General features: G+C 71.8%; 49 protein-coding genes (2 of these 49 running past the window's edge). 25 read left to right on the top strand and 24 right to left on the bottom strand.

Annotated features, from left to right (window positions below; all coding sequences use genetic code 11):
- From ACFYXA_RS16370 to ACFYXA_RS16355, 4 genes are all read left to right on the top strand, one after another.
- Nucleotides 1-270 carry the 3' portion of a cytidine deaminase gene (locus ACFYXA_RS16370; RefSeq protein WP_351335194.1) on the top strand. It extends 84 nt beyond the left edge of the window, so only the last 270 of its 354 coding nucleotides appear in the window; its start codon lies off the left edge, out of view; the stop codon is at nt 268-270.
- 257 nt (nt 271-527) lie between these two features.
- Nucleotides 528-1,004: a hypothetical protein gene (locus ACFYXA_RS16365; RefSeq protein WP_351091131.1), complete on the top strand. Its 477-nt coding sequence runs from the start codon at nt 528-530 to the stop codon at nt 1,002-1,004.
- Nucleotides 1,005-1,176: 172 nt separating this feature from the next.
- Nucleotides 1,177-2,502, top strand: a complete 1,326-nt coding sequence (locus ACFYXA_RS16360; RefSeq protein WP_352245070.1) for a beta-xylosidase — start codon at nt 1,177-1,179, stop codon at nt 2,500-2,502.
- 91 nt (nt 2,503-2,593) lie between these two features.
- The gene (locus ACFYXA_RS16355; protein WP_389033090.1) at nt 2,594-3,643 is read left to right on the top strand and encodes a WxL protein peptidoglycan domain-containing protein; all 1,050 of its coding nucleotides are present in this window, start codon (nt 2,594-2,596) and stop codon (nt 3,641-3,643) included.
- Here the strand turns inward: ACFYXA_RS16355 and ACFYXA_RS16350 are convergent.
- A complete protein-coding gene (locus ACFYXA_RS16350; RefSeq protein ID WP_389033087.1) occupies nt 3,640-3,978 on the bottom strand; it encodes a P-II family nitrogen regulator in 339 nt (112 codons plus the stop codon). The two genes, ACFYXA_RS16355 and ACFYXA_RS16350, sit on opposite strands and share 4 nt — an antisense overlap.
- Nucleotides 3,975-5,285, bottom strand: a complete 1,311-nt coding sequence (locus tag ACFYXA_RS16345; protein ID WP_389033431.1) for an ammonium transporter — start codon at nt 5,283-5,285, stop codon at nt 3,975-3,977. Before ACFYXA_RS16345 ends, ACFYXA_RS16350 begins: the two co-directional genes overlap by 4 nt.
- A gap of 154 nt (nt 5,286-5,439) precedes the next feature.
- Here ACFYXA_RS16345 and era point away from each other — a divergent pair, with 154 nt between their 5' ends.
- Nucleotides 5,440-6,393 carry a GTPase Era gene (gene era, locus ACFYXA_RS16340; protein ID WP_165430289.1) on the top strand — a complete coding sequence of 318 codons (954 nt, stop codon included), beginning with the start codon at nt 5,440-5,442 and terminating at the stop codon, nt 6,391-6,393.
- A gap of 196 nt (nt 6,394-6,589) precedes the next feature.
- Here era and ACFYXA_RS16335 read toward each other — a convergent pair whose 3' ends face one another.
- The 4 genes from ACFYXA_RS16335 to ACFYXA_RS16320 all read right to left on the bottom strand — a co-directional run bounded on the left by ACFYXA_RS16335 (nt 6,590) and on the right by ACFYXA_RS16320 (nt 10,634).
- Complete coding sequence (locus ACFYXA_RS16335; protein WP_389033083.1) at nt 6,590-7,849, bottom strand: MFS transporter; 1,260 nt, start codon at nt 7,847-7,849, stop codon at nt 6,590-6,592.
- Nucleotides 7,846-9,180 (bottom strand): GH1 family beta-glucosidase, encoded by a 1,335-nt coding sequence (locus ACFYXA_RS16330; RefSeq protein WP_389033080.1) that lies wholly within the window; start codon nt 9,178-9,180, stop codon nt 7,846-7,848. Before ACFYXA_RS16330 ends, ACFYXA_RS16335 begins: the two co-directional genes overlap by 4 nt.
- Nucleotides 9,181-9,255: 75 nt before the next feature.
- Complete coding sequence (locus ACFYXA_RS16325; RefSeq protein WP_130436849.1) at nt 9,256-9,522, bottom strand: protealysin inhibitor emfourin; 267 nt, start codon at nt 9,520-9,522, stop codon at nt 9,256-9,258.
- Between the two features lie 41 nt (nt 9,523-9,563).
- Entirely contained in the window at nt 9,564-10,634 is a 1,071-nt protein-coding gene (locus tag ACFYXA_RS16320) for a M4 family metallopeptidase (protein WP_389033076.1), read from the bottom strand.
- 332 nt (nt 10,635-10,966) lie between these two features.
- Here ACFYXA_RS16320 and leuA point away from each other — a divergent pair, with 332 nt between their 5' ends.
- Nucleotides 10,967-12,688: a 2-isopropylmalate synthase gene (leuA, locus tag ACFYXA_RS16315; protein ID WP_389033073.1), complete on the top strand. Its 1,722-nt coding sequence runs from the start codon at nt 10,967-10,969 to the stop codon at nt 12,686-12,688.
- Between the two features lie 187 nt (nt 12,689-12,875).
- Nucleotides 12,876-13,571, top strand: a complete 696-nt coding sequence (locus ACFYXA_RS16310; RefSeq protein ID WP_352245064.1) for a TerB family tellurite resistance protein — start codon at nt 12,876-12,878, stop codon at nt 13,569-13,571.
- Nucleotides 13,572-13,579: 8 nt separating this feature from the next.
- Here the strand turns inward: ACFYXA_RS16310 and ACFYXA_RS16305 are convergent, their stop codons facing one another.
- On the bottom strand, nt 13,580-14,437 hold the full coding sequence (locus ACFYXA_RS16305; RefSeq protein ID WP_389033070.1) for a hypothetical protein: 858 nt from the start codon (nt 14,435-14,437) through the stop codon (nt 13,580-13,582).
- A gap of 158 nt (nt 14,438-14,595) precedes the next feature.
- The gene (locus tag ACFYXA_RS16300) at nt 14,596-15,129 is read right to left on the bottom strand and encodes a SigE family RNA polymerase sigma factor (protein WP_389033067.1); all 534 of its coding nucleotides are present in this window, start codon (nt 15,127-15,129) and stop codon (nt 14,596-14,598) included.
- A gap of 80 nt (nt 15,130-15,209) precedes the next feature.
- Between ACFYXA_RS16300 and ACFYXA_RS16295 the strand changes: the two genes are divergently transcribed.
- A complete protein-coding gene (locus ACFYXA_RS16295; protein WP_389033064.1) occupies nt 15,210-15,707 on the top strand; it encodes a protein phosphatase in 498 nt (165 codons plus the stop codon).
- A 73-nt stretch (nt 15,708-15,780) separates the two neighbouring features.
- Here the strand turns inward: ACFYXA_RS16295 and ACFYXA_RS16290 are convergent, their stop codons facing one another.
- Nucleotides 15,781-16,242 (bottom strand): GNAT family N-acetyltransferase, encoded by a 462-nt coding sequence (locus tag ACFYXA_RS16290; RefSeq protein ID WP_352245060.1) that lies wholly within the window; start codon nt 16,240-16,242, stop codon nt 15,781-15,783.
- Between the two features lie 209 nt (nt 16,243-16,451).
- Between ACFYXA_RS16290 and ACFYXA_RS16285 the strand changes: the two genes are divergently transcribed.
- The 6 genes from ACFYXA_RS16285 to ACFYXA_RS16260 all read left to right on the top strand — a co-directional run bounded on the left by ACFYXA_RS16285 (nt 16,452) and on the right by ACFYXA_RS16260 (nt 23,270).
- Nucleotides 16,452-17,228: an SCO2525 family SAM-dependent methyltransferase gene (locus tag ACFYXA_RS16285; protein WP_389033059.1), complete on the top strand. Its 777-nt coding sequence runs from the start codon at nt 16,452-16,454 to the stop codon at nt 17,226-17,228.
- A gap of 187 nt (nt 17,229-17,415) precedes the next feature.
- Complete coding sequence (locus tag ACFYXA_RS16280; protein WP_352245058.1) at nt 17,416-19,278, top strand: SCO2524 family protein; 1,863 nt, start codon at nt 17,416-17,418, stop codon at nt 19,276-19,278.
- 3 nt (nt 19,279-19,281) lie between these two features.
- Complete coding sequence (locus tag ACFYXA_RS16275; RefSeq protein ID WP_130436859.1) at nt 19,282-20,202, top strand: SCO2523 family variant P-loop protein; 921 nt, start codon at nt 19,282-19,284, stop codon at nt 20,200-20,202.
- Nucleotides 20,199-21,212 carry an SCO2522 family protein gene (locus ACFYXA_RS16270; protein WP_207228654.1) on the top strand — a complete coding sequence of 338 codons (1,014 nt, stop codon included), beginning with the start codon at nt 20,199-20,201 and terminating at the stop codon, nt 21,210-21,212. The genes ACFYXA_RS16275 and ACFYXA_RS16270 overlap by 4 nt, the downstream gene beginning before the upstream one ends.
- A 1-nt stretch (nt 21,213) precedes the next feature.
- The gene (locus tag ACFYXA_RS16265) at nt 21,214-22,188 is read left to right on the top strand and encodes an SCO2521 family protein (protein ID WP_352245057.1); all 975 of its coding nucleotides are present in this window, start codon (nt 21,214-21,216) and stop codon (nt 22,186-22,188) included.
- 167 nt (nt 22,189-22,355) lie between these two features.
- Complete coding sequence (locus tag ACFYXA_RS16260) at nt 22,356-23,270, top strand: DUF6879 family protein (protein WP_352245056.1); 915 nt, start codon at nt 22,356-22,358, stop codon at nt 23,268-23,270.
- A gap of 55 nt (nt 23,271-23,325) precedes the next feature.
- Here the strand turns inward: ACFYXA_RS16260 and ACFYXA_RS16255 are convergent, their stop codons facing one another.
- The gene (locus ACFYXA_RS16255; protein ID WP_389033052.1) at nt 23,326-24,588 is read right to left on the bottom strand and encodes an MFS transporter; all 1,263 of its coding nucleotides are present in this window, start codon (nt 24,586-24,588) and stop codon (nt 23,326-23,328) included.
- A gap of 208 nt (nt 24,589-24,796) precedes the next feature.
- Between ACFYXA_RS16255 and recO the strand changes: the two genes are divergently transcribed.
- Nucleotides 24,797-25,543 carry a DNA repair protein RecO gene (gene recO / locus ACFYXA_RS16250; protein ID WP_351091170.1) on the top strand — a complete coding sequence of 249 codons (747 nt, stop codon included), beginning with the start codon at nt 24,797-24,799 and terminating at the stop codon, nt 25,541-25,543.
- Between the two features lie 24 nt (nt 25,544-25,567).
- A complete protein-coding gene (locus ACFYXA_RS16245) occupies nt 25,568-26,404 on the top strand; it encodes an isoprenyl transferase (protein WP_352245054.1) in 837 nt (278 codons plus the stop codon).
- A gap of 130 nt (nt 26,405-26,534) precedes the next feature.
- On the opposite strand, the gene ACFYXA_RS16240 is transcribed toward ACFYXA_RS16245, so the two are convergent.
- The 4 genes from ACFYXA_RS16240 to ACFYXA_RS16225 all read right to left on the bottom strand — a co-directional run bounded on the left by ACFYXA_RS16240 (nt 26,535) and on the right by ACFYXA_RS16225 (nt 29,686).
- Nucleotides 26,535-26,945 (bottom strand): Fur family transcriptional regulator, encoded by a 411-nt coding sequence (locus tag ACFYXA_RS16240; protein WP_130436866.1) that lies wholly within the window; start codon nt 26,943-26,945, stop codon nt 26,535-26,537.
- Between the two features lie 73 nt (nt 26,946-27,018).
- The gene (locus ACFYXA_RS16235; protein WP_389033048.1) at nt 27,019-27,921 is read right to left on the bottom strand and encodes a metal ABC transporter permease; all 903 of its coding nucleotides are present in this window, start codon (nt 27,919-27,921) and stop codon (nt 27,019-27,021) included.
- The gene (locus ACFYXA_RS16230; protein WP_352245052.1) at nt 27,921-28,712 is read right to left on the bottom strand and encodes a metal ABC transporter ATP-binding protein; all 792 of its coding nucleotides are present in this window, start codon (nt 28,710-28,712) and stop codon (nt 27,921-27,923) included. The genes ACFYXA_RS16235 and ACFYXA_RS16230 overlap by 1 nt, the downstream gene beginning before the upstream one ends.
- A gap of 17 nt (nt 28,713-28,729) precedes the next feature.
- Nucleotides 28,730-29,686 (bottom strand): metal ABC transporter substrate-binding protein, encoded by a 957-nt coding sequence (locus tag ACFYXA_RS16225; protein ID WP_389033043.1) that lies wholly within the window; start codon nt 29,684-29,686, stop codon nt 28,730-28,732.
- Between the two features lie 217 nt (nt 29,687-29,903).
- On the opposite strand from ACFYXA_RS16225, the gene ACFYXA_RS16220 reads away from it, so the two are divergent.
- From ACFYXA_RS16220 to ACFYXA_RS16210, 3 genes are all read left to right on the top strand, one after another.
- Nucleotides 29,904-31,286 (top strand): glycine--tRNA ligase, encoded by a 1,383-nt coding sequence (locus tag ACFYXA_RS16220; protein WP_389033040.1) that lies wholly within the window; start codon nt 29,904-29,906, stop codon nt 31,284-31,286.
- 174 nt (nt 31,287-31,460) lie between these two features.
- Nucleotides 31,461-32,471, top strand: a complete 1,011-nt coding sequence (locus ACFYXA_RS16215; protein ID WP_389033037.1) for an aldo/keto reductase — start codon at nt 31,461-31,463, stop codon at nt 32,469-32,471.
- 25 nt (nt 32,472-32,496) lie between these two features.
- Nucleotides 32,497-33,093 (top strand): TetR family transcriptional regulator, encoded by a 597-nt coding sequence (locus ACFYXA_RS16210; protein WP_352245048.1) that lies wholly within the window; start codon nt 32,497-32,499, stop codon nt 33,091-33,093.
- 18 nt (nt 33,094-33,111) lie between these two features.
- Here ACFYXA_RS16210 and ACFYXA_RS16205 read toward each other — a convergent pair whose 3' ends face one another.
- Nucleotides 33,112-34,554, bottom strand: coding sequence for an MFS transporter (locus tag ACFYXA_RS16205; protein ID WP_389033033.1), 1,443 nt, complete (start codon nt 34,552-34,554; stop codon nt 33,112-33,114).
- A 102-nt stretch (nt 34,555-34,656) separates the two neighbouring features.
- Between ACFYXA_RS16205 and ACFYXA_RS16200 the strand changes: the two genes are divergently transcribed.
- Nucleotides 34,657-35,553: a helix-turn-helix transcriptional regulator gene (locus tag ACFYXA_RS16200; protein WP_389033030.1), complete on the top strand. Its 897-nt coding sequence runs from the start codon at nt 34,657-34,659 to the stop codon at nt 35,551-35,553.
- Between the two features lie 22 nt (nt 35,554-35,575).
- Here the strand turns inward: ACFYXA_RS16200 and ACFYXA_RS16195 are convergent, their stop codons facing one another.
- Nucleotides 35,576-37,027 carry an MFS transporter gene (locus ACFYXA_RS16195; RefSeq protein WP_389033027.1) on the bottom strand — a complete coding sequence of 484 codons (1,452 nt, stop codon included), beginning with the start codon at nt 37,025-37,027 and terminating at the stop codon, nt 35,576-35,578.
- Nucleotides 37,028-37,092: 65 nt separating this feature from the next.
- Here ACFYXA_RS16195 and dusB point away from each other — a divergent pair, with 65 nt between their 5' ends.
- Nucleotides 37,093-38,382 (top strand): tRNA dihydrouridine synthase DusB, encoded by a 1,290-nt coding sequence (dusB, locus tag ACFYXA_RS16190; RefSeq protein WP_389033025.1) that lies wholly within the window; start codon nt 37,093-37,095, stop codon nt 38,380-38,382.
- Between the two features lie 19 nt (nt 38,383-38,401).
- Here the strand turns inward: dusB and ACFYXA_RS16185 are convergent, their stop codons facing one another.
- Nucleotides 38,402-40,519, bottom strand: a complete 2,118-nt coding sequence (locus ACFYXA_RS16185) for a CDP-alcohol phosphatidyltransferase (protein WP_389033022.1) — start codon at nt 40,517-40,519, stop codon at nt 38,402-38,404.
- 616 nt (nt 40,520-41,135) lie between these two features.
- Between ACFYXA_RS16185 and ppdK the strand changes: the two genes are divergently transcribed.
- Entirely contained in the window at nt 41,136-43,883 is a 2,748-nt protein-coding gene (ppdK, locus tag ACFYXA_RS16180; protein ID WP_352245043.1) for a pyruvate, phosphate dikinase, read from the top strand.
- A gap of 155 nt (nt 43,884-44,038) precedes the next feature.
- On the opposite strand, the gene ACFYXA_RS16175 is transcribed toward ppdK, so the two are convergent.
- Nucleotides 44,039-44,515, bottom strand: a complete 477-nt coding sequence (locus ACFYXA_RS16175) for an excalibur calcium-binding domain-containing protein (protein ID WP_389033020.1) — start codon at nt 44,513-44,515, stop codon at nt 44,039-44,041.
- Nucleotides 44,516-44,640: 125 nt separating this feature from the next.
- On the bottom strand, nt 44,641-45,798 hold the full coding sequence (locus ACFYXA_RS16170) for an alkaline phosphatase PhoX (protein WP_389033017.1): 1,158 nt from the start codon (nt 45,796-45,798) through the stop codon (nt 44,641-44,643).
- 177 nt (nt 45,799-45,975) lie between these two features.
- On the opposite strand from ACFYXA_RS16170, the gene ACFYXA_RS16165 reads away from it, so the two are divergent.
- Nucleotides 45,976-46,905: an oxidoreductase gene (locus ACFYXA_RS16165; protein WP_389033014.1), complete on the top strand. Its 930-nt coding sequence runs from the start codon at nt 45,976-45,978 to the stop codon at nt 46,903-46,905.
- Between the two features lie 25 nt (nt 46,906-46,930).
- On the opposite strand, the gene ACFYXA_RS16160 is transcribed toward ACFYXA_RS16165, so the two are convergent.
- A complete protein-coding gene (locus ACFYXA_RS16160; protein WP_389033011.1) occupies nt 46,931-49,144 on the bottom strand; it encodes a SulP family inorganic anion transporter in 2,214 nt (737 codons plus the stop codon).
- Entirely contained in the window at nt 49,141-49,746 is a 606-nt protein-coding gene (locus ACFYXA_RS16155) for a carbonic anhydrase (RefSeq protein ID WP_352245038.1), read from the bottom strand. Before ACFYXA_RS16155 ends, ACFYXA_RS16160 begins: the two co-directional genes overlap by 4 nt.
- 262 nt (nt 49,747-50,008) lie before the next feature.
- Here ACFYXA_RS16155 and ACFYXA_RS16150 point away from each other — a divergent pair, with 262 nt between their 5' ends.
- Together ACFYXA_RS16150 and ACFYXA_RS16145 are read left to right on the top strand one after the other, a co-directional pair.
- Complete coding sequence (locus tag ACFYXA_RS16150; RefSeq protein WP_389033008.1) at nt 50,009-51,058, top strand: response regulator transcription factor; 1,050 nt, start codon at nt 50,009-50,011, stop codon at nt 51,056-51,058.
- Entirely contained in the window at nt 51,055-52,542 is a 1,488-nt protein-coding gene (locus ACFYXA_RS16145; protein ID WP_389033428.1) for a sensor histidine kinase, read from the top strand. Before ACFYXA_RS16150 ends, ACFYXA_RS16145 begins: the two co-directional genes overlap by 4 nt.
- A 164-nt stretch (nt 52,543-52,706) precedes the next feature.
- Here ACFYXA_RS16145 and nirD read toward each other — a convergent pair whose 3' ends face one another.
- The 3 genes in view from nirD to ACFYXA_RS16130 are tightly spaced (each overlapping or abutting the next) and all read right to left on the bottom strand, a layout consistent with a single transcriptional unit that may run on beyond the window.
- Nucleotides 52,707-53,096, bottom strand: a complete 390-nt coding sequence (gene nirD, locus ACFYXA_RS16140; RefSeq protein WP_389033005.1) for a nitrite reductase small subunit NirD — start codon at nt 53,094-53,096, stop codon at nt 52,707-52,709.
- The gene (gene nirB / locus ACFYXA_RS16135) at nt 53,093-55,690 is read right to left on the bottom strand and encodes a nitrite reductase large subunit NirB (RefSeq protein ID WP_389033002.1); all 2,598 of its coding nucleotides are present in this window, start codon (nt 55,688-55,690) and stop codon (nt 53,093-53,095) included. The genes nirD and nirB overlap by 4 nt, the downstream gene beginning before the upstream one ends.
- Nucleotides 55,690-56,489 carry the 3' portion of an NAD(P)/FAD-dependent oxidoreductase gene (locus ACFYXA_RS16130; RefSeq protein WP_389032999.1) on the bottom strand. Its footprint extends 412 nt past the window's final position, so only the last 800 of its 1,212 coding nucleotides appear in the window; its start codon lies beyond the right edge, outside the window — the gene reads right to left on this strand; it ends in the stop codon at nt 55,690-55,692. The genes nirB and ACFYXA_RS16130 overlap by 1 nt, the downstream gene beginning before the upstream one ends.

The raw sequence follows: 56,489 nt of genomic DNA, 5'->3' as shown, positions 1-56,489 counted from the left end.
GAGGGGGCGGCCGTACGGGACGAGACGGGGCGTACGTACGTGGCGGGGACGGTGGCGCTGCCGTCGCTGGAGCTGAGCGCGCTGCGGACGGCGGTGGCGATGGCGGTGGCGTCCGGGGCGAAGTCGCTGGAGGCGGCGGCCGTGGTCACCGACGCCGAGTCCGTCGCCGAGGCGGACCGGGCCGCCGTCGCCGATCTGGGCGGCGCGGGCACGCCGGTGCTGGTGGCAGGCCCCGACGGGACCGTCCGGCTGACCGTCACCGCGGGCTGAGACACCGGGGCCGCGAAGGGCCCCCGCGCCTGCTGAGCACCCCGGCCGGCCGCCGCGGGGGCCCCGCGTCCTACGTGGCCGGGCGGCTGGATCGTGTCGTCCGGAATTTGCTCTTGCCGTCCTCCCTCTCCCGCGGGTCAATGGGCATAGTTTCCGACGGACCGTCAGATTTACCCCCCACCGGGACAAGGTGCCCGCACCCACCCGTCCCGCTCCGGCCGTCCGTCTCCCCACATCCGGGAAGGAGCCGGAACCCCATGAGAGGCAAGCGAATCGGATCAGGTGCGGCACTGCTGGCCGGGGCCCTCGCGGTCACCGGGCTGGCCTTCGCGCCCACCGCACTCGCCGTCGCCCCGACGACGGCGAGCGTCACCGCGAACTGCGGTCTGTTCGGCGGCGGAGCCGCCACCCTCACGGCCACCCAGAGCGGCACCGCGGCCACCCTCACCCTGAAGTCGACCGCGATCACCGCTCCGATCCCGATCGGCGCCAACAGCATCAACTCCACCCTCACGATGGCGAACTCGACCGGTTCGGCCAGGGTCTTCACCGGCACGGTGAACCCGGCCATGCCGACGGGCGCCCCGATCGAGGTCGGCCCGCTGAACGGGACCGTGGCCTCCGGTGACAGCCTGGACTTCTACCGGGGCTCCCTGAAGATGGTCGTCTTCGGGATCACCGTCACCTGTACGGGGACCGGGCCGCAGTCGCCGGGACCGTTCGTGTTCGACTGAGAACCGGTGCGAAGAGGCGCCACGGGCCGTCGGTTTCCCCGCGTCCGCAGGAAGCTGACGGTCCATCAGTCGATCTCTCCGCATCCATTGACTTCTGTCGCGATCCGCACCTCAATGCCCCCTGTCGGCGCAGAAAGAGCCGCTGCGCCCGCACCCTTGAGGAGGGGGCACCATGGGTTCGACACCCCGAAGATCCCTGAGACGGCGCTGGGCGTCGCTGCTCGGGGCGACCACCCTCGCGGTCACCGCGAGCGGGGCGCTGGCGTGCCCGGCCGGCGCCGCCACCGACGTGGAGTTCCCCACGCACTGCGTCCCGCCGCCCATCGCGGGCATCCCGGACATCGACGGCACCACCACCGGGAGGATCACGGCGGACAAGACGTCCGCCAAGGTCGGCGACACCGTGACCGTGACCTACACGGTGGTCAAGCCCGCCGCCAGCAACCCCACCGACCTCGCCCTGCCGGCCGACATCATGACCCCGACCGGCAAGATCACCCTCGGCGGCGCGCAGAGCGGCAGCGTGACCGTCACCGGCCCGAAGAAGAACGACCCGGTGCCCGGCAAGGGCGCCTTCCCCTCGTTCTCCATGACCGGCACGTTCACCGTCACCTCGCCCGGCGCGATCACCCTCTCGCCCGGCGACTACAACATCCACACCAGCTACATCCTCGAACTCGACACCCCCTGCACGGTGAAGAACCCGCCCGCCCCGGTGTCCGAGACGGTCACCGCGACGGACAACCCGCCGGCCAACACCCGCTCCATCCAGCTCGGTTCGGCCTCCGGTACGCCGGGCGCCGCGGTCACCGTCACCGGCGGCGGCTTCACCCCGGGCGCGAGCGTCACCCTGGCCGGACGGTCCGGGGCCGCCCAGACCGCGGACAAGGCGACCGTCACCGCGAACGCGCAGGGCGCCGTCTCCGGCTCGCTCGTCGTCAACGACCGCACCACCACCGGCGTGGTCGCGTACGAGGGCGGCGCGTGGAGCGCGGAGCGGGGCGCCGGGCCCGTCGCGTACGTCGTCATCGACGACACGCCCGTACCCCCCGGCAGCCAGAAGCTGACGACCACCGTCAAGGCGGGCACCCTGTCGATGTCCCAGGCCGGGGACGCCGTGCAACTGTCGGCGGTCGACTTCGGCACCGGCGGCGCCTCGACCGGCAACCTCAACGCGGTGACCGTCAAGGACTTCCGCGGCGGGCCGGCCGGCTGGTCGCTGACCGGCAAGGTCACCGACTTCAGCGGACCGGGCGGCAAGATCGGCGCGGGAAAGCTGAGCTGGACGCCCGAGTGCGGCACCAAGGCGGGCAGCCCCAGCACCTGTCAGGCCGGCTCGGTCGGAGCGGTGGGCGGCACGGGGGCGACTCTGGCGTCCACACCGAACGGCACGCTCACCGGCGGCGAGTTCACCGCCTCCGCCCGACTCTCCCTCGACGTACCGGCGTTCACGCCTCCGGGCACGTACGCCGGCGTCCTGACCCTCACGCTCACCTGACCCACGTCCACCGGTGGCCGGGCGTCCTCCTCACAGGTCCGCACCCGCCCGACCACCCCGCCGTGTCCGACGCCCGCGGGGGTCCGCACCCATGCGCAAGCCGTACGCCCTCCTCCTGACGTTCCTCACGCTGCTGCCCCTGCCGCTGGGCCTGCTCGGCCCGCTCGCGCCGACCGCCCGGGCCGCCGACAACGGCAGCTGGTCGGTCAACCCCCTCTCGACGACCGTCGCCGAACGGCCCTACTTCTACGTCTCCGCAGACCCCGGCCAGACGATCGAGGACACGGTCGTCGTCACCAACAAGACGGACACGCCGCTCACCTTCCGCCTCTACGCCGCCGACGCCTACAACACCGAGCGCGACGGCGGTTTCGCCGTGCGGACGGCGGGGGAGCGGATGCGGGGCGTGGGGGCGTGGGCGAAGCCCGCGAAGGACCGGGTCACCGTGCCCGGACGCGGCACGGCCACCGTGCCGTTCACGATCCGCGTCCCCGAGGACGCCGAGCCCGGCGACCACCCCGGGGCGATCGTCGCCCTCGACGAGCGGGTCGAGAAGGGCGGGGCGGGGGTCGCGCTCGGCGTGCGGCGCGCCGTCGGCGCCCGTGTCTACCTCCAGGTCGGCGGCCCCACCCTGCCCGCGCTCACCGTCGAGGACGTCCGCGTCGAACAGAGCCGGCCGCTGGTCCCCGGCTTCGGCGACAGCGAGGCGACGGTCTCCTACACGCTGCGCAACACCGGCAACGTCACCCTGAACCCGAAGGTCGAACTGCGGGCCCGGGGCCTGTTCGGCCGCACCCTGCTCTCCCGCGACCTGACGAGGATCCCCTCGGAACTCCTCCCGGGCCAGCGCGTCCACCTCTCGGAGCCCTGGCACGGAGCGCCCCAACTCGACTGGGGGAAGGTGACCTTGACGGCGAGCGCCAGGGAGACGAGGGAGTCGGCGAGCGCGGGCTTCTTCGCCGTGCCGTGGCTGGCGGCGCTGGTGCTGGGCGCGGCCATCGGCGCAGGACTTGTGCTGCTGCTCAGGAAACGGCGGGCGCGACACCCTCAAGGGGCGCGGCGCGTCGACATCATGCGGCTCCGCCGCGGGGCGCGGCCGGCCGAAGCGGACCCGCGGACGAAAGCCCCTACAGCGACCTAAAGGGCGTCCGGTCCCCGCTCGCCCGTCCGCACCCGCACGACCGTCTCGACCGGCAGAGCCCAGACCTTCCCGTCCCCGATCTTCCCGGTCTGCGCGGCGCGCACGATCGCGTCGATGGCGTCGTCCGCCACCGCGTCCTCGACGACGACCTCGATACGGACCTTGGGCACCAGGTCGACCTGGTACTCGGCGCCGCGGTACACCTCGGTGTGGCCGCGCTGCCGGCCGTAGCCGCTGGCCTCGGTGACCGTGAGGCCGTGCACGCCGAGCTCCTGCAGGGCGTTCTTGACCTCGTCGAGGCGGTACGGCTTGACGATCGCGGTGATGAGCTTCATGCCTGGGGGGTGGCCTTCTGGACGGAGGAGAGGGAGGAGGAGCTGACCGGGGCGCCATGGCCCAGGACGCCGTGATCGTATGCGCTCTCGGCGTGCACCGTAAGGTCCAGGCCGGTCTGCTCGTGCTCCTCGTCCGCGCGGAAGCCGATCGTGCGGTCCAGCAGCTTGCCGATGCCGTACGTCACGAGGAAGGCGTACGCCCCGACGGCGACGACGGCCACCAGCTGCTTGCCCAGCAGGGCGAGGCCGCCGCCGTGCACGAGGCCCTCGGGGCCGCCGGTCATCGACTCGACGGCGAACACGCCGATCAGGAGGGTGCCGATGACACCGCCGACCAGGTGGACGCCGACGACGTCGAGTGAGTCGTCGTAGTTCAGCTTGAACTTCCAGCTCACCGCGTACGAGCAGACGACGCCGGCGGCGAGGCCGACGACCAGCGCGCCGAGCAGGGAGACCGAGCCGCAGGACGGGGTGATCGCCACCAGGCCGGCCACCGCGCCGGAGGCCGCGCCCAGGGTGGTGGGGTGGCCGTCGCGCTTCTGCTCGACGAAGAGCCAGCCGAGCAGGCCGGTGCAGCCGGCGGCGAGGGTGTTGAGGAAGACGGCGGCCGCGAGGCCGTTCGCGCCGAGCGCGGAGCCCGCGTTGAAGCCGAACCAGCCGAACCACAGCAGTCCGGCGCCCAGCACGACCATGGGCAGGTTGTGCGGACGCATCGCGTCCTTCTTGAAGCCCAGACGCGGGCCGAGGACCAGGCAGAGCGCCAGACCGGACGCGCCGGAGGTGATCTCGACGGGGAGTCCGCCCGCGAAGTCGAGCGCGCCGAGCCCGTCCAGGATCCAGCCGCCGGGCCCCCACACCCAGTGGGCGACGGGAACGTATACGAGGAGCGCCCAGAGGGGGACGAAGACCAGCCACGCCGCGAACTTCGCGCGGTCCGCGATCGCGCCGCTCACCAGGGCCGCCGTGATGATCGCGAAGGTGAGCTGGAAGGTGGCGAACAGGACGGTGGGGACCGTGCCGTGGACGCTCTCGGGGCCGACGCCGGACATCCCGGCGTGGTCGAGGACGCCGACCAGGCCGCCGCCGGCGTCGTCGCCGAAGGCGAGGGAGTAGCCCGCCGCCAACCACACCACCGTGACCAGGGCGATGGACACGAAGCTCATCATCAGCATGTTCAGGACGCTCTTCGTGCGGACCATGCCGCCGTAGAAGAGGGCCAGGCCCGGGGTCATCAGCAGGACCAGTGCGGTGGCGGCGAGCAGCCAGGCGGTGTCGCCGGTGTCCACCTGCGCGGCGGCGGCAAGGATCACGGTCGTCTCCAACGGTGTGGGGGCTCGTCAGAGGGTCACTGCAGCGCGTTACCGGTTGCGTACGGGTGTGTTTCCGTGACGTTTCGTTGCGTGCGGGTTTCGGGAAGCTCACGTGTCGGCGGGGCCGCGTGGATCAGGGACAATGGTCGCCATGAGCGTTCGCACCCAGTCATCCGAACAGTCGGCCGAGGCCGCGCACCGGGCCGGTTTCGCCTGCTTCGTGGGCCGCCCCAACGCCGGCAAGTCCACCCTCACGAACGCTCTGGTCGGGAAGAAGGTGGCGATCACCTCCAACCGTCCGCAGACCACGCGGCACACGGTCCGGGGCATCGTGCACCGCCCCGAGGCCCAGCTGATCCTGGTCGACACCCCTGGGCTGCACAAGCCGCGCACGCTGCTGGGGGAGCGGCTGAACGACGTCGTACGCACGACGTGGGCCGAGGTGGACGTGATCGGGTTCTGCCTCCCGGCGAACGAGAAGCTGGGTCCCGGCGACCGGTTCATCGCCAAGGAGCTGGCCGGGATCAAGCGGACGCCGAAGGTCGCCGTCGTGACGAAGACGGACCTCGTCGACTCCAAGACGCTCGCCGAGCAGCTGATCGCGATCGACCAGCTGGGCAAGGAGCTGGGCATCGAGTGGGCACAGATCGTGCCGGTCTCGGCGGTCGGGGACCAGCAGGTCGAGCTGCTGGCGGACCTGCTCGTGCCGATGCTGCCGGAGAGCCCGCCGCTGTACCCGGAGGGCGACCTCACCGACGAGCCTGAGCAGGTGATGGTGGCGGAGCTGATCCGCGAGGCCGCGCTGGAGGGCGTGCGGGACGAGCTCCCGCACTCCATCGCCGTCGTCGTCGAGGAGATGCTGCCGCGCGAGGACCGGCCCGCCGACCGGCCGCTCCTCGACATCCACGCGAACATCTACATCGAGCGGCCCAGCCAGAAGGGCATCATCATCGGCCCGAAGGGACGCCGCCTGAAGGACGTGGGCATCAAGTCCCGCAAGCAGATCGAGGCGCTGCTCGGAACGCCGGTCTTCCTCGACCTGCACGTCAAGGTCGCCAAGGACTGGCAGCGCGACCCCAAGCAGCTGCGCAAGCTGGGCTTCTGAGGCTGGGCGGGGCTGTGGTGGTCGCCGTCCGGAGGGTGTGCGCCTTGGGGTCGTGCGCCCGCCGCGCGGCGGTAGCCGCATGTCGATGCAGCCTGGACCTGCACGTCAAGGTCGCCAAGGACTGGCAGCGCGACCCCAAGCAGCTGCGCAAGCTGGGCTTCTGACGCCGGGGCCCGCGCCGCTCACCGGTACCGGTTCAGTCCACCCCCTTGATCCGGACCACCAGTAGCGCGCCCGCGAGGCCGATCGCCGCCGCGATGGCGTAGAGGGCCGGATAGCCGCCCAGGTGGGTGACGATCGGGGCGGCGAGGGCCGGGGCCGTCACCTGGGGGAGGGCGTTGGCGACGTTGATGACGCCGAGGTCCTTGCCGCGGTCCAGCGCCTTCGGCAGGACGTCCGTCATCAGGGCGAAGTCGACGGAGGTGAACACGCCGAAGCCGACGCCCAGCACCGCCGCCGCGACGATCGCCCCCGGCCAGGTCTGCCACACCGCCAGCGCCCCCGTCGCCACCGCCATCAGCACGCCGGACCAGAGCACGAACGGCTTGCGCCGGCCCACCCGGTCCGACCAGACGCCCCCGACGACGACCGTGGCGAGCAGCGTCACCCCGTTCACGGCCGTCAGGATCAGCACGCCCTCGTCGGGATCGGCGTGATGGAGGCGGTCGCGCAGGTAGTACAGCAGGTACAGCAGCACCAGCGCGTTGCTGAGGTTCATCAGGAAGCGCGTCAGCCAGGCCCAGCCCAGGTCGGGGTGGCGGCGCGGGCTCAGCCAGAAGCCCGCCAGGAAGCCCCGCCAGGACCAGGCGGGACGGTCCGCCGCCGGCAGCCGCAGATCCGCGTACTTCCACACGTACGGCAGCACCCCGACGAGGCTGAACACCGCGCAGGCCACGTAGCCCGCCCCCACGCCCCCGGCGGCCATTGCCAGCCCCGTGCCGCCGACCACGCCCAGGACCTGCGCCGCGCCCAGCCAGCCGCCCACCGAGCCGCGCTGGAGGCGGGGCACCCGGTCGGGGACCGCCGCCGTCACCGCCGCGAAGGCCGCGTTCAGGGTCAGCTGCGCCAGGCACCAGCCGAGCGCCATCGTCCACACGCCGTCCGCGGCGGCCAGCGCCAGCAGAGACAGGGCCCCGCCCGCCGCGCCGGCCACGATCCACGGCGTGCGGCGGCCGTGGCGGGAGGTGGTGCGGTCCGACAGGGCGCCGAAGAGCGGGTTCGCGACGAGGGAGACGACCGCGCCGACGCCCGTCACCCACGCCAGCATCGTCTCCTTCGACATGCCGGAGCCGGGTGCGAACTCCTCCGCCTGCGAGGCCAGCAGGATCTGCAGCGGGCCGTACCAGCCCGCCCAGATCGCCCCGTTGGCGAGGGACAGCGCAGCCGTCCAGCCCCGGCCGACCCGGTCCACCGGCTCGCCCAGGGCCGGGCCGGCCGCGGGGGGAGCCGCCGTCATCTCTGCGCCCGCAGCACGTCCCGCAGCCAGGCGTAGGACGCCTTCGGGGTCCGGGCCAGCGTCTCGAAGTCGACGTGGACCAGGCCGAAGCGGCGCTGGTAGCCCTCCGCCCACTCGAAGTTGTCCATCAGCGACCAGACGAAGTAGCCGCGGACGTCGACGCCCGCCTCCACCGCCCGGTGCAGGGCCCGCAGATGGCCGTCCAGGTAGGCGATGCGGTCCTGGTCGTCGACGCCGGGGTAGCTGCACCCGTTCTCGGTGATGACGACCGGGGGGAGGCGGTCGCCGTAGCGGTCCTTGAACGTGGTGAGCAGCTCGGTCAGTCCCTCGGGGACCACCGGCCAGCCGAAGTCCGTCACCGGGACGCCCTCGATCTCCTGCACGGAGAAGGGGAGTTCGGCGGGCATGCGCACCCCGCCGAACTCGATCTCCGTGCCCTGCGGCGCGCCGACCCTGGTGGGGGCGTAGTAGTTGACGCCGTAGAAGTCGAGCGGCTCGGCGATGACCTTCAGGTCGGACTGCACGTCGCCGGGCATCAACTCGCCCATGCCTTCAGGGTATTCGCCCAGCAGGACCGGCTCGGCGAACAGCCGGTTGAGCAGGAGGTCGTAGAAGGCGGCCGCCTCCACGTCGGCGGGCTCCTGGGAGGCCGGCCAGGTCGGGCCGTGGGAGTTGGCGATGCCGACGTCCGTCGCGCCGGCCGCGCGCAGCGCCCGTACCGCCAGCCCGTGGCCGAGGAGTTGGTGGTGGGCGACCGGCAGGGCGTCGAAGAGGAGCTGTCTGCCGGGGGCGTGGGTGCCGAGCGCGTGGCCCAGCAGGGTGTGCTCGGCGGGCTCGTTGAGGGTGATCCACTTGCCCACGCGGTCGCCGAGGCGGGCGGCGACGGCGCTGACGTGGTCGGCGAAGCGGTACGCCGTGTCCCGCTCCAGCCAGTCCAGGTCCACCGGGAGGTCCCAGTGGAAGAGGGTGGGCACGGGGCGGACGCCCGCCGCGCACAGCTCGTCCACCAGCCGGTCGTAGAAGTCGAGGCCGTCGGGGGAGTTCACCCGGGGCCAGGAGACGGAGAAGCGGTAGGCGTCCACGCCGAGGCCGGCCAGCAGGGCCACGTCCTCGGGGTAGCGGTGGTAGTGGTCGCAGGCCACCGCCGCCGTCGAGCCGTCCTTGACCCGGCCCGGCTCGGCGGTGAAGGAGTCCCACACGGACGGCTCGCGCCGGTCGGCCGCCCCCTCGATCTGGTGGGCGGAGGTGGAGACTCCCCACAGGAAGCCGTCGGGGAACCGGGGGATCGGGTGCGTCGCGTCGCGCTGATCGGTAGCCATGCGCCGGATCATCCGTACCAGGGGTAACCGAAGTCAACGGCCGGACGGGAACGTCCAGTTACGCACCTTCTCCCTGCGCCCCGCTTCTCACGCCCCTTCCTTCAGCACCCGCGTGATCAGCCTGCGCTGCTCCTCCGTGAGCCGGGGGTCCGCCGCGTACACGGTCCGGCCGTCCACCGTGATCTCGTAGGCGAAGCCGTCCGGCACCCCGGCCGGGGGCACGTCCCGGCCGGCGGCCGTCGCCTTCTCGGCCAGGGCGTGCCACTCGTCGGCGTCGGGCCGCCCCGAGGTGTCCACCTCGGCGTGCCGCTCGATGCCCGCGAAACCGCCCGTGCGCGTCACCTGAATCCGCATGGGTCCTGTCTAGTACGAACGGGTCCGGTCCGCTGCGCGTGTCACAGGATTCGCACCCCGACCCGCTCCCACGCCTTCTCCACGGCCAGGAGTTCCTCGCCGCCGTCGCCGAAGCGCTCGCGGGCGGCCTTCACGGTCAGCCCGGCGAAGTCGGTGAAGAAGGCCCCCTCGCGCAGCTCGCCGCCGGTGAGGACGTCGTACCAGATCTGGCCCGCCTTCTCCCAGGCGAAGCCGCCGAGGGCGGTCGCGGCGAGGTAGAATGCGTGGTTGGGGATGCCGGAGTTGATGTGGACGCCGCCGTTGTCGCGGCCGGTGCGGACGTAGTCGTCCATCGTCGCGGGCTGCGGGTCCTTGCCGAGGACGTCGTCGTCGTACGCCGTTCCCGGGGCCTTCATGGAGCGCAGGGCCTGGCCGGTCACGCTCGGGGCGAGGAGTCCGGCGCCGATCAGCCAGTCGGCCTCGGCGGCGGTCTGGCGGAGCGTGTACTGCTTGATGAGCGAGCCGAACACGTCGGACATCGACTCGTTGAGGGCGCCCGGCTGGCCGTAGTAGGTGAGGTTCGCCGTGTACTGGGTGACGCCGTGGGCCAGCTCGTGGCCGATGACGTCGACGGAGTTGGTGAAGTCGACGAAGATCTCGCCGTCGCCGTCGCCGAACACCATCTGCTCGCCGTTCCAGAAGGCGTTGTTGTAGTCCCGGTCGTAGTGGACGGTGGCGTCCAGGGGCAGGCCGTCGCCGTCGATGGAGTGACGGCCGTAGGCCTTCAGGAAGAGCTCGAAGGTGGAGCCGAGGCCGGAGTAGGCGCGGTTGACCGTGGCGTCGCGGCCGGGGTCCTCCCCCTCGCCGCGGACCTTGGCGCCGGGCAGGTCGGTGCCGTGCCCGGCGTCGTAGACGGTCCGCAGCGGACGGTCGGACGGAGCCTTCGCCGACGGGGCCGCCGCGAGGCGGAACTCGGTGGTCACGCTGCGCGCGGCGCGCAGTTCGCTGTCGCGCACCAGGGTGCGGCGGGCGGGACCGGAGAGTGCGGGGTCGTCGTTGCGGGCCAGCCGGTGGAGGACGTGCGGCGGTACGACGGTGCAGAAGACGGGCTCGAAGCCCCCGTGTGTCGTCATGCCCGGCACCCTTGCACTGGGTGATGCCACTGTCACTAGAGGCAACCATGATTGGTGAAATACGGTGACATAGGGGCCCGGGCCGGGCTCCCGAGTGGTATGGCGCACGTTTTGCCCGATTCCTCCCTGTGGTCCCGCATACTGGGACAAGCCCGCGTGCCCGGCGCCGCTCGGCTAGAGTGCGGAGCATTATGCGTTTCGGGCTGCTTCTCCTTAGCTGCCGCGGCGAGGGCCTGTAGTCGAGGCCGACCCCCTCCCCGCGGAGCTTGGCGTTGCGTCGTCGGCCGTCCTGATCCGGACTTTCTCCGGCCATCCCGAGGAGCCACCGCACCATGGCGAACCGCCAGCAGCCCAGCCAGATGCCGATCCACAAGTACGGTCAGTACGAGCAGGTCGACCTCCCCGACCGCAGCTGGCCGCAGCAGCGCGTCACCTCCGCCCCCCGCTGGCTCTCCACCGACCTGCGTGACGGCAACCAGGCCCTGATCGACCCGATGTCGCCCGAGCGCAAGCGCCGGATGTTCGACCAGCTGGTCAAGATGGGCTACAAGGAGATCGAGGTCGGCTTCCCCGCCTCCGGCCAGACCGACTTCGACTTCGTGCGCTCGATCATCGAGGAAGAGGGCGCGATCCCGGACGACGTCACGATCTCCGTACTGACCCAGGCCCGCGAGGACCTGATCGAGCGGACCGTTGAGTCCCTCAAGGGCGCCAAGCGCGCCACCGTGCACCTGTACAACGCCACGGCCCCCGTCTTCCGCCGCGTGGTCTTCCGCGGCTCCAAGGACGACATCAAGCAGATCGCCGTCGACGGCACCCGCCTGGTGATGGAGTACGCCGAGAAACTGCTGGGCCCGGAAACCGAATTCGGCTACCAGTACTCGCCGGAGATCTTCACCGACACCGAGCTGGACTTCGCCCTGGAGGTCTGCGAGGCGGTCATGGACGTCTGGCAGCCCGGCCCGGGCCGCGAGATCATCCTCAACCTGCCCGCCACCGTGGAGCGTTCGACGCCGTCCACGCACGCGGACCGCTTCGAGTGGATGGGCCGCAACCTCTCCCGCCGCGAGTACGTCTGCCTGTCGGTCCACCCGCACAACGACCGCGGCACCGCCGTCGCCGCGGCCGAGCTGGCGCTGATGGCCGGCGCCGACCGCGTCGAGGGCTGCCTCTTCGGGCAGGGCGAGCGCACCGGCAACGTCGACCTGGTCACCCTGGGCATGAACCTGTTCTCCCAGGGCGTCGACCCGCAGATCGACTTCTCCGACATCGACGAGATCCGTCGTACGTGGGAGTACTGCAACCAGATGGAGGTCCACCCGCGCCACCCGTACGTGGGCGACCTGGTCTACACGTCCTTCTCCGGCTCCCACCAGGACGCCATCAAGAAGGGCTTCGACGCGATGGAGGCCGACGCGGCCGCCAAGGGCGTCACCGTCGACGACATCGAGTGGGCCGTCCCGTACCTGCCGATCGACCCCAAGGACGTCGGCCGCTCCTACGAGGCCGTCATCCGCGTCAACTCGCAGTCCGGCAAGGGCGGTGTCGCCTACGTCCTGAAGAACGACCACAAGCTGGACCTGCCGCGCCGGATGCAGATCGAGTTCTCGAAGATCATCCAGGCGAAGACCGACGCCGAGGGCGGCGAGGTCACCGGCGGCGCCATCTGGAGCGTCTTCCAGGACGAGTACCTGCCCAACCCGCAGAACCCGTGGGGCCGCATCCAGGTCCGCAACGGCCAGTCGAGCACCGACACCGACGGCGTGGACACCCTGACCGTCGAAGCCACCGTCGACGGCGAGGACACCGTCCTCACCGGCACCGGCAACGGTCCGATCTCGGCCTTCTTCGACGCCCTGCAGTCCATCGGCATCGACGTACGCCTGCTCGACTACCAGGAGCACACGATGAGCGAGGGCGCCTCCGCGCAGGCCGCCTCGTACATCGAGTGCGCGATCGACGACAAGGTCCTGTGGGGCATCGGCATCGACGCCAACACGACGCGCGCGTCGCTGAAGGCGGTCGTCTCCGCCGTCAACCGCGCCACCCGCTGACCCGCGTCACCCGGATGTCCCGGGGCCCCGGCCGCCGCGAGCGACGGCCGGGGCCCCGGCGCATCTCGGCCACCCGAGCGTGAAGGTCACGGAGAGGTCTCGTCCTGGGTGCTGACTCAGGCTGCCGGATGTGGCTAACATCACGCAGACGTACGGCGATGATGCCGTGCGGTGACGGAGGTGCGACGTGCTGCCAGGACGGGGACGAGACGGCCGTGCAGGCGGGCTTGCCCGCATCCTGGGCACCCGCACCGCGTGGACGCCCGTCGGGGACGGCGAGTTCTTCTGCCCCGGCTGCGGAGGCGACCGCAACTACCAGCGCCTGACCGGCCATCGCCGCCTCACCCTGCTCGGCGTGCCCGTCCTCCCGCGCGGCGCGAGCGCGCCCGTCGTCGAGTGCGCGGCCTGCCGGCGCCACTACGGCACCGACGCCCTCGACCACCCCACCACCGTCCGCTTCTCGGCGATGCTCCGCGACGCCGTGCACACCGTCGCCCTCGCGGTGCTCTGCGCGGGCGGCGCGTGCGCCCGCGCCTCCCTGGAGACGGCCGCCGCGACGGTGCGCACGGCCGGCTTCCCCGACTGCACCGAGGAACAGCTCGCCGCCCTCGTCGACGCCCTCGACACCGGCACCGGCCGCCCCCACGGGGAGTCCTGCGCCCCCGGCCTCGCCGCCGAACTCCACGAGGCCCTCGCCCCGCTCGCCCCGCACCTCGCCCCCGCCGGCCGCGAATCCGTCTTCCTCCAGGGCGCCCGCATCGCCCTCGCCGACGGCCCGTACACCCCGGCCGAACGCGAGGTCCTCACCACGGTCGGAACAGCCCTGACCATCTGCACGACCGACGTCACCCGCCTCCTGGCAGCGGCCCGCACCCCGTCGTGAGTACTCCCCTAGGGCAGGGTCTTGTCGTAGGTCTTGTCCGTGTCCGAGTCGTAGACCTGCTTGCCGGCGGCGTCGAAGCCCTTGATGTGCGGGGCCCTGGTGACCTGCTGGTTCAGGATGCCGGCGGCGACGAACCAGCCGTGGTCCAGGGCCGCCGTGGCGTCGCTGTCGCCGTAGGACACGGTCACCTTGGCCACGGACGGGTCGACCGTGCCGATCGAGGCCCAGCGGTACGGGAGTTTCCACTGACCCTTGTCGATCAGCGACTGCCGGTACAGGCCGCCCGCGTTGTCGTCCGGCACGACCGGGCGCGCGGCCGACGTCAGGCCGTCCTGCGTGCTGGTGCTGATGCCGGCGGACACGCCGTCCTTCACGTCGCAGATCACCCGGAAGCCCGCCGGCCGCTGCGCCACGCCGACGACGTGGACGCCGTCGCCGGGGGAGTTGGAGTCGCCGGTGCTCTTCGCCGCCAGGATGATCCGGTAGTTCTCCGCCTTGCCCGCGTCCTTGCCGACGACGCGTGCCACGTGCTCCGCGGTCAGGCACTCCTGCAGCGCCTTCGTCGCCTCGTCGAAGGTGATCCCGTCGAGCAACTGCCCGTCCGTGGCGGGCCGCGCGGGGCCGGAGGCCGAGGCCGCCGCCGACGCGCTCTGCGGGGCGCTGGCCGACGACATCGGCGTCGCCGTGTCAGTGCCCCCTCCCCCGTTCCCCCCGGCCACGGCGTAGGCCGCCGCCGGCACCGTCACGATCGCCGCCAGCGCCGCGCCGACCGCCGCCACCCGTCGCCGCCGCTCCGCCACGCCCCGCCGCCGGATCGCCGGGTAGGGCGCGGGGGAAGGGTGGATGGTGTACGCGTCGTCCGTCATCAGTTCCCTCACCAGTTCCTCGAAGTGCCGTTCGTCGTAGGCATCTTGGGCATCCCGGGCATCGCGGGCCTCCGCCCCGTCGTGTGCCCCGTGTGCCCCGTGTGTCTCGTGTGCTTGGTGCGCTTTCCGTGGCCCGTGCGCGCCGTGCGCTTCGTCGTTCACCTTCCGCCTCCCCGTTGGGACACCGTGCGGTCCTCCCGCATCAGCCCCGGATACAGCCGCAACTTCGCCAGCCCCTTGGAGGCCTGGCTCTTGACCGTGCCGGGCGAGCAGCCGAGCACCTCGGCCACCTCCGCCTCCGACAGGTCCTCCCAGTACCGCAGGACCACCACCGCCCGCTGTTTCGCGGGCAGTTGTGCCAGCCCGGCGAGCAGGGAGCCGCGTTCGTCCACCCGGCCGACGGACTCGTCGTCCCGGCCCGCCCGCTCCGGCGGGGCCGCGGTCAGCGCCTCCTTGACCCGCCGCTTGCGGAAGCGGTCGCTGTTGCAGCTGACCAGCATCCGCCGGACGTAGGCCTCCGGGTTGTCGCTGCGCGCTATGCGCCGCCACGACCGGTACGCCTTCGCCAGCGCGGTCTGCGTCAGGTCCTCCGCGTGGTGGACGTCGCCCGTGAGCAGGTACGCGGTCCTCACGAGCCGTGACCACCGTGCCCTGACGAAATCCTGGAACTGGGCCTCAAGTTCGGCCTGCATCAAGCACCCTCCTCGCCCCCCAGACCACCATGGGGACGGAATCGGTTGCCCGTGAGTTCGGGACCCGTTCGAATGGGTGCATGGAGCGAGACGCCGAGAGGAACGCCGGGAAAGCCGTGGGCGATGACGCCGGTTGGGCCGCGTGGACCTGGTCGCCGCAGGCGCCGGGGGTGCTGGTGCTGCCGTCCGGGCGGCTGGTGCGGGGGCGGGGACTGCGGCGGGATCCGGACCCGGCGGAGCCCGTCCCCGCGTACGGGCTGTACCTGCTCGGGGCGCCGCCCCCGGAGTTTCCCTGGGAGGCACGGTGGGTCCGGTGGCCCGACTTCCGGCTGCCCTCGGACCGGGCGGACGCGCGGACGGCGCTCACCGAGGCGTGGTGGCGCGCGGAGGGGGAGCGGGTGGAGGTCGCCTGCGGCGGCGGCCGCGGCCGCACCGGGACGGCCCTGGCCTGCCTGGCCGTCCTGGACGGCGTGCCGGCCGCCGAAGCGGTCGGCTTCGTACGCCGCCACTACGACCGGCACGCCGTCGAGACCCCCTGGCAGCGACGGTTCGTACGACGGTTCGCGGCCACGGTCTGAGCCGCGGAGAAGGTCTCACGGAGGCTGAGCCGCGGAGAACGCCTCACAGACGGTCCGAGCCGCGGAGAGCGCCTCACATGTTGAGCGTCATCAGCAGCCGGTGTGCGCCGGGGCCGAAGTAGTCGGCGCGGGGGCCGCCGGGGTCGGGGAGGAAGCCCAGGGAGCGGTAGAGCGCCACGGCGGTGTCGTTGCCCGGTTCGACGGAGAGGGAGACGGTGTGGACGCCCTCCCCGCGCAGATGGCTCAGGATCCTCGTCATGAGCTGACGCCCGAGTCCCTTGCCGCGCAGGCCGGGGGTGATGCCGAGGCTGAGGATCCAGCTGTGCGCCGCGTTCGGCGGCGTCGACAGCACGTACCCGACCAGGTCTCCGCCGTCGTCCACCACGAACACGAAGTCCGGGAAGCAGGCGAGGAACTGCCTGAGCACGAAGTAGGGGTAGGGGTCGGCCGGGAAGGCCTCCGCGTCGAGACGGACGATCGGGCCGAGATCCTCCTCGCCGGCCGGTCTGATCCGTAAGCGCCTTTCTCCGGACACCTGGCTCACGGTCGAACCGGCGACCGACGGAAAACGATCTCCGGGAACTCCGGGAAGAGGAGTCATACCGTCCCCTTGTGAAGGATGGACTTGGACCGGTCTATGCGAATGACGCGCGCGGCTGCTCTAATGCGATATCCATCTGATCGTCCATCATCTCCCGGTGCATCCTCGCCTTCAAGACCTCCGTCTGCTGCTAGGCTGAACCAATGGACTTGGGACCACCCGCCGCCGATCAAAAACTGAATGCTGATGTCCCATGGGACGCCTTCGATCCCGATGAGTACATCAAGCACAATTACCTGGGCATCCAGGCCGTGGACGAGGAGATCCTCTCCCGTGTGCGGGACCACTTCAGTGATCATTTCCGGGGTCGGGCAGGACGGGTGCATTCCGGTATCGACGTGGGCGCGGGTCCCAATCTCTACCCCGCCCTCGCGATGCTCCCCTGGTGCGACCGGATCACCCTGCTGGAGCGGTCCGAGAGCAACCTCGACTACCTCCGCCGTCAACTCCAGAGCTACGACGCGCACTGGGACCAGTTCTGGGAGGTCCTGCGCAAGGGCGAGGCATATGCCGAGCTGGGCGACGACTACGGCAAGTACCTCGCCGAAGCCGTCCGGGCCCCCGAGTCGGGCAGCCTCTTCGACCTGTGCGGCAGCGACCGCCGCTGGGACCTGGGCACGATGTTCTTCGTGGCCGAATCCATCACCACCGACCTCGACGAGTTCCGCCGCGGTGTCGGCTGCTTCATGCACGTGTTGAATCCCGGCGCGCCCTTTGCCGCCGCTTTCATGGAGCATTCCGAGGGATATCAGGTGGGCTCCCAGGAATTCCCGGCCCTGGACGTCGACGTGGCCGAGGTGAGCACTCAGCTCGGTGAATACGCGGACGAGGTGACGATTCACCGCACCGCCAATCCGCAGGAACTCGTGCGCGACGGATACACGGGAATGATCCTCGCCTGCGGACGGCGGAAGGGCTGACTTCCGATCCGTTTCTTCCGGGATGCTGAAAAGCAGACCGAAAGCAGACGGAAAGCAGACGAAAAGCCGCCGGAACGACGTCAGCATGACGCGGGGATGACGCCGGAACGAACACCCGCCGCGAAAGACGGCATCGAGGCGGGACGCGGTGACGGCATGGTGACGGGCCTGTGCGAGGGGAATGGGCATGCAGATCAAACCGAGACAGAACCTGCTCGAGGTGTGGCAGGCCATCGGCCGCCATTCATTCGACAACGGTGAATGGGACTGGGGCGAATGGGGCGGCCGCAGCAGCGTCGCCGACGCGGAGCGACTGCTCTGCCTGATGTACCCCGCCACCGAAATCAGCGCGTTCCGTCTCGACGACCCCGACACCACCCAACGGGACGTGGAAAGGGCCCTGCGGAACGCGGGCGACTCCACCGCGATTCCCGGGAACCTCGTCAAGGTCCTCACCCACTTCATGGAGCAGCACCGCGGCGAGGGCCGGCCCACCTTCGCCGGCGGCTACTACTTCTCACCCGAGGACCCCGAGCAGCAACTCACCCAGGAGCAGCGGGACGTGGGCGTGGTCGACGCCTACTCCATGTCGGTCACCCTCTGCCTCGCCACGCTCGGCTTCCTCAAGGTCTACCGGGGCAAGACCCAGCGGGCGAGCACCCTCGCCCAGATCGAGCGGCTCTGGGAGGCCACCAGCGCCCGGCTGACCGCCGCCATGGTGAGCCTGCTGCGCTCCTTCACCGTCAACGTCGTCGACGTCAACGGCGACCAGGGACAGGCCCTGACCCGGCTGCTCGGCCAGGGCCGGCTCTCCCAGCGGCAGGTCCTGCAGCGCTTCCAGGAACGCTTCAAGCAGTTACGCGCCGTCATCAGCGAGAGCCTCATCCTCGGTCTCGACGCCGACGTCACCGACGAACTGCGCAACGAGAACCGCATGTTCGAGTGCGGCTGGGCCTGGAGCCTGGTGCAGGGCGCCCCCGACGTCGAGGTGGAGCCCGACACCGCCGTCGCCATCGGCAAGCAGCCCGAGGGCGTGGCCCACGCCGTGCCCTACCTGTACTTCACCGTCGTCGCCCTCGACGGCATCCCCGACCTGTTCTCCGAGCGCACCCTCGTCCTCGGTCTGCTCAACCCCGAACAGCAGAAACTCGCCGACGCGCTCCGGCTGCGCTGGGAGATCACCCAGCAGTACTGGTCGGCGGTGGCCCGCTTCGGCGACGGCACCTGGCCGCTGGAGGAGATCCCCTGGCGCACCACGCTCCAGCAGCTGGAGTCGGAGTACTTCTCCCTCTCCGTGGCCTCCATCCTCGTCCACGACCTCGTCCGCCGCCGCGCCACCGACGACGACCTCACCCGCACCGTCGCCGTCATGGAACGCCTCGCCGAACGCGGCCGGATCACCAGCGGCATGACCCGCGACGACCCCGCGATCGGCCTGCACAACCCCGGCGTCACCCTGCCCCTGCTGGGCAGCGACGCCCTGGGTCCGCCCATGAAGTGGACGATGACGGACTTCTCCGCGCAGCTGCTCAAGCGGACCATCCAACTCTGCTCGCTGTCACGGAACATCAGCTCCCAGGACCGTCTGCTGCAACTGGCCGAGAGCATCCTCGACCACCTCTGGCAGCGCCGGCTCAGCGAGGGCCACGGCGTCGGCCTGTGGGACAACGTGCACGCCGTCTACCCCGAATCGCCGGTGCGCCAGGGCCCGTTGTCCTGGAACATCATGGAGCGCATCACCGAGTGCATGGTCGCCGCACACGGCCTCTACGACCAGAAACCGGTCCGCAGCGCCGAACTCACCGAGCTGTCCAAGGCGTTGATCAGCGAGGCGGCCCACCTGTTCGGCCGGGAGCAGATGGAGCAGGCCGCCCCCGCCCTCAAGAGCCCCCAGGGAGAAGAGATCAAGGCCATCGAGGCGGACCTGCGCCGCGCCCGGCGACTCGTCGGCGACCAGCCCGGCACCGCCTACGCACTCGCCCTCGGCGTCCTGACCCGGCTCGACACCCTCGCCCGGGCCCGCGGCGACGCCGACCCGCAGGGGAGGTGACGGGTGCTCGTCTTCGCCGCCTCCGACAAGGGGGGCACGGGCCGTTCCGTCACCAGCGCCAACCTCGCCTACCATCGCGCGCTCGACGGGGACGACGTCTGCTACCTCGACTTCGACTTCGGGTCGCCCACCGCGGCCGCCGTCTTCGACCTGCCCGACGTGCTCGGGGAGGCCGAGGGGCGGGGTCTGCACTCCTACCTCAAGGGCGAGGTCGGCGAGCCGCTGCGGGTCGACGTGTGGGCCCGCACCGAACACCCCGTCCTGCTCAGCCGGCCCGGCGGCTCCGGACGGCTGGTGCTGCTGCCCGGCGACCGCTCCGGCGGTGAATTCGTCACCGACGCCGAGAACCTGCACCGGTGCGTGGACCTCGTCCTGCGACTGAAACGCGAATTCGACGTCATCATCGTCGACTTGAGCGCCGGACGCAGTTATGCGATGGACCTCGCCCTGCTCGCCACCTCGCCCCGCGGCGGACTCGGACGACTGAAAACGCGATGGCTCGTCTATCACCGCTGGACCCGCCAGCACGTGATGGCGGCCGCCGAACTCGTGTACGGGAAACAGGGCATAGTCGAGGCCGGTTGCGCCATGGGCCACGACTCGGACGCGCTCAACGCCGCGATCCGTTTCGTACGGGCCGCCGTCCCCAATCTCGAGTCGCCGCTCTGGTCGCAGGTCTCACCCGCCCAGTACGCGTGGATGCGGCAGTGCGACACACAACTGGAGGAAATCGCGGCCGGCCGCGGCATCGGCAAGACGCGGGTGCTGTCGTCCATTCCGCTGGAACCCGTCCTCCAGTGGCAGGAACGCCTCATCACCGACGAGGACGTCCACGACCGCCGGATCGCCAATGTCGAGACCTGGCAGAAGATGGGCGAACTCGCACAACGCCTGACCGACGACACCTACTGGGGGCAGCTGTGAGCGGGCCGGGAACGGTGTTCCGGGAGACCAGCGCGCAGCCGCGCACAGAATCCGTGCCCTACTCCCATCTCTCCCTGGAATTAGGGCACTTGTACATGGAGGACTTCGTCGAAGGCCCCGACCGGCTGCGCCGCCACTTCGCCGCCGTACGGCCCTGGGTCGACGCCGCCAGGGCCGGCGTCGGCCCGCTGCCGGCCGGCCGACGACCGAGGATCAGCACCTGCTTCCTCATCGACGACTACTTCAGCCGGCTCTCCACCCCCGCCGAACTCGTCCCGCCGCTGCTCGAAGCGGCGGCCGAGTCCGGCCTCACCATCGACTACCTGGCCCGCGAGTCGGGCTGCGCCGGCCCCGCCCTCGCCGGCCCCGGCCCGGCCGGAGGGTCCGGCCGCCGCGACCGCGCCGTCCTCGCCGAGGCCGTCCTGCACCGGCTCGTGGAGTCGCCCCCGCCCGGCAGCAACGGCTTCCGCCCGCCCGTCAGCCGCACCGGCTGGCTCACCAACGGCCGCCGCGCCCCCTCCCGGCGCACCTCCGCCGCCCTGGACGCCACCGGCGCGGTCTGGGAGCCGCCGAGCGAGACCGGCGCGCGCGGCCACTCCGTCTTCATGGACGTCGAACTGTGGAGCGGGCCCGAGGACGAGCGCACCTGGTCCTGCGCCTTCCTCGCCTCGGTCTGGCAGCTCGTCCGGCTCGGGCTGCTGCGCGACAACGGCCAGGCCGTGCTGACCCCCGCCGTCTGGGACGACAAGGCGTTCCCGGCCGACTGGGACGCGCTGCCGCCCGTCGTCCGCCTCAACCCGCTCGCGCCGCCCTTCACCGCGTACGCCACGTGCAGCATCCTCCCGGCCCGGTTCCTGCCCGTGGAGCACGCCGTCCGCGTCGTCCTGGACCAGGTCCACGTGGAGGAGGAGGCGCTGCGCCAGGTCGCCGAACGCTCCGCGGGCGAGGGCGTCACCGTGCCCGCCGGGGTCGTGGACCGCACCTCCTACGTGTTCCCGCCGGGGCTGTGACATGAGCGGCCTGGGCACGACCACGGGGCCCGTCCTGGCCTGCGGCGAGGTGCGGACCTGTCTGCTGCCCAACCGTGACGCGGTGGACGAGCGGGCAGCGGAGGGGCTGCTGCGCCTGCGCGCCGACGAACGCGTCCGGCTGTCCCGCCGTCCCAACCGGCACGCCGTCTCCCCGGACGTCCTCACCGGCGTGGACTGCCGGCTGCCCACCGCCACCGGCGCCCGGATCCGCGCCGTCGGCACGGTGACCGCCCGCGCGGCGCTCGTCGAGGGCCGGGTGCTGCAGTCGACGGCGTCCTTCTCCCTCCCGGCGGAGGGGCCCGACCGGCGCCAGCCCTGGGGCTACTACCTGGTCCGGCCGGGCTCCCTCGTCCCCGTCGGCCGGCTCCCCGAGAAGTCGGTCCGGGAGGGCTTCCTCACCGGGAGCCGGCAGGGCGAGCTGGACGTCGGCTCGATCGCCGAGAGCCTGCTGGCGCGGATCTCCCGGCGGCACGAACTCGACCACGACGCCCCGCTCACCACCGCCGACACCAGCCTGCGCTGGACGGCGTCCCCGACCGCCGCGGGCGAGGAGGCGTCCCTGCACTTCACCGAGGCCGGCGACGGACTGCGGGTCGTGGAGCTGCGGCTGCCGCCCGGCACCGAGCCCGCGGCGGTGGCCGGCCTGTGCGAGGACCTCGCCCTGCACGACTGGCTGCTGACGACCGTCGCCGACAAGCTCGACGGCCTGCGGCTCGGCTCCGACGACCGCAAGGCCGCGCTGAAGGTGCTGCGCCCGCTCGTCGACCACCTGCTGCACCTGTGGATGCCGAGGGCCCGCGTCGACCGCGCGCTGACCACCCCCTGGGAGGAGCTGGAGAAGAACCCCGGGTTCAGCAGACAGTGGACCACCCTGGCCCAGCGCATCCGCGACCAGCTCGCCCTGCAGAACCTCATCAGCCGCGAGGAACGCGGCGACGCGCTCAGCACACCCTGACGCCACCACGGCACAGCCCGTACCACCGCACAGCCCGTACGACAGCACAGCCCGTACGGCAGCACAGCAGCAAGGGAAGGCACCACGGCACCGGTCCGCGCATGATCCCGACGGGGGGAGAAAGAGAGATGAACGCTCCGGCGCACACGTTAGAAGGCGCTCGGCATGTGACCCAGAAACTCCTGGTCACCGTGGTGGTGGGCGGTGTGGTCTACCTGCTCACCAACGTCCTCGGAGCCGACGAGGAAGGCCCGTGGCAGCTCGTGCTGTCCGTGCTGTGCGGCGGCATCGTGCTGATCGTGCAGTTCCTCGTGTCCTTCGTGAACCAGATGAACGCCGTCAAGGACTCGGTGGACAAGAGGTTCGCCGACATCGGCAAGGCCACCAAGCTCTTCAACGAGGTGGAGAAGCTGCGCGGCGACGGCGTGCCCCGGCTCGCCGAGCACGCCACCAAGGTCGTCTCCATGGGCCCGGACATCCTGCACGCGTTCGCGCACGCCGAGATCGACCGACTGGCCGCGCAGATGGAGGACTTCACCAACCTCGTCGCCGAGTGCCCCGGCGAGAACCACGACTGGCTCATGACCCTCACCCGGTGCACCCGCAAGAGCATCGACGCCATCAGCACCACCGTCGTCGACGACAGCTTCTGGAACACCGAACCCGCCGGCCGCTACCTCACCGCCCAGCGGGAGGCGATCCTCGACCCCGAGCGCCGTATCCGGGTGCGGCGGCTGTTCATCGTCAAACGGCCCGAGGAGATCTCCGCCCTGGGGCCGATCTGCGCCGAGCAGCGGGACATGGGGATCGACGTGCGGGTGGTCGCGCTGGAGGAGCTCCCGCCGTACTTCCGGCGCGGCAAGATGATCGACTTCATCGTGTTCGACGAGGCGCTGACGTACGAGATCCACGCCGACCAGCTCAGCGTGAACTCCTCCACCACGATCAACGCCCGCGCGAACGAGGTCGAGCCCCTGCGCCGCCGGTTCAACCTGCTGTGGGACGCCGCCGACCCGGCCAACTCCCCGAACGGCCTGCCCGGCCAGGTACGGGTCAGGAGCGGCGGCCCCGACCCGGACTGACCGCCGGTGACGCCCGGCCGGGCCCGGTCCCACCGGTCCGGCCGCGGCGCCGGGGTCAGGCGGCCTCGGTGATCCCGGCGGCCGCCCGGTCCGCTGCCGTCTCCGCGTGCCGTACGGCCAGGAGCAGCAGCGGTGTCGCCAGCAGCAGCGCGCCCGCGAGGGCGATCGCGGTGCGCGGCCCGGTGAGAGCGGCCAGGCCGCCCCACAGCGCGGTCAGGGCCGCCACGCTCGCCTTGGTCCCCACCGACCACGCCGACAGCGTACGGGCCACCCGGTCCGTCGGGGTCAGCTCCAGCCGGGTGGTGGCGAGGACCGGGTTGAACACGCCCGCGCAGGCGATCAGTCCCAGCTCCACCGTCATCACCAGGGCGAGCCCGGCGACGCCCGGCCCGACGAAGGCCAGCCCGAGCGACCAGCACGCGCGCAGCACCCCCGTACCGAGCAGCACCCGCCGGCGGCCGTAGCGGGCCACCAGCCGGGGCGCCAGCCGGGAGCCGATCAGCCCGCCGACGCAGGGCACGGCGAAGGCCAGCGCGTACTGCCAGGGCGCGAAGCCCAGCGGGCCCAGCATCAGGACGGCCAGCGGCGGCGAGGCCGCCATGATCAGCCCGTTGACCAGCGCGGCGTTGAGGAACAGCGGCCGCAGCACCGGATGCGCGAACAGGTGCCGCCAGCCGGCGAGCAGGTCCCCGGCGCGCAGCCGCTGCCCGTCCCGCGCCGCGGTCACCCGGGCCGGCGCCGGCTCGCGCGCCCGGATCGCCCGCAGGCCCGCCGCCGACATGAGATAGCTGACCGCGTCCGCCACGACGGTCACGACCGGGCCGAACAGGCCGATCGCGGCGCCTCCCAGGGGCGGGCCCAGCATGGTGGCCGTCCAACTCGTCGATTCGAAGCGGCCGTTGGCGGCGAGGAGGCGCTCCGGCGGCAGCAGCGACTTCAGGAAGGCGCCGCTCGCCGCGGTGAAGGAGATGTCGGCCGCGGCGACGACCGCGGACACCAGCAGCAACTGGCCGACGCCGAGCCCGCCCAGCCAGTAGGCGACGGGCACGCTCAGCAGCACCGCGCACCGCACCAGGTCCGCCGTGATCATCACCGGCCGTTTCCGCCGGAACTCCACCCACGGCCCGAGCGGCACCGCCAGCAGCGCCCCGACCGCCGGTCCCACCGCGGCCAGCGCCGCCACCTCGGCCGGCCCGGCGTGCAGCACCAGCACGGCGATCAGCGGGAACGCGTCGAACGCCAGCCGGGTCCCGAACGCGCTGACCGCGTACGCCCCCCACAGCCACCCGAAGTCGCGCCCCAGCGCCCACCGCACCACCCGGGCGATCCTACGGTGCCCGCCCACCCCCCTCCCGGCATGGGCGAGAATGAACCCATGAGCCTGTTCGACAGCGGTGCGCGATGAGCCTGTTCCGGGACGACGGCGTCGTGCTTCGCACCCAGAAGCTCGGCGAGGCCGACCGCATCATGCTGCGTCATTGCGGGGGGCGACCCCCGCACCCCCAGCAGGCCTGCGGCGGTGCGCGATGAGCCTGTTCCGGGACGACGGCGTCGTGCTTCGCACCCAGAAGCTCGGCGAGGCCGACCGAATTATCACGTTGCTCACTCGGGGGCATGGGCGGGTGCGGGCGGTCGCTCGGGGGGTGCGGCGGACCAAGTCGAAGTTCGGGGCGCGGCTGGAGCCGTTCTCGCATGTGGACGTGCAGTTCTTCGCGCGGGGCAGCGAGCTGGTCGGCCGCGGGCTGCCGCTGTGCACGCAGAGCGAGACCATCGCGCCGTACGGCGGCGGCATCGTCAGCGACTACGCCCGCTACACCGCCGGCACCGCCATGCTGGAGACCGCCGAGCGGTTCACCGACCACGAGGGCGAGCCGGCCGTGCAGCAGTACCTGCTGCTCGTGGGCGCCCTGAGGACGCTGGCCCGGGGCGAGCACGCCCCCCACCTCGTCCTCGACGCGTTCCTGCTGCGCTCGCTCGCCGTCAACGGCTACGCGCCCAGCTTCGGCGACTGCGCCAAGTGCGGCATGCCCGGCCCGAACCGGTTCTTCTCCGTGGCCTCCGGCGGTTCCGTCTGCGCCGACTGCCGGGTCCCCGGCAGCGTCGTACCCTCGCCGCAGACCCTGGAACTGCTGGGCGCGCTGCTCACGGGAGACTGGGAGACGGCGGACGCGTGCGAGGCACGCCACGTCCGGGAGGGCAGCGGACTGGTCTCCGCCTACCTGCACTGGCACATGGAGCGCGGTCTGCGCTCCCTTCGGTACGTAGAGAAGTAAGCGGCTAGAGGAGAGAAGACACACATGGTGGTACGCGGGTTCCTGGGGCGGCAGCGTCGGGAGTACAAGGCGCCGGAACCGCACCCGTCCGGCGCCCGCGCGCCGAAGGTCCCCGGTGAGCTGGTTCCGGAGCACGTGGCGATCGTCATGGACGGCAACGGCCGCTGGGCGAAGGAGCGCGGTCTGCCCCGTACCGAGGGGCACAAGGTCGGCGCCGAGCGGGTGCTCGACGTGCTCCAGGGCGCGATCGAGATCGGTGTGAAGAACATCTCCCTGTACGCCTTCTCCACCGAGAACTGGAAGCGTTCGCCCGACGAGGTGCGCTTCCTGATGAACTTCAACCGCGACTTCATCCGCAAGACCCGCGACCAGCTCGACGAACTGGGCATCCGGGTGCGCTGGGTGGGCCGTATGCCCAAGCTGTGGAAGTCGGTCGCCAAGGAGCTCCAGATCGCCCAGGAGCAGACCAAGGACAACGACCGGCTCACCCTGTACTTCTGCATGAACTACGGCGGCCGCGCCGAGATCGCCGACGCCGCGCAGGCCCTCGCCCAGGACGTGAAGGCGGGCCGTCTCGACCCGTCGAAGGTTAACGAGAAGACGCTGCAGAAGTACCTGTACTACCCGGACATGCCGGACGTCGACATGTTCCTGCGGCCCAGCGGCGAGCAGCGCACGTCCAACTACCTCCTCTGGCAGAGCGCGTACGCCGAGCTGGTCTTCCAGGACGTCCTGTGGCCCGACTTCGACCGCCGCGACCTGTGGCGCGCCTGCATCGAATACGCCTCCCGAGACCGCCGCTTCGGCGGAGCCATCCCCAACGAGGAGCTCCTCGCCATGGAGGGCAGGCAAGGGGAGTAGCACTCTCCGACCGGGCCTGGGCCCACCAGCCTGTCCGGCGTCTGAGGACGAGGCCCGTCCAGGGCCGAAGGGGGGTCTGGGGGCACAGCCCCCAGGCACCGCGCCCCGAACGCCCGCACAAGAACACGGCTCAACCCGCGGAGCACTCCGCACAGGTCCCGAAGATCTCCACCGTGTGCGCCACGTTCACGAACCCGTGCTCCGCGGCGATGGCCTCCGCCCACTTCTCCACCGCGGGGCCCTCGACTTCGACCGCCTTGCCGCAGCTGCGGCAGACGAGGTGGTGGTGGTGGTCGCCGCTGGAGCAGCGGCGGTAGACGGACTCGCCGTCGGAGGTGCGCAGGACGTCGACCTCGCCGGCGTCGGCGAGGGACTGGAGGGTGCGGTAGACCGTCGTGAGCCCGACCGAGTCGCCCTTGTGCTTGAGCATGTCGTGGAGTTCCTGCGCGCTGCGGAACTCCTCGACCTCGTCGAGCGCCGCCGCCACTGCGGCACGCTGCCTGGTGGCGCGGCCCTTCACGGGCGGTCCAGCGGTCGTCACCGTTGCCTCCTCCGTTGGCTCGGTTCACGTCTGCGGCTTGCCGGGCCATTGTGCCAGCCCGGGCCGGGCGCGGTCAGACGCCGATGCCGTCGCCCGCCTCACGGGTGGCCGGAATCGCGCACTCCGCGGGGTCCCCGGCGGGCTGGGCGGCGGCGGCCGCGCGGGCGCGTCGTCGGGCGAGCGGGGCGGCGAGAGCGGTCAGGGCGATGAACGCGCCGATGGTGAGCAGCACGATCGTCGCGCCGGGCGGGACGTCCTGGTAGTACGAGGTGATGGTGCCGCCGATGGTGACGGTGACGCCGATGGCCACGGCGACGGCGAACGTCGCCGTGAAGCTGCGGGTGAGCTGCTGGGCCGCCGCGACCGGGACCACCATCAGCGCGGAGACCAGCAGGAGCCCGACGACCCGCATGGCGACGGTCACCGTGACGGCGGCGGTGACCGCGGCCAGCAGGTTCAGGGCGCGCACCGGCAGTCCGGTCACCCGGGCGAACTCCTCGTCCTGGCTGACGGCGAACAGGTGCCGGCGCAGGCCCAGGGTGACGAGGACGACGAAGGCGGCGAGTACGCAGATCGCGGTGACGTCGGACTCCGACACGGTCGACAGGGAGCCGAAGAGGTAGGAGTTCAGGTTGGCGTTGGAGCCGGTCGGCGCGAGGTTGATGAACATCACGCCGCCGGCCATGCCGCCGTAGAAGAGCATCGCGAGGGCGATGTCGCCGCGGGTGCGGCCGTACCAGCGGATCAGTTCCATGAGGACCGCGCCGAGGACGGAGACGGCGGTGGCCATCCACACCGGGGACCAGGTGAGCAGGAAGCCGAGGCCGACGCCGGTCATCGCGACGTGGCCGATGCCGTCGCCCATGAGGGCCTGGCGGCGCTGGACGAGGTAGATGCCGACGGCGGGGGCGGTGACGCCGACCAGGACGGCGGCGAGCAGCGCCCGTTGCATGAAGGCGTAGTTCAGGAAGTCCATCAGCTCAGCAGTCCCGTGCGGATCGGTTCGGCGCCCGCCGGCGCGTGCGGGTGTACGTGGTCGTGGCCGGGCAGGGCGTGCTGGCCGACCGCGCGCGGGGGCGGGCCGTCGTGGGTCACGCAGCCGTCGCGCAGGACGACGGCGCGGTCGATGAGGGGTTCCAGCGGGCCGAGTTCGTGCAGGACGAGCAGGACCGTGGCGCCTTGGGCGACCTGCTTCTCCAGGGTCCTGGCGAGGACTTCCTGGCTGGCGAGGTCGACGCCCGCCATCGGCTCGTCCATGATCAGCAGTTCGGGTTCCGCGGCGAGCGCGCGGGCGATCAGCACCCGCTGGTGCTGGCCGCCGGAGAGGGCGTTCACGGAGTCCTTGGCCCGGTCGGCCATGCCGACGAGATCCAGGGCGCGGGTCACGGCCTCGTGGTCGGCCTTGCGCAGGATGCCGAAGCGGGCCCGGGACAGCCGGCCCGAGGAGACGACTTCGGTGACGGTGGCGGGGACGCCGCCGGCGGCGGTGGTGCGCTGCGGTACGTAGCCCACGCGCCGCCACTCGCGGAAACGCCCGCGGTCGGCGCCGAACAGCTCGATCCGGCCGGCGGTGACCGGGACCTGGCCGATGACGGTGCGCACGGCGGTGGACTTGCCGGAGCCGTTCGCGCCGAGCAGCGCGACGACCTCGCCGCGCCGTACGGTCAGGTCGATGCCGCGCAGGACGGGGCGTGAGCCCAGTTCGGCGCGGACCCCTTCGAGGGTGATGACGGGCTCGCGTTCGCCCTCTGTGACGCCAGTGTCCATGACGCCCTCCGTAGAGATCACTTGGTTCCCAGGGCCGTCTGCAGCGCCTTGAGGTTGGCTTTCTGGACCGCGAAGTAGTCCTCGCCGCGGGACTTCTTGGTGATGCCCTCGATCGGGTCGAGGACGTCCGTCCTCAGTCCGGCGTCCTTGGCGACGGTCTTGGCGGTCTTGTCGCTGACGAGGGTCTCGTAGAACACGGTCGAGACGCCGTCGGCCTTCGCCATCTTCTCAAGTTCGCGGACGCGGGCGGCACTCGGCTCCGACTCGGGGTCGAGGCCGCTGATGGCCTCCTCGGTCAGGCCGTAGCGCTCGGCGAGGTAGCCGAAGGCGGCGTGGGTGGTGATGAAGACCTTGGTCCGGGTGTTCGCGAGGCCGGTCCTGAACTGTGTGTTCAGGGCGTCCAGTTCGGAGACGAGGGCGGCGGTGTTCTTCTTGTAGTCGGCCGCGTGGCCGGGGTCGGCCTTCTCGAAGGCCGCGCCGACGCCCTTGGCGACCTCGGCGTACCTGACCGGGTCGAGCCAGATGTGGGGGTCGAGGCCGGCTTCCTCCCCGCCGTGCTCGTGGTCGTGCTCGGCCGCGTGGCCGCCGACCTCGCTGCCGTGCTGTTCCAGCGTGGTGAGCTTCGCGGCGTCGATCTTCGTCTTGACCTCGGACTGGGCCACCGCGTCGTCGACGGCGGGCTGGAGGTTCTTGAGGTACAGGAGCGCGTCGGCCTCTTCGACCTGGACCCGCTGCCGGGTGCTGAGCTCCAGGTCGTGCGGTTCCTGGCCGGGCCCGGTGAGGCTGCTGACGTGCACGTGGCCGCCGCCTATGCGCTCGGCGAGGAAGGCCATCGGGTAGAACGACGCGACGACGTCGAACTTGTCCGTGTTGCCCGCCGCGGCGCTCTGGCCGGAGCAGGCGGTGAGGGCGGTGAGGCCGAGGGCGGTGGCCGCCGCGACCGCGGTGCCCGGTATGAGGCGTCGTACGTTCATGACAGTCATTTTCAACAATGATGGAAACCGTTGTCAACAAGCGGTTCGTCACGGTCTGAGCAGTGGACCGATTTGATTGAGGGGCAGGAACCGCCGGTACGCTGAAGCATTCGCTGGAAGCATCTCGCTTCGCCCGCCCGTCTCCCGACCACCACCCCTCATCGAGGCGCTACGCGCCGCACCCGTCAGTATTCGTCGTCGTTATGAAGAGAGCACCGTGGCCGCCGACAAGATCGACACCATCGTCAGCCTGAGCAAGCGCCGTGGCTTCGTATTCCCTTGTAGTGAGATCTACGGCGGCCAGCGCGCCGCCTGGGACTACGGACCGCTGGGTGTCGAGCTCAAGGAGAACCTGAAGCGCCAGTGGTGGCGCGACATGGTGACGTCGCGCGAGGACGTGGTCGGCCTCGACTCGTCCGTCATCCTGGCCCCCGAGGTCTGGGTCGCGTCGGGCCACGTCGCCACCTTCACCGACCCCCTCACCGAGTGCACCTCCTGCCACAAGCGGTTCCGCGCGGACCACCTGGAGGAGGCCTACGAGGCCAAGCACAACCGCCTCCCGGAGAACGGCCTGGCGGACCTGAACTGCCCCAACTGCGGCAACAAGGGCACCTTCACCGAGCCCAAGCAGTTCTCCGGCCTGCTCTCCACCCACCTCGGCCCCACGCAGGACTCCGGCTCCGTCGCCTACCTGCGCCCCGAGACCGCCCAGGGCATCTTCACCAACTTCGCCCAGGTGCAGACCACTTCGCGCCGCAAGCCGCCGTTCGGCATCGCGCAGATGGGCAAGTCCTTCCGCAACGAGATCACGCCCGGCAACTTCATCTTCCGCACTCGCGAGTTCGAGCAGATGGAGATGGAGTTCTTCGTCAAGCCGGGCGAGGACGAGCAGTGGCAGGAGTACTGGATGGAGCAGCGCTGGAACTGGTACACCGGTCTCGGCCTGCGCGAGGAGAACATGCGGTGGTACGAGCACCCGAAGGAGAAGCTCTCCCACTACTCCAAGCGCACCGCTGACATCGAGTACCGCTTCCAGTTCGGCGGCAACGAGTGGGGCGAGCTCGAGGGCGTCGCCAACCGCACCGACTACGACCTCGGCGCCCACTCGAAGGCCTCCGGCCAGGACCTCTCCTACTTCGACCAGGAGGCCCAGGAGCGCTGGACGCCGTACGTCATCGAGCCGGCGGCCGGCGTCGGCCGCGCGATGCTGGCGTTCCTGCTGGACGCGTACGTCGAGGACGAGGCCCCCAACGCCAAGGGCAAGCTGGAGAAGCGCACGGTGCTGCGCCTGGACCACCGTCTCGCCCCGGTGAAGGTCGCGGTGCTCCCGCTCTCCCGCAACCCGGAGCTGTCCCCGAAGGCCAAGGGCCTCGCCCAGGCGCTGCGCCAGAACTGGAACATCGAGTTCGACGACGCCGGCGCGATCGGCCGCCGCTACCGCCGCCAGGACGAGATCGGCACGCCGTACTGCGTCACCGTCGACTTCGACACCCTCGAGGACAACGCGGTGACGGTGCGCGAGCGCGACTCCATGAAGCAGGAGCGCGTGTCGCTGGACCAGATCGAGGGCTACCTCGCGAGCCGTCTGGTCGGCTGCTGACGCGTATCGCCTCGATCGGGCTGTGAAGGCCCCGGTTCCGGAACGTTCTGTTTCGGAACCGGGGCCTTCGGTCATTCGGGACATGTCCGGCGTGGGGTGAAGGTGTCGGCGCGGAGGTCTGGTGACAGCTGACAGATATTGAAATCTGTCAGCTGTCATGTCAGGCTGGATCCCATGACCCTTGACACCCGCATCCTCGGAACGACCGGCCCCCGCGTCTCCGCCCTCGGCCTCGGCTGCATGGGCATGTCGGCGCTGTACGGCGACGCGGACCGCACCGAGTCGATCGCCACCATCCACGCCGCCCTGGAGGCCGGCGTGACCCTGCTCGACACCGGCGACTTCTACGGCATGGGCCACAACGAACTGCTCATCGGCGAGGCCCTGCGCACCGCGCCCGCCGCCCGCCGTGAACAGGCCCTGACCAGCGTGAAGTTCGGCGCGCTGCGCGGCCCGGACGGCGCCTGGTCCGGCTACGACGGCCGCCCGGCCGCCGTGCGCAACTTCGCCGCCTACTCCCTCCAGCGCCTCGGCGTCGACCACATCGACGTCTACCGCATCGCCCGCCTCGACCCGGACGTCCCCATCGAGGAGACCGTCGGCGCCATCGCCGAACTCGTCGAGCAGGGGTACGTCCGCCACATCGGCCTGAGCGAGGTCGGCGCCGAGACGATCCGCAGGGCCGCCGCCACCGCCCCCATCGCCGACCTCCAGATCGAGTACGGCCTGATCACCCGCGGCATCGAACGGGAGATCCTCCCCACCCTCCGCGAGCTCGGCATCTCCGTCACCGCCTACGGAGTGCTGTCCCGGGGCCTGATCTCCGGGCACTTCTCGGCCGACCGGCAGCTCGCAGCGAACGACTTCCGCGCCCACTCGCCCCGCTTCCAGGGCGACAACCTGCGGCACAACCTGACCCTGGTGGAGTCGCTGCGGAAGATCGCCGAGCAGAAGGGCGTCTCCGTCGCCCAGATCGCCATCGCCTGGGTGCTGGCCCAGGGCGAGGACATCGTCCCGCTGATCGGCGCCCGCACCCGGGAGCGGCTGACGGAGTCGCTGGGCGCGCTGGACGTCGTCCTCGACGCGGACGACCTCGCGGCGATCGAGGCGGCCGTGCCGGCCGACGCGGCCGCCGGCGAGCGGTACGCGCCGGCCGCGATGGCGCACCTCGACAGCGAACGCTGATCCGGCCTCCCGGTACGGTCGGAGCATGGCACCGCAGACCTCCGAGACCCTGACCGCCGAGCGCATCCTCGAAGCCACCGAGGAGGTGCTGCGCCGCCACGGCCCGGCCAAGGCCACCGTGGTGGACGTGGCCCGCGCGCTCGGCGTCAGCCACGGCAGCGTCTACCGCCACTTCCGCACCAAGGCGGCGCTGCGCGAGGCGGTGACCAAGCGCTGGCTGGACCGCGCCTCGCAGGACCTCGCCGGCATCGCCGCCGACGAGGGGCGCGACCCGCAGACCCGGCTGCGCGTCTGGCTGGCGACCCTCTTCGAGGCCAAGCGCCGCAAGGCGGGCGACGATCCCGAGCTGTTCGCCACCTACCAGGTGCTGACCGGCGAGACCGGCGCGGTGGTCGGCGAGCACCTGGCCGAGCTGACCGGACAGCTCACCCGGATCATCGAGGCGGGCGTCGCCGCCGGCGTCTTCACCGCCGCCGACCCCGCGGCCGAGGCCCGCACCGTCTTCCACGCCACCGCCCGCTTCCACGACCCCGGCTACGCCAAGGTCTGGCAACGCCCGGAAGCCGACGCCGACTTCACCGCCCTGGTGGACCTCCTGCTGAGAGCCCTGCGAGCAGCCTGAGCCCCCAGCGGCCTCCGCTCACCGCACCCCGCGCGGCAGGCGCAGGCTCAGCAGCCCGGTCAGGACGATCGCGGCGAGCTGGACGGCCAGCGTCACCAGCATCGCGTCCCGCATCCCCCATCCCGGCGCCAGGGACAGGAACAGCGTGCCCAGCGTGGCCACGCCCAGGGCCAGCGAGGCCTGCTGCGTCGTCACCATGACACCGCTGCCGACGCCCGCACGGTCCGGCGGCACCTCGGACATCACGATCCGCATCACCACCGGCAACTGCAGCGCCTGCCCCGCACCCGCCACCGCCGTGCCCGGCAGCAGCGCCAGGAACCCCGGCTCCGGCCAGCCCTGCCACACCGCCGCCATGATCAGGCCCACGCCGGCGAACTGCGCCACCGCACCCGCCGTCACCACCCGGGCGCCGAAGCGGGCCACCAGCCGGGGCCCGGCGAGCGAGGCCGCGAAGAACGCCACCGCCATCGGCGCGAGCGACAGTCCGGCCCGCACCGGCCCCAGCCCGGCCCCCTCCTGGAGGGCCACCGCCAGGACGAACATGAACCCGCTGAACCCGATCGCGAGCGGCGCCATGATCATCAGCCCTCGGCGCAGCGTGGTGAGCGCGAACAGGCTCGGCGGCACCAGCGGCGTAAGGCCGAGCCGGTCCGCCCGGCGCTCCACCGCGACGAAGGCGGCCGCCGCGAGCGGGGACGCGGCCAGCGACAGCCACGTCCACAGCGGCCAGCCCGCCGCCCGGCCCTCGGTGAGCGGGGCCAGCAGCGTCAGCAGGGTCACGGCCAGCAGCGCCGTGCCGGGGCCGTCCACCGGCTCCGGGCGCCGCGAGCGGGTCTCCGGGACGCTGCGCACGGCCAGCGCCAGGCCGACGGCCACGACGGGCACGTTCACCAGGAACACCGAGCGCCAGCCGACGCCGGCGATGTCGGCGGCGACCAGGACGCCGCCCAGGATCTGGCCCGCCACCATCGACAGGCCGGCGGTCGCGCCGTACAGGCTCATCGCCCGGGCCCGGCGCGGACCCTCGGTGGCCGCCTGGATGGTGGCCAGCACCTGCGGCACCATCGCGGCGGCCGCCGCGCCCTGCGCGACCCGGGCGGCGACCAGCCACCAGGCGCCGGGCGCGAGTCCGCAGGCCAGCGAGGTCAGACCGAAGGCGGCCATGCCGGCCAGGAAGAGCCGGCGCCGCCCGAACAGGTCGCCGAGCCGCCCGCCGAGGACGAGCAGGACGGCGTACGCCACCCCGTAGCCGGCGACGACGAGTTCGAGGACGGACTCGCTCGCGGAGAGGTCGGCGGCGAGCGAGGGGAGGGCGACGTTGACGATGAAGAAGTCGATGAGGGGCAGGGCCGCGCCCAGCAGGACGGTCAGGAGTCCCAGCGGGCCCAGCGCACGGGAATCCGCGCCATGGGCCGACCGTGGCGCGGCCGAAGGTGTCGTGGTCAGAGTGTCAGTCACGGGGCCGAGCCTGCTCCCGCCCCCCAAAGGGGTACCAGAGTCTCCTTATCCTGGTAGCAGCGGTACCTGGAACCAGGATCCGCGGGGCGGCAGGCTGGAGGCATGACGACGATGGTCCAGGACACGGCCGGACGCACGGAGGGCGGCGCGGAGATCCGCCGCCACGAGCTGGCGGCCTTCCTGCGCAGCCGCCGCGAGCGGATCACCCCGGAAGAGGTGGGCCTGCCGCGCGGCGCCCGCCGGCGCACCCCCGGTCTGCGGCGCGAGGAGGTGGCGCAGCTCTCCGCGGTCGGGGTCACTTGGTACACGTGGCTCGAACAGGCCCGCGACATCCAGGTCTCCGTACAGGTCCTGGACGCCCTGGCCCGCACCCTGATGCTCGACGCGAGCGAACGCGCCCACCTCTTCCAGCTGGCCGCCGCCACCGATCCGGCGCCCACCGCGGCCTGCGAAGGGGTCAGCGACGCCCTGCGCGAGACGCTGCGCCAGTTCGAACCCTTCCCGGCCTGCGTCCAGAACAGCCGCTACGACATCCTCGCCTACAACCGCACCTACGCCCGCCTCATGGGCGACCTCGACGCGATCCCGCCCGAGGACCGCAACTGCATGCTCCTCGTCCACACCCACCCCGACTGGCGCGCGACCGCCGTCCACCTGGAGGAGACCATGCGGCTGATGGCCGCCAAGCTGCGCGCCGCGATGGCCGGCCACCTCACCGAGCCGGCCTGGAAGATGCTGGTCAAGCGGCTCCAGACGGAGTCACCTGAGTTCCGTGAGAACTGGGAGCGCTACGAGGTCGTCAGCGCCCGCAGCCGGACCAAGTACTTCGTCAACCGCCACGTGGGCCCGCTCACCCTGCACCACGTCGATCTCTGGCTCCGGCCCGAACAGGGCGCGCGGATGGTGACGTTCACGCCGGTGGACGAGGAGTCGAGGCGGCGGCTGGAGCTGCTGCACGAGATCGCCTGCCGCGAGGCGCCCGCCGTGCCGGCGGCGTGAGCGCCGGGCCGGGCCGGTCCGCTCAGCGGGGGCCCGGTGCGCCCACCGCCTCCTTGATCTCCTCGGCGTCCAACTGCGCCGCGGCCCGTTCGGCGGTGCCGCGGGCCCAGGGGCCCGTGGTGGCCGCGCCGACGGTGAGGACGGCGAGCCCGCAGGCGGTCAGGACCCACCACCCCGGCGTCGCGGCGGACACGAACGCCTCCCGGTACGAGGAACTCCCGACGCCCGCCGCCAGCAGCGCGCCGACCACCGCGACGCCGAGGGTCTGCCCCAGCTGACGGCTGGTCGAGGCGACGGCGGCGGCGACGCCCGCCTGGGCGCGGGGCATGCCGGACACCGCCGTGTTGGTGATCGGCGCGTTGACGAATCCGAAGCCGATGCCGAACAGGGCGTACCCGAGGAACAGCGTGGCGTCGGAGGTCTCCGCGTCGAACGCGGCGAACAGCACCGCGCTCGCCGTCATCGCCGCCCCGGCGACGAGCAGCGGCAGCCGCGGTCCCGTACTGCCGACGAGCCGCCCGGACAGCGGCGCGCACAGGAACGTGGGCAGCGCCATCGGCAGCATCCACAGACCGGCGTGCAGGGCGTCGAGACCACGCACGTTCTGCAGGTAGAGCGTCGACAGGAACAGGAAGCCGCCGAGCGCGGCGAACGCGCTGACCGCTATCACCGTGGCCCCCGTGAACGGCGCCGACCGGAAGAACCGCAGGTCGATGAGGGGCTCCTCGCGCCGGGGCTCGTAGCGCAGCAGCCCGGCCAGGGCGGCCAGCGCGACCGCCCCGAAGGGCAGGCTGGTGGCGGCCCCGGCCGTCGGCGCCTCGATGATCGCGTACGTCAGCGAGCCGAAGAGGGCGATGACCAGCAACTGGCCGACCGGGTCGGGGCGGCGTGCCTTGGGGGCCCGGGACTCGGGGACGAAGCGCAGGGTGAGCAGCAGGGCGGCGAGGCCGACCGGCAGGTTGAGCCAGAAGATGGAGCGCCAGCCGACGGACTCCACCAGCACCCCGCCCACCAGCGGGCCCGCCGCCATCGAGATGCCGACGACAGCGCCCCACGCGCCGATCGCGCGGGCGCGCTCGCGGGGGTCGGTGAAGGTGTTGGTGATGATCGACATGGCGACCGGGTTGAGCATCGACCCGCCGACGGCCTGCACCATCCGTGCCGCGATCAGCAGCTCCAGATTCGGGGCGAGGGAACAGAGGAGGGACCCGGCCGAGAACAGCACCAGGCCCGCCAGGAACACCTTCCGGCGGCCGATCCGGTCGGCGGTGGAGCCCGCGAGCATCAGCAGCGCGGCCAGGACCAGTGTGTACGCGTCGATGGTCCACTGCAGACCGGCGGTGGAGGCGTGCAGGTCGCGCTGCACGGCGGGCAGCGCCACATTGAGGACGGTGTTGTCCAGGCTCACGATCAGCAGGCTCATGCAGCAGATCGCGAGGACGAGCAGACGTCGGCGGTGGCTGAGCTCGGGCATGCATGCATAGTACGCCTAACTAATGAATATCGTCGTCCCGCCATGCGGTGGGTGAGAATGGGGGGATGCCCACGACCGCGCCCACCAAGAACACGACGCTGCAGATCGGCCCGCACACCGTCCGGACCCCCGTCGTGCTGGCCCCGATGGCCGGCATCACCAACGCCCCCTTCCGCACCCTGTGCAGGCACTTCGCCGAAGGCGCGGGCTTCGGGGCCGAAGGCCCGGCCGGCGGGGGAGGCTCCACCGGAGACGAGAGCTCCACCGGAGGCGCAGCGGGCTTCGCCGGAGACGAAGGCTTCGCCGGAGGCGAGGCGAAGGGCGGCGACGGCGGCCTCAAGGCCCTGTTCGTGAGCGAGATGATCACCACCCGCGCGCTGGTCGAACGCAACGAGAAGACCATGCAGCTGATCCACTTCGACGCGACCGAGAAGCCGCGCTCGATCCAGCTGTACGGCGTCGACCCGGCGACCGTCGGCAAGGCCGTCCGCATGATCGCGGAGGAGGGCCTCGCCGACCACATCGACCTCAACTTCGGCTGCCCCGTCCCCAAGGTGACCAGGAAGGGCGGCGGCTCGGCCCTGCCGTACAAGCGCCACCTGCTGCGCGCCATCCTGCGCGAGGCGGTCAGCGGCGCCGGGGACCTCCCTGTGACGATGAAGATGCGCAAGGGCATCGACGACGACCACATCACCTACCTCGACGCCGGCCGTATCGCCGTCGAGGAGGGCGTCACCGCCATCGCCCTGCACGGCCGCACGGCCGCCCAGCACTACGGCGGCACCGCCGACTGGGAGGCCATCGCCCGGCTGAAGGAACACGTCCCGGAGATCCCCGTCCTCGGCAACGGCGACATCTGGTCCGCCGAGGACGCGCTGCGGATGGTGCGGGAGACCGGCTGCGACGGCGTCGTCGTCGGGCGCGGCTGCCTGGGCCGGCCGTGGCTGTTCGCGGACCTCGTCGCCGCCTTCGAGGGCCGGACCGAGGACATCGCACGCCCCTCCCTGCGCGAGGTCGCCGACGTCATGCTGCGGCACGCAGGCCTGCTCGGCGAGTGGATCGGCGACGAGTCCAAGGGCGTCGTCGACTTCCGCAAGCACGTCGCCTGGTACCTCAAGGGCTTCGCCGTCGGCTCCGAGATGCGGCGGCGGCTCGCGATCACCTCCTCGCTGGCCGAACTGCGCGCCGGACTCGACGAACTGGACCTCGACCAGCCCTGGCCCGCCGGCGCCGACGGGCCCCGGGGCCGGACCTCCGGCAACAACCGGGTGGTGCTGCCGGACGGCTGGCTCAAGGACCCCTACGACTGCGCCGGCGTCGGCGAGGACGCGGAACTGGACACGTCCGGGGGCTGACCGGCCGGGCCGCGGCCGCTCACTTCGTGGGATGCGGCGTCGAGCCGTACGCCCTCAGGAAGCGGTCGCGGAACGAGTCCATCCTCCACACCGGGGCGTCGGGCGCGGGCTTCAGCCCGTCCGTCCACTTCCAGCCGGCGATCTTGTCGAGCACCTTCGGGTCCTTCGCCACGATCGACACCGGCACGTCCCGCACGGAGGTGTTCCCGCTGACCCGGGTGATCGGCTGGTGGTCGCCGAGGAAGACCAGCACGGTGTCGTCGGTGCCGTAGCGCTCCAGCCACTGGGTCAGCGCGGTCACCGAGTACTCCACCGACTTGCCGTACGCCACACGCGACTTGCCGGAGTCGTTGATGATCTCGGAGGCCTTCTGGCCCTTCTTCTCGATGCTGTCGAAGACCGAACCGTCGCCGAGGTCCTTCCAGTCGACCATCTCCGGCACCGGGGCCCACGGCTGGTGGCTGGAGGTCAGGATGATCTCCGCCATCAGCGGCTTGGCGCGGTCCTTGCCGTGCTCCAGACGCTGGAACGACTCCAGGGCGTACTGGTCGGGCATGGTCGACCAGCTGAACGCCGGCCCCTGGTACCCCATCTGGAAGGCGTTGTAGACCTTGTCCAGGCCGTAGTACCGCTGCTCCGGCCAGGCCTTCTGCACACCCGGCATGATCCCGACCGTGTCCCAGGCGCCGGTCTTGCCGAACGCCTTGGTCAGGCTCAGATGGTCGCTGTTCATCACCGTGCGGTAGCGCTGCTGGTTGTCGATCCACAGCCCCGACATCGTGGTCGAGTGCCCGAGCCAGCTGCCGCCGCCGAACGTCGAGGACTTCAGCCAGCCGCTCCTGGCGCGGTAACCGGCCTTCGTCAGCGCCTGCTGGCCGGCGTCCAGGGCCCGGTCCACACCGGGTGAGATCTCCGGGTCCGTCAGGGCGACCCGGCCGTAGCTCTCGATGAACGTGAAGATCACGTCCTTGCCGCGCAGGTCGGGCAGCAGTTGCGCCGGGGGCGTGTTCCCGAAGGCGTCGACGCGGGTCTCCTTCTCGAAGGCCGCCTCGTCCCGCAGGGTCTTGCGCACCTCCCTGGCCTTGTCGGTCAGGGCGGTCGCGGCCCGGTCCTGAGCGATCGGCTCGCCCGTGTACTGCAGCCCGAGGGCCGAGCAGGTCATCCACACCGTGCCCGCGGCCAGCGTGGCCCGGGTCGCGGTCTGCCGGTGGTCCGCCAGCAGGTTGCCCAGCCGCACCACGGCCAGCGCCATGGAGGCGAACAGCCCCACCACCAGCAGCACCACGCCGACGGCCGCGCCGACGGCGACCGCCTCGCCCATCGAGTCGGCGACGTAGGACTGGGCGTCGTCCAGCAGGCCCCAGTCCAGGATCGGGTTGAAGGTGCGGCCGAGGTACTCGGCGTACCCCATGTCCAGCAGGTTCAGCACGGTCAGCGCCCCGAGGACCGCCCCGCCGGCGGCGGCGACCGCCACCCGGGGTTTGCGCGGCAGCGCCAGCAGCAGCGCCGCCGCGATGATCGCCTCGCCGGGCAGCCGCAGGAACTGGTCCGTGCGGAGCATCTGGAGCTGGTTCGGCAGCAGCAGGGCGCCGAGCACGAGCACGGCGGACAGGATCGTCGCCGTCCAGCGCAGGGCACGCGCGGCACGCGGATGCCGGCCCCGCCAGGAGCGCCAGTGCGCGAGACGGGACCGGAGGGAGGGCGGGTGGGACTTCCGGGAGGCGTTCTCGGCGTCTTCGGCGTCTTCGGCGTCTTCGGCGCTCGCTGAAGCCGCGGGTGTTTCGGTGGGCTCGGAGGTCCCGGTGGGCTCGTCGCTCTCCGGCGTTTCGGCGTCCCGCGGGACCCGGGGTTTCCCGGGCTGGGCGTCGGGCGACGATTCGGGGTTCCCGGCGTCAGGCGAGGTCTCGGTGTTCCCGGCGGTCTCCGGCTTCTCGGTGTTCCCGGCGGTCTCCGGCTTCTCGGTGTTCCCGGCGGCCTCGGGCTTCTCGGTGTTCCCGGCGGCCTCGGGCTTCTCGGAGTTCCCGAGGGTCTCGGCGTTCTCGGGCTTCTCAGTGGTCCCGGGATGCTCAGTGGTCGTCCCGGGGTCCTCGGGTTCCTTCGGGTCTTGCAGGTGGCGAGAGCGTGTGGAGGCGGGCACCCGAGAGGTCCTTCCGTACGAAGCCGGGTGGATCGGCGGACCCGACAGGGGGCCATGGGATCCGCCACCTTTCGTACGGCTTGCTCCAGGCCGGTGTTCACCCCGCACGGCCAGCGGCGGGCAAACACCGTGCAAACGCCCCGCCAAGTCCCTCCGTGCCCCGTCCACCGCCGTGATCAGCGCCGACGGGTCCGCCGCCGAGCATGATTCCCGTCCGCAGGCGACTTCGGCGCGTCGTCCGGATGGTGAAATGCGCCCGGCCGTGGCAGCGTGATTCTCGCCACCCTTGATAGGTGCAGCGCTCAGATGAGCGGATCATGAGCGGATGCACTTCCTCAAGGACTGGCACTGAGTGCCACCCTCTGATCGTTCATCGATCGAAATCAAGCGTGGCGCAAGCTGCTCAGATGAGCGTTTTGCGGGGCTCGTCGAAAGGCTTGCGTTCAAGAAGTGAAAACATAGGCTGCTCAACGCTTGCCCAGCTTTGACTTTCGATCCCGTGGCGGGCGACCGGTTACGGGCGCATGACGCGCAAGTGGACGTACCCAGAAGCCTTCGATCTGGGTATGTTCCTGGCCGTCAGGGCAGCCACCGCGTCCTCGAGGAGTCGAGACCCGTGTCGGAAAACAAAGATCTCCCGGTAGCCGATCAGGCCGCGACCGTTGAGAGCGTGAAGTTCGTCTACGACTTCACCGAGGGCAACAAGGACCTCAAGGACCTCCTCGGTGGCAAGGGCGCGAACCTCGCCGAGATGACCAACCTGGGCCTGCCGGTCCCGCCCGGGTTCACCATCACCACCGAGGCCTGCAAGGTCTACCTCGACAGTGGCGAGGAGCCGGTGGCACTGCGTGACGAGGTCAGCGCGCACCTCGAGGCCCTCGAGGGCAAGATGGGCAAGAAGCTCGGCCAGGCCGACGACCCGCTCCTCGTCTCCGTCCGCTCGGGCGCCAAGTTCTCCATGCCCGGCATGATGGACACCGTCCTGAACATCGGCCTCTCCGACAAGTCGGTCCAGGGCCTGGCCAAGCAGGCCGGCGACGACCGCTTCGCCTGGGACTCCTACCGCCGCCTCATCCAGATGTTCGGCAAGACCGTCCTCGGCGTCGACGGCGAGCTGTTCGAGGACGCGCTGGAGGCGGCGAAGGCGGCCAAGAAGGTCACCGTCGACACCGAGCTGGAGGCGGCAGACCTCAAGAAGCTCGTCACCAAGTTCAAGAAGATCGTCAAGACCGAGGCCGGCCGGGACTTCCCGCAGGACCCGCGCGAGCAGATGGACCTCGCCATCAAGGCCGTCTTCGACTCGTGGAACGGCGACCGCGCCAAGCTGTACCGGCGCCAGGAGCGCATCCCGCACGACCTCGGCACGGCCGTCAACGTCTGCTCCATGGTCTTCGGCAACCTCGGCCCCGACTCCGGCACCGGCGTCGCCTTCACCCGCGACCCCGCCTCCGGCCACCAGGGCGTCTACGGCGACTACCTGCAGAACGCCCAGGGCGAGGACGTCGTCGCCGGCATCCGCAACACGGTCCCGCTCGCGGAGCTGGAGTCGATCGACAAGAAGTCGTACGACCAGCTGATGCAGATCATGGAGACCCTGGAGAACCACTACAAGGATCTCTGCGACATCGAGTTCACCATCGAGCGCGGCCAGCTGTGGATGCTCCAGACCCGCGTCGGCAAGCGCACCGCGGGCGCGGCCTTCCGCATCGCGACGCAGCTCGTGGACCAGGGGCTCATCGACGAGGCGGAGGCGCTCCAGCGCGTCAACGGCGCCCAGCTCGCCCAGCTGATGTTCCCCCGCTTCGACGAGAACGCGAAGATCGCGCAGGTCGGCCGGGGCATCGCCGCCTCACCGGGCGCGGCGGTCGGCAAGGCGGTCTTCGACTCGTACACCGCCGTCAAGTGGTCCCGCTCGGGCGAGAAGGTCATCCTGGTCCGCCGTGAGACCAACCCCGACGACCTCGACGGCATGATCGCGGCGGAGGGCATCCTCACCTCCCGCGGCGGCAAGACCTCCCACGCGGCCGTCGTCGCGCGCGGCATGGGCAAGACCTGTGTCTGCGGCGCGGAGGAGCTCGAGGTCGACACCAAGCGCCGCCGGATGACCGTGCCGGGCGGCCACGTGGTGGAGGAGGGCGACGTCATCTCCATCGACGGCTCCTCCGGCAAGGTCTACCTGGGCGAGGTCCCGGTGGTCCCCTCCCCGGTCGTGGAGTACTTCGAGGGCCGGATGCACGCCGGCGCCCATGACGCCGACGAACTGGTCGAGGCGGTCCACCGGATCATGGCCTTCGCCGACCGCAAGCGCCGCCTGAGGGTCCGCGCCAACGCCGACAACGCCGAGGACGCGCTGCGCGCCCGCCGCTTCGGCGCCCAGGGCATCGGCCTGTGCCGCACGGAGCACATGTTCCTCGGCGACCGCCGTGAGCTGGTCGAGCGGCTGATCCTGGCCGACACGGAGGCCGAGCGCGAGGAGTCCTTGAAGGCGCTGCTCCCGCTGCAGAAGAAGGACTTCGTCGAGCTCTTCTCGGCGATGGACGGCCTCCCGGTGACGATCCGCCTCCTGGACCCGCCGCTGCACGAGTTCCTCCCCGACATCACCGAGCTGTCGGTGCGCGTGGCCCTGGCGGAGTCCCGTCAGGAGCCCCACGAGAACGAGCTGCGCCTGCTCCAGGCCGTCCACCGTCTGCACGAGCAGAACCCGATGCTGGGTCTGCGCGGCGTACGGCTGGGCCTGGTCATCCCCGGCCTGTTCACGATGCAGGTCCGCGCCATCGCCGAGGCGGCGGCCGAGCGCCGCAACGCCAAGGGCGACCCGCGCGCCGAGATCATGATCCCGCTCGTCGGCACGGTCCAGGAGCTGGAGATCGTGCGGGAGGAGGCCGACCAGGTCATCGCCGAGGTGCAGGAGGCCACGGGCACCGAGCTGAAGCTCGCGATCGGCACGATGATCGAGCTGCCGCGCGCCGCGCTCACGGCGGGTCAGATCGCCGAGGCGGCGGAGTTCTTCTCCTTCGGCACGAACGACCTCACCCAGACGGTGTGGGGCTTCTCCCGCGACGACGTGGAGGCCTCGTTCTTCACGGCCTACCTGGAGAAGGGCATCTTCGGCGTCTCCCCGTTCGAGACGATCGACAAGGACGGCGTGGGCTCGCTGGTCAAGCTGGCGGCGGAGGCGGGCCGTGCGACCCGCCCCGACCTCAAGCTCGGCGTCTGCGGCGAGCACGGCGGCGACCCGGAGTCGGTGCACTTCTTCCACGAGGCCGGCCTGGACTACGTCTCCTGCTCCCCGTTCCGCATCCCGGTGGCCCGCCTGGAAGCGGGCCGGGCGGCCACCCAGTCCACGGGCAGCGACCACCGCTGACCCGCCGGGGCCCTGAGGGCCCCGCCAGACCCCGGAGCCGCTGCGGTCCCCGACCCTCAGCACCGATCGCGGCGGCTCCGGCACGCAAGAGGAGGGCGACACCCTGTGCGGGGGTGTCGCCCTCTTGTGTTGTGTGGGCCGGGCTTCGGGGGCTGCTACTCGCAGGCCGAGCCGTCGCCGTCGCGGTCGAGGTGGCGGTCGTAGCCGGGGTCGCCCGGGTGGAGGGGGGTGGCGCCGGCGGCCCGGGCCTCGGTGCAGTTGGCGTAGTACACGTCGGCGCCGCCGGAACCTCCGGAGCCTCCCGAGGTGCCCTGGTCGTCGGACGTCGTGTCGTCGTTCGCCGGTGCCGGCGCGGTGACCGTCTTGGTGACCTGCACCTTCACCGTCGCCGTGGCCGTCACGGTCGTGGCGGGGCGTGGCGCCGCCTCGGCCGTCGCCGTGGCCGTCGTCGTGACGGTCACCGTCGGGCGGGGCTCGGCGGAGAGGGGCTTGGCGTCGGAGGCGGCCTTTCCGTCGTCGCCGGCGCCGATGCCGACGCCGACGAACAGGGCCAGCGCCAGGGCCGGCAGGACGAAGCGCTTGCGGGCCCACTTCGGCGGGACGGGAGCAGCGGTGGCGTACGGGTTGGTCATGGTGTCGTCCCCCCAGGGCTGGTGCTTGAGGGGACGACGGTAAGCCGTGATCCATTGAAGTGGAGCTGATGTGGCCTAGTTGTGATGATTGTGTGAACCGGCAGGGTGTTCGGGCCCCGTTGGCGTCATGAGCGGAACGGGCCCCGTATCTCGTAGGTGATGCCGCCCGACGAACTGCCCGAGGTGCCGCGCTGGCTGGAGAAGTAGAGGCGGGTGCCGTCGGGGGAGAAGGCCGGGCCGGTGATCTCCGAGAGGGACTGGCCTTCGACGCGGAGGAAGGGGGCGACGACGTCGTCCGGGGTGATGACGCAGATCTCCATGTTGCCGCCGTCCTCCGCCACGAACAGGTCGCCGGACGCGGTGCCGGTGACGTTGTCCACGCCCGTGAGCGGGGGTGTGCCGCTCGTCACCAGGGAGTCGTCGTAGGCGAGTTCGATGGTCTGGGCGGCGGCGTCGTACTGCCAGACACGGTTGTCGCCCTTCGTCGTGAACCAGCAGGTGCCGTCGGCGTAGTAGCAGCCCTCGCCGCCGTTGAAGCGCTTGGCGCCGGACACCTGGTTGCGGGTGGCGGTGGCGCCGGTGGGGTCGGGGACCCGCGACCAGCGGACCGGGCCGCTGGTCGCGCTGCCCGCCACCAGCACCTCCAGCGTCCCGGCGGACAGGTCGCCCCAGGTCGTCGGGCGGAAGCGGTAGAAGCAGCCGTCGGGGACGTCCTCCGTCAGGTAGATCACCTGGCGGACCGGGTCGGCGGCCGCCGCCTCGTGCTTGAAGCGGCCCATCGCGTCCCGCCGCACCGCCGCCTTCACGCCCCACGGATCGGTCTCGTAGACATACCCCCGGTCGACCTCCTCGCAGGACAGCCAGGTGTTCCAAGGCGTCTTCCCGCCCGCGCAGTTGGTGCGGGTGCCGGACAGCACGCGGTACGCCGAGGTGACCGTCCCCGTCGAGGAGAAGCGCACCGCGCTCGCGCCGCCCGACGGGTTGATCTCCGAGTTGGACACGTAGATCCAGCCGGTTCCGTCGGCGTAACACGCTCCGCCGTCTGGGGCGTTGTGCCAGGTGTACGAGGTGCCGGGCACCGTCTGCCCGGAACGGGCGATCACCCGGCTGGTGAAACCGGCCGGGAGGCGGATGCCGCTCGCGTCCGGAGCGCCGAGCGCCCCGTACGGCCCGGCGCCGGGCTGCGCGGGCGCGGCGTACGCGGCGCCGCGCCACAGGGTTCCGCCGAGCGCGGCGGAGGTTCCGCCGAGCACGGCCGCACGCAGGAGGGTACGACGTTCCACGTCAGCTCCAGGAGTGTCGACACCGGCCCGCCGCCGGCCGGCGGCGGGGTCGTGCGGTGAGAGAGGCTAGGAGCGCAGGGTAGCCGTGTCGTGGACATGACGTAATGGGGAGGTGTCGGGATGCGGGCGCACGGGCGGGCGTGCCTACGCTGGGGGCATCAGCGGAAGGAGATCTTCATGTCTGTCGCCTGGAGCACGCGCGACATCCCCGATCAGTCCGGCCGCACGGCGGTCGTCACCGGCGCCAACAGCGGGATCGGGTACGTCACGGCGCGGGAGCTGGCCCGACGGGGCGCGCACGTGGTGCTGGCCTGCCGCAGCGAGTCACGCGGGCGGGAGGCCGTCGAGCGGCTGGCCGGTGAAGTGCCGGGCGCCGAGGTCGAGTTGCGGCCGCTGGATCTCGGCGACCTCGCCTCCGTACGGGAGTTCGCGGCCCGTCTTCCCCATGCGCGGCTTGACCTGCTCGTCAACAACGCCGGTGTGATGGCGCTGCCCTACGGCACCACCGCCGACGGCTTCGAGACGCAGTTCGGCGTCAACCACCTCGGCCACTTCGCCCTCACCGGGCTGCTGCTGCCCACGCTGATCGACACGCCCGGCGCGCGCGTGGTGACCGTCTCCAGCATGGCCCACCTGCTCGGCAACATCGACCCGCACGACCTCAACAGCGAGCGACGGTACCGCCGTTGGATCGCCTACGGACGCTCCAAGACCGCCAACCTGCTCTTCACCCACGAACTGGCCCGACGGCTCGACGCGGCCGGCGCCGAGGTGACCGCGGCGGCGGCGCACCCCGGGTACGCGGCGACCAACCTCCAGACCGCCGGGGTCCGCGCCGAGGGGCGCCGGCGCGCCGAACGGCTGGTGGAGGCCGGCAACCGCGTCTTCGCGCAGTCCGCCGAGGAGGGCGCTCTGCCCACCCTGTACGCCGCGACCGCGCCCGGCGTGCGCCCCGACTCCTTCACCGGCCCGTCCCGCGCGATGTGGCGCGGGGCGCCCGGACCGTCGTGGCGGGCCCCCTGGACCCTGGAGGACCGGGCGGGCGAACGGCTGTGGACGGAGTCGGAGCGGCTCACGGGGGTGCGGTTCGAGGGGCTCAAGGCGTAGCCGACATCCCTGTGCGGGCCGGGGGTCAGTTCTGCGCGTACCCCGGGGCGTACTCCTGTGCGTACCGCTCCGCGAAGTCCTCCGGCATGGGCCGGGTGTCCAGGTAGAACCACTCGGCCGTGGGGCCAGGGGCGGCGGCCGGGGCGTCGGCGTGGGCGCGGGGCGGCTCGGGGAAGGTCTCCGAGCTGTGCCGGGCGGGCCTCCCGGGGGCGGAGGTCGGGCGGCGGGGGAGACGGCCCGCTGCTGTGGAGCCGGCCGGGCGCCGGTCCGTCGCCGGCTGCGCGGTGGCCTCCTCCGTGCTCTGCGGCTTCGCCGGGCCCGGCATCAGCAGTTCCACCCGCAGGCCCTTGCCGCGCTGCTGGGCGGTGAACTCCTCCACCTGGCTGCGGCAGGCGTGGTCGAGGTGGGTCACGCCGGTCAGGTCGAGCCTGATCCTGGGCTTGCCCGACTCGGCCGCGGCCTCCAGGGCCTCGATGACCTGGGGCAGGCGCAGGAACGTCGCGTTCCCCGCCATCACCACCTTCGCGGTGTCGTCCTCCACGTGCTGCCGGATCACCGTCTGCGACATCCGCACCGCCGCCAGCACGATGCCCGCCGCGAGGCCGAACAGGACGCCCTCCAGCAGCGCGGTCGCCACGATGACCAGCGTGGTGAGCGTCATCACCGTGAACTCGCCGCGGTCCTGCTTCCACATCTTCGGGAACTCCGCGGGCGCGAACAGCTTCCAGCCGCTGTGGATGAGCACACCCGCGAGGACCGAGACCGGGATCAGCGCCAGCACCTGAGGGAGCAGCAGGGCGAAGGCGAGCAGCCACAGACCGTGCAGGGTGCGGGAGAGCCGCGTCTTGGCGCCCGCCTGGACGTTGGCCGAACTGCGGGCCACCACCGCGGTGATGGGCAGCGCGCCGAGGAGCCCGGCGACCGTGTTGCCGGCGCCCTGCGCGATCAGCTCGGGGTTGTAGCGGGTGCGCGGTCCGTCGTGCATACGGTCCACGGCGGCCGCGGTGAACAGCGACTCGGCGGACGCGATCACGGTGAAGGTCAGGATCGCGGTGATGATGCCGGCGTCCGCGAGACCCGCGAACTGCCCTGCGCCGGGCACGTCGACGGCGGCGAGCAGATTGCCCACCTGGAGGGTCTTCACCTCCACGCCGGGCAGCGCGGCGATCGCGATGCCGACGCCCACGGCGACCAGTGCGGCCGGGATCTTGTTGACCGGGGCGGGCGCCTTCTTCCACAGGAAGCTCAGGACGACCGTGGCGATGCCGAGGCCGGCCGCGATCATCGTCTGCGGGTCGCCGAAGGTGTCCGCGAGCAGGCCGGGGATGCCGGCCATGTTCTCGATCGGCGTGCCGGGGGCCTTCGCGTCGGCCGCCGGGTACGCCTGGCTGAACATCAGCGGCAGGCCGATGCCGGCGAGCATGCCCTGGACGACGGCCAGGGAGATCGCCTGGAAGAACCGGCCGAACCTGATCAGGCCGAGGACGATCTGCAGCAGCCCGGAGAAGAACACGATCACGCCGAGCATGGCCACGCCGTGCTCCAGCACCGTCTCCGAGACCAGCGCGGCGAGACCGGCGGCCGGGCCGCTGACCTGGAGGGTGCTGCCGCGGGCCATGCCCACCACCAGGCCGCCGATGACACCCGAGATGATGCCCAGCTCGGCGGGGACCCCGGAGGCCACGGCCACGCCGATGCAGAGCGGGAGCGCGACCAGGAAGACGACGAGGGACGCGGTGATCTCGGTGGCCAGGTCGCCCTTCGGGGCGGCGGAGGACTTGCCGGCCGCGGACTCCCCGCCGCCGGAGGCTTTCCCGCGCACGAAGGCGAACGCCTTCCCGAGGGAGGGCCGTTCGGCGGCGGGCGGCGCGTTCGACGGGCCCGGGGTGAACAGGTCGCTGCGGTCGAAGGGGTCGCTGCCGTCCGGCGCGGGAAAGCCCCGGTCGAAGTCGGCGGCCCGGTCGAAGTCGGCCGCGCGATCGAAGTCGGCGGCCCGGTCGGAGTCGGCCGCGCGGTCGAAGGAGGCCGCCTCGCCGTAGGCGTCAGACGGGCCGTACCCGGCCGACGCTCCGTAGCCGACCGGCGCTCCGTACCCGGCCGGTGGTCCTGCCGGTCGTGGCGGCGCGTCGGGGAAGCCTCCGTCCGCCCCGAAGTCGCGCCCCGCGTAAGGGGTCTCCGCCTCCGGGGACCCCGCACCGCCGCCCCGGCCCCAGCCCTGCCGTGCATGTGCGCCGCTCATGCCGCGTGCACCCGGAACAGGCCGTCGTCGTCCAGCTCGTGCACCTGGCCGGTGTCCACCTCGTAGTACCAGCCGTGCAGTCGCAGCCGTCCCTCGTCGAGCCGTCGCCGGGCGGCCGGGTAACCACGCAGCACAGCGAGCTGGTTGACGACGTTCTGCCGGACGACGTCGGGCAGCGAGGGGGCGGCCGTCGCACCGTCCAGGACGGACGCCAGCCGGGGGCGGGCCAGTTGCAGCCAGGCGTCCACGCCGGGCAGGGCGGAGAGGTCGTCGCCCGACTTGAGCGCGCCCATCGCACCGCAGTGGGAGTGACCGCACACGACGACGTCCTGAACGCCGAGCACCTCCAGTGCGTACTCGATGGTGGCGGCCTCGCCCGAGGCGCCCGGCCGGCCGTGCGGCGGGACGATATTGCCCGCGTTGCGCAGCTCGAATATCTCTCCGGGGCGCGCTCCGGTGATGAGCGCGGGTATCACCCGTGAGTCCGAGCAGGTGATGAACAATGCCTCGGGATATTGGCCTTCGGCCAGCCTCCGGTATTCGCCGCTTTCGAAGTCGACCCGTCGCTTGAACGAGCGCGCGCGGTCCAGCAATGCCTTCACGGTTCCTCCCGGTGGGGTGTGTCCGGCCAGGTGAGGCCTGGTCGGAGGGACGAGGCCGACCAGGCCCGACTCACCGTAGAGGGGCGATCGCCAGGCGAAGGTTAGAGGAACACTAAATTGCCGACAGGGTCGGGACATATTTTGTCCGATGCTGAGCCGCTGATCACACAGGGCTGGAATCGATCGACGTATTCATGACCGTTCTTGTAGCGTTACGGGTCCACGGAACACGCGAATCGGTTCACGGGAGAGACGGAAACGCATGGGCGTACGAGTCCTGCTCATCGAGGACGACCAGACGATCGCCGAACCGCTCGTCGAGGGTCTCGGGAACTTCGGGCTGACGGTGCACCATGTGCGCACCGGGGGCGAGGGGTTGAGAGGGCCGTACGGCGATGTCGTGCTGCTCGACCTGGGGTTGCCGGACATCGACGGCATCGACGTATGCCGCGGCATCCGGCAGGTCTCGGACGTCCCCGTCATCATCCTCAGCGCGCGGGGCGAGGAGGCCGACCGGGTGCTGGGCCTGGAGCTGGGGGCCGACGACTATCTGGCGAAGCCGTTCAGTATGCGGGAGCTGGTGGCCCGGGTGCGGGCGGTTACTCGGCGGACCCAACGCGGGGCGGCCACGCCCGAGTTCGGGGGAGCGGAACCCCCCGCGGGCGTGCCCAGTGCGGACGGACGGGCCCCGTTCGGCGGCGGGCCCTTCGGCGGCGAACCGTTCACCGGCGAGCCTTTCGGCGGCGAACCGTTCACCGGCGAGCCTTTCGGCGGCACGGACTTCACCGCCCCCGCGTCCCGAACCCAGGCCCCCGGGCCCCGGGCCCACACCCACACCCCCCACCCTGCCCCGGCCCCCGCGTACGCCCCCAGCGTCCACACCGCCCCCACCCCCGCCCCCTACGACCCGGTGCCCGCGCCAGTAGAGGTCGCCGGCGCCGAGGTCGGGCCTCTGGTCGTCGACCGGCGGACGCGGCAGGTGTGGGTGGGGGAGGGCGCCGTGGCGCTCACGCCCAAGGAGTTCGAACTCCTCGCGCTGCTCACCGAGGACCCGGGGGCGGTCTACTCCCGGCAGCAGATCCTCGACCGGGTGTGGGACCCGCACTACGAGGGCCCGACGAAGACCCTCGACGTCCATGTCGCCACCCTGCGCAGGAAGTTGGGCAACCCGGCGTGGATCCAGACGCTGCGCGGGGTGGGCTTCCGGCTGGCGGTGCAGTCCGCCCCGCCCGCTGCGCGTCCACCGGCGCACGAACCGCCCGCCTACGGCGAACCGCACCCCTCGCAGCAGTGGTCGGCGGCCTCTCGATGACCCGGCGGCTGCTGTTCAGCTACCTCACGCTCGCCGTGCTGCTCCTGGCCTGTCTGGAGATCCCGCTGGGGTTCGTGTACTCGCGGGGCGAGCGCGAGCGGGTGACCGGCCAGGCCAAGGACGAGGCGGACTCGGTGTCGGCGTTCGCCTCGCTGTCCATCGCCGAGGGGCGCGCCGCGCAGGACCTTCCCGGGCGGGCCGCGCACTGCGCCGAGCGGATCGGCGGCAAGGTGCTGATCGTCGACGGGTCCGGCGGTCTGCTGGCCAGTTCGCATCCGCTGACCGCCGACGAGGAGCGCAGGCTCGCCTCCTGGCCCGGCATCGCCGCCGCGCTGCGGGGGACGGCCACGGCGGACGTGCGCACCTCCACCATCGGCGGGGTCGAGTACCTGGCGGTGGCCACCCCGGTGGCGCAGGGCGGCGAGCTGCAGGGCGCCGTACGGATCACCGTGCCGACCCGCACGGTGCACGAACGGGTGCACCACGTCTGGCTGTTGCTGGCGCTCGGCGGACTCGCGGCGCTCGTCGCCGTCGCCGTCGTGGGCTTCGCCATCGCCCGCTGGACCGGCCGGCCCATCCGGGAACTGGAGCGGGCCACGAACGAGTTGGCGACCGGCGGCACGGCCGTGCCGGTGGCGATCACCAAGGGGCCGCCGGAGGTGCGCAGTCTCGCCGCGACCTTCAACCGCACCGCCGCCCGGCTGGAACACCTCCTGGCCTCACAGCGCGCCTTCGCGGGCGAGGCCTCGCACCAGCTGAAGACGCCGCTCGCGGCGCTGCGGCTGCGGCTGGAGAACCTCGAGAACGACATCGCCCTCAACGCCCGGGGCAGCCTCGACGCCGCGCTGACCGAGACCGACCGGCTGGCCCGGATGGTGGAGGGGCTGCTCGCGATGGCCCGACTCGACGAGAGCGCCGCCGAACGGGAACGGGTGGACCTCGGCCGGGTGTGCGAGGAACGCCGGCGGGCCTGGGCCGCGTTGTACGAGCGGCACGGAGTGTGGCTGACGCTCGCGGGCGACTACCGGGGCGAGGTGACGGCCGTCCCCGGGGCGGTGGAGCAGATCCTCGACAACCTGCTCTCCAACGCTCTGCGGGTGTCGCCCCCCGGCACCGCGGTCACGATCGACCCGCGCCGCCACACACCCCCCGAGCGCCGCTTCCCGCACCGCGCGAACGGTCCCGCCTGGATAGAGCTGCACGTCATGGACGAGGGTCCCGGCATGACCGAGGAGCAGCGCCGCCGCGCCTTCGACCGCTTCTGGCGCGCCCCCGACGCGCCCAAGGGCGGCACGGGCCTGGGTCTGGCGCTGGTGCAGCGGCTCGCCCACGCGAGTGGTGGGGAGGCGGTGCTGCGGCGCGCCCCGAGCGGTGGACTGGACGCGCTGATCCGCCTGCCGGCGGCGGGGCGGGGCGGGCCCGGAGCGGGGGCGCCCCGACCGGCCAGAGCGTTGCAGGAGGCGGCGGGCCCGGGGCGGCACTGAGGCGGGCTTGAGGCGGCGGACGGCGGCGTGGTGACCGCCATGGGTCCTCGCCCCCGCCGCCCCTACCCTCCCCCACTCTCGGCTTCGCTCGAGCGGGGGGACCCCCATCGTCCCCGGGGGCTGCGCCCCCGGACCCCCGCTTCGGCCCTGGACGGGCCTCGTCCTCAAACGCCGGACGGGCTGGTGCCGGCCGCGCGCACCTCGTACGTCGTCACGCGGACCGTCTCGTCGTCAAGGCACTGGCCCGACAGCAGGTCGAAGCGCTGCTTCAGGAGCGGGGAGGCCACGTAGGGGCGGCCCTGGTGGGTGCCCGTCAGGCCGCGGGAGAGGACCGCCGCGCCGCTGAAGGGGTCGCGGTTGTCGATCGCGAACAGGGCTCCGCCGCGGTCGCGGAACAGGGCGACCTGGCGGCCGTCCGGCAGCAGGGCGGCCACGCCCCGGCCGGGCAGCAGCACGTCGAGGTCGCAGACCGTGAACCAGCTCTCCGGGTCCTCGTCGTGCCCTCCCCACCGCAGCTGGATCTTGAGGTCGGTCGTCTCGGGTGCCAGGGTCATCGCTGGGCGCTCCCTTCCAGGGGACGGTGGCCGATGGTCAGCAGCGGCAGGTCGGGCTTGATCTGCTCGCGCTCGGGGACGAAGCCGACGACCGGGTCGGGGGTGTCCGGCGCGTTCACGAAGGACACGAACCGGGCCAGCTTCTCGGGGTCGTTGATGGTGGTCGCCCACTCGTCGGCGTAGTGCGCCACATGGGCCGTCATCAGGGACTCCAGCTCCTCGCAGATGCCGAGGGAGTCCTCCACGACGACGTCCCGCACATGGTCCAGGCCGCCGGGGATGCGCTCCAGCCAGGTCGAGGTCCGCTCCAGGCGGTCGGCGGTGCGGATGTAGAACATCAGGAACCGGTCGATGAGGCGCACCAGTTCGGCGTCGGACAGGTCCTGGGCCAGCAGATCGGCGTGGCGCGGGGTCGCGCCACCGTTGCCGCCGACGTACAGGTTCCAGCCGTTGGAGGTGGCGATGACGCCGAAGTCCTTCGACTGGGCCTCGGCGCACTCGCGGGCGCAGCCCGAGACGGCCGACTTCAGCTTGTGCGGGGAGCGCAGGCCCCGGTAGCGCAGCTCCAGGTCGATCGCCATGCGGACGGAGTCCTGGACGCCGTAGCGGCACCAGGTCTGGCCCACGCAGGACTTCACGGTGCGCAGCGACTTGCCGTAGGCGTGCCCGGACTCGAAGCCGGCGTCGACCAGCCGGGTCCAGATCAGCGGCAGCTGCTCGACGCGCGCGCCGAACATGTCGATGCGCTGACCGCCGGTGATCTTCGTGTAGAGGCCGAAGTCGCGGGCGATCTCGCCGATCACGATCAGGCCCTCGGGGGTGATCTCGCCGCCGGGGATGCGCGGCACGACCGAGTAGGAGCCGTTCTTCTGCAGGTTGGCGAGGAAGTGGTCGTTGGTCTCCTGCAGCGCGGCCTGCTCGCCGTCGAGGACGTAGCCGCTCGCGCCGATCGTCGGGGCGAGGGAGGCGATGATCGACGCGACGGCGGGCTTGCACACGTCGCAGCCGTCGCCGCCGCGGGCGCCGTCGCGGCCGTAGCGGTCCAGCAGGTCCTGGTAGGTGTTGATGCGCAGGGCGAGGACGATCTCGTACAGCTCCTCGCGGGTCTGCCCGAAGCAGCCGCACAGGCCCTTGTCGACCTCGACGCCGCTCGCCTCCAGCTCGGCGGTGACGAGCTGTCCGAGCACCTTGACGCAACTGCCGCAGCCGGTGCCGGCCTTGGTGCACTTCTTGACCTCGGGCACGGTGGTGCAGCTGTGTTCGGTGACCGCGCCGCGGATCGCGCCCTTGGTGACGTTGTGGCAGGAGCAGACGACCGCCTCGTCGGGCAGCGCGGACGGGCCGAGCTGGGCGCCGCCTCCCGCGTCCGCCGGCAGGACCAGCGACTCGGGGGCCACCGGCGGCACGGAGCCCGTCAGCGCCCGCAGGGTGCCGTAGGCGTCCGCGTCGCCGACGAGGATGCCGCCGAGCAGGGTGCCGTCGCGGCCGATGACCAGCTTCTTGTACAGGCCGGAGCGGGAGTCGGAGTAGACGACGTCGAGGCAGTCCTCGGCGGTGCCGTGCGCGTCGCCGAAGGAGGCCACGTCCACGCCGAGCAGCTTCAGCTTGGTGGACAGGTCGGCGCCGACGAAGGACGCCTCGTCCGAGGCGATGGTCGCCGCCGCCGTCTCGGCCTGCTCGTATCCGGGGGCCACCAGGCCGTACACCCGGCCGTCGGAGGCCAGCGCGCACTCGCCGATCGCGAAGACGTGCGGGTCGTTCACCGTGCGGCACTGCTCGTCGACGGTGATGCCGCCGCGCTCGCCGACCGTCAGACCGCAGTCGCGGGCGAGCTGGTCGCGGGGGCGGACACCGGCGCTGAACACCACCATGTCGGTGGCGAGTTCGGAGCCGTCGGACAGCTTCATGCCGGTGACGGCGCCGGATTCGTCGACGACGATCTCCTGGGTGCCCACGCCGGTGTGGACGCTCAGGCCCATGTTCTCGATGGTGCGCAGGAGTGCCGCGCCGCCGCCGTCGTCGACCTGCACCGGCATCAGGCGCGGCGCGAACTCCACGATGTGGGAGGTGAGTCCGAGTCCCTTGAGGGCTCCGGCGGCCTCCAGGCCGAGCAGGCCGCCGCCGACGACCGCGCCGACCGTCGCCTTCCGCTTCGCGTACTCCTCGATCGCGAGGAGGTCGTCGATGGTGCGGTAGACGAAGCAGCCCTCGGCGTCCTTGTTCGGCACCGGCGGCACGAACGGGTAGGAGCCGGTGGCCAGGACGAGCACGTCGTAGTCGAAGACCTGCCCGGACCGGGCGGTGACCTTGCGGTCCTCGCGGTCGACGGTCACCGCCGGGTCGCCGACGTGCAGCTCGATGCCGTGCGCGGCGATGAACTCCATGTCGGTCATGGAGAGTTCCTCGGGGGTCTTCCCCGAGAAGTACGAGGTGAGGGCCACGCGGTCGTACGCCGGGCGGGGCTCCTCGCAGAGCACGACCACGCGGTGCGTGGCGGTCAGGCCGCGTTCGGCGAGCGCTTCGAGGAAGCGCTGGCCGACCATGCCGTGGCCGACGAGCACGATCGTGGGGTTCGCCCCCGGGGTGGCCGTCATCAGAAGCCTCCATCGTTGGTGAGCAGGTGGAGCAGGGGGCCGTCGTCCGGGAGCGGCTCTGCTCCCTCCCAGGCGCGGGCGAGCGCGCCGACGGTGCCGAGTTCGCCGACGAGCACGCCGCCGACCAGGCGGTCGTCGCGGACGACGACCTTGCGGTAGGTGCCGCGGGTGGCGTCGGCGAGCTGCACGACGTCGTCGCCGGGGCGCGGTTGCGTCTCGCCGAACGCGGCGAGGTCGAAGGGGCCGTGCCCGGAGAGGGTGAGCCGGGTCAGGGAACGGGTGCCGGTGTAGCGGGAGTCGGCGTCCCCGGCCAGCAACGCGGCGAGCGCGTCGGCCTGTTCGTATGCGGGGGCCGTCAGCCCGTACACGGTCCCGTCGTGTTGCGCGCAGTCCCCGATCGCGTGGATGTGCGGGTCCGAGGTGCGCAGTTCGTCGTCGACGAGGATGCCCTTGCCGACGTCGATGCCCGCGTCCCTGGCCAGGCCGGCGCGCGGGGAGACCCCGCAGGCCAGCACCACCAGGTCGGCGTCGAGGGCGTATCCGTCGGCCATCTCGACCGAGCGGACGGCGCCGCCGACGCAGCGGACGTCCCGCACCCGGCACTCGGTGTGGATCTCCACGCCGAGGCCGGCGAGGTGGGCGTGCACCAGGGCGGAGGCCGCCGGGTCGAGCTGGCGCTCCATGAGCCGCTCGGCCTGCTGGGCGAGGACGACCTGCGCCCCGCGCAGCGCGAGGGCGCGGGCGGCGGAGACGCCGAGCAGCCCGCCGCCGATGACGACGGCCCGCACGCCCGGGCGGA

This window comes from Streptomyces sp. NPDC002566, assembly GCF_042889585.1.
Taxonomy (GTDB): Bacteria; Actinomycetota; Actinomycetes; order Streptomycetales; family Streptomycetaceae; genus Streptomyces.
The sequence above is the reverse complement of the archived record's forward strand: the minus strand, read 5'-3'. Positions and strand labels throughout refer to the sequence as shown.

What these genes read in the sequence shown, in the direction of transcription:
- ACFYXA_RS16365 (WP_351091131.1), top strand. Translation starts at nt 528, where the DNA reads ATGAGAGGCAAGCGAATCGGATCAGGTGCGGCACTGCTGGCCGGGGCC.
- ACFYXA_RS16360 (WP_352245070.1), top strand. Translation starts at nt 1,177, where the DNA reads ATGGGTTCGACACCCCGAAGATCCCTGAGACGGCGCTGGGCGTCGCTG.
- ACFYXA_RS16355 (WP_389033090.1), top strand. Translation starts at nt 2,594, where the DNA reads ATGCGCAAGCCGTACGCCCTCCTCCTGACGTTCCTCACGCTGCTGCCC.
- ACFYXA_RS16350 (WP_389033087.1), bottom strand. Translation starts at nt 3,978, where the DNA reads ATGAAGCTCATCACCGCGATCGTCAAGCCGTACCGCCTCGACGAGGTC.
- era (WP_165430289.1), top strand. Translation starts at nt 5,440, where the DNA reads ATGAGCGTTCGCACCCAGTCATCCGAACAGTCGGCCGAGGCCGCGCAC.
- ACFYXA_RS16335 (WP_389033083.1), bottom strand. Translation starts at nt 7,849, where the DNA reads ATGACGGCGGCTCCCCCCGCGGCCGGCCCGGCCCTGGGCGAGCCGGTG.
- ACFYXA_RS16330 (WP_389033080.1), bottom strand. Translation starts at nt 9,180, where the DNA reads ATGATCCGGCGCATGGCTACCGATCAGCGCGACGCGACGCACCCGATC.
- ACFYXA_RS16325 (WP_130436849.1), bottom strand. Translation starts at nt 9,522, where the DNA reads ATGCGGATTCAGGTGACGCGCACGGGCGGTTTCGCGGGCATCGAGCGG.
- ACFYXA_RS16320 (WP_389033076.1), bottom strand. Translation starts at nt 10,634, where the DNA reads ATGACGACACACGGGGGCTTCGAGCCCGTCTTCTGCACCGTCGTACCG.
- leuA (WP_389033073.1), top strand. Translation starts at nt 10,967, where the DNA reads ATGGCGAACCGCCAGCAGCCCAGCCAGATGCCGATCCACAAGTACGGT.
- ACFYXA_RS16305 (WP_389033070.1), bottom strand. Translation starts at nt 14,437, where the DNA reads ATGACGGACGACGCGTACACCATCCACCCTTCCCCCGCGCCCTACCCG.
- ACFYXA_RS16300 (WP_389033067.1), bottom strand. Translation starts at nt 15,129, where the DNA reads ATGCAGGCCGAACTTGAGGCCCAGTTCCAGGATTTCGTCAGGGCACGG.
- ACFYXA_RS16295 (WP_389033064.1), top strand. Translation starts at nt 15,210, where the DNA reads ATGGAGCGAGACGCCGAGAGGAACGCCGGGAAAGCCGTGGGCGATGAC.
- ACFYXA_RS16285 (WP_389033059.1), top strand. Translation starts at nt 16,452, where the DNA reads ATGGACTTGGGACCACCCGCCGCCGATCAAAAACTGAATGCTGATGTC.
- ACFYXA_RS16280 (WP_352245058.1), top strand. Translation starts at nt 17,416, where the DNA reads ATGCAGATCAAACCGAGACAGAACCTGCTCGAGGTGTGGCAGGCCATC.
- ACFYXA_RS16265 (WP_352245057.1), top strand. Translation starts at nt 21,214, where the DNA reads ATGAGCGGCCTGGGCACGACCACGGGGCCCGTCCTGGCCTGCGGCGAG.
- recO (WP_351091170.1), top strand. Translation starts at nt 24,797, where the DNA reads ATGAGCCTGTTCCGGGACGACGGCGTCGTGCTTCGCACCCAGAAGCTC.
- ACFYXA_RS16245 (WP_352245054.1), top strand. Translation starts at nt 25,568, where the DNA reads ATGGTGGTACGCGGGTTCCTGGGGCGGCAGCGTCGGGAGTACAAGGCG.
- ACFYXA_RS16235 (WP_389033048.1), bottom strand. Translation starts at nt 27,921, where the DNA reads ATGGACTTCCTGAACTACGCCTTCATGCAACGGGCGCTGCTCGCCGCC.
- ACFYXA_RS16230 (WP_352245052.1), bottom strand. Translation starts at nt 28,712, where the DNA reads ATGGACACTGGCGTCACAGAGGGCGAACGCGAGCCCGTCATCACCCTC.
- ACFYXA_RS16225 (WP_389033043.1), bottom strand. Translation starts at nt 29,686, where the DNA reads ATGAACGTACGACGCCTCATACCGGGCACCGCGGTCGCGGCGGCCACC.
- ACFYXA_RS16215 (WP_389033037.1), top strand. Translation starts at nt 31,461, where the DNA reads ATGACCCTTGACACCCGCATCCTCGGAACGACCGGCCCCCGCGTCTCC.
- ACFYXA_RS16210 (WP_352245048.1), top strand. Translation starts at nt 32,497, where the DNA reads ATGGCACCGCAGACCTCCGAGACCCTGACCGCCGAGCGCATCCTCGAA.
- ACFYXA_RS16200 (WP_389033030.1), top strand. Translation starts at nt 34,657, where the DNA reads ATGACGACGATGGTCCAGGACACGGCCGGACGCACGGAGGGCGGCGCG.
- ACFYXA_RS16195 (WP_389033027.1), bottom strand. Translation starts at nt 37,027, where the DNA reads ATGCCCGAGCTCAGCCACCGCCGACGTCTGCTCGTCCTCGCGATCTGC.
- dusB (WP_389033025.1), top strand. Translation starts at nt 37,093, where the DNA reads ATGCCCACGACCGCGCCCACCAAGAACACGACGCTGCAGATCGGCCCG.
- ACFYXA_RS16175 (WP_389033020.1), bottom strand. Translation starts at nt 44,515, where the DNA reads ATGACCAACCCGTACGCCACCGCTGCTCCCGTCCCGCCGAAGTGGGCC.
- ACFYXA_RS16165 (WP_389033014.1), top strand. Translation starts at nt 45,976, where the DNA reads ATGTCTGTCGCCTGGAGCACGCGCGACATCCCCGATCAGTCCGGCCGC.
- ACFYXA_RS16160 (WP_389033011.1), bottom strand. Translation starts at nt 49,144, where the DNA reads ATGAGCGGCGCACATGCACGGCAGGGCTGGGGCCGGGGCGGCGGTGCG.
- ACFYXA_RS16150 (WP_389033008.1), top strand. Translation starts at nt 50,009, where the DNA reads ATGGGCGTACGAGTCCTGCTCATCGAGGACGACCAGACGATCGCCGAA.
- ACFYXA_RS16145 (WP_389033428.1), top strand. Translation starts at nt 51,055, where the DNA reads ATGACCCGGCGGCTGCTGTTCAGCTACCTCACGCTCGCCGTGCTGCTC.
- nirD (WP_389033005.1), bottom strand. Translation starts at nt 53,096, where the DNA reads ATGACCCTGGCACCCGAGACGACCGACCTCAAGATCCAGCTGCGGTGG.
- nirB (WP_389033002.1), bottom strand. Translation starts at nt 55,690, where the DNA reads ATGACGGCCACCCCGGGGGCGAACCCCACGATCGTGCTCGTCGGCCAC.